Here is a 44,853-nt window from a genome sequence, read left to right as displayed (position 1 = left end):
GTTCACTATAAAGGGCAAACCCTCAAGATCTACAGAGAGAAAAGCTTTTTTCATTTTTCCACCTTTTATATTTTTATATCGAAATTTTTAATAATTTATAATTATATATTTAAGTATCAAATATCAATTAAAACAAAAGGTCCAATTTAAAAGCCAAATCTATAAGTTTTGGATATTGAAGGTGAATGATCTAAATGAGCTTTTTAGTAAAAATAAATTTGAATTGAAATGAAAGAAAAAAATTTTGTTATGGAGGGATAAGGTTTTGGGAAAATTAGTCGATAATGTATGGGAAAACATCTTAGAAGCAGAAAAAGTTCTCTCTGGTGTTATTCACAAAACTCCGGTTGACTATAGTGCAACATTCTCAAAAATGACAGGAAATAAGCTCTATTTTAAGCTTGAAAATATGCAAAAGACGGGTTCTTTTAAGGTAAGAGGCGCTTATTACAAAATTTTTAAGCATAAAGATGAAATAAAGGGAAAAGGCGTTATAGCAGCGTCTAGCGGCAATCATGCCCAAGGGGTAGCATTTGCTTCTAATAGCCTTGGCATAAAGTCAACAATAGTTATGCCAGAAATAACGCCTGCTTTCAAAGTGAATGCTACAAGAAATTACGGTGCAGAAGTGGTTCTATACGGCAAAGTATATGATGAGGCGTACAAGAAATCAATAGAAATATCTCAGCAAACAGGGTCAGTGTTTATTCATCCATTTAATGATATTGAAATTATGGGAGGACAAGGAACTATAGGTTTAGAAATCGCCAGTCAACTTAGCGATATAGACATGGTTTTGGTTCCTGTTGGGGGAGGAGGCTTAATATCAGGCATAGGAACGGCAATTAAAAAATTGAAACCTAGCACAAAGGTTATAGCAGTTGAACCGAAGAACGCTCCTAAGTATTATGTTTCTAGAAAGAATGGAAAAATAGAAACTATCGATCCATTGCCAAGCTTGGCTGATGGAGTAGTAACCAAAGGTGTTGGTGATTTGACTTTTGAGGTCATGAGCGAGGTGGTTGATGATGTTGTCGTTGTTGACGAGAACTCAATAGCTACTGCTATATATTTAATGCTTGAAAGATCAAAAATAATGGTAGAAGGTGCGGGAGCTCTTCCACTTGCAGCAATGCTTGAAGGTTACTATAACAATATGAATAAAAAGATTGCGCTCGTTGTGAGCGGTGGTAATATTGACTTGACAATGCTATACAGAATAATAATGAAAGGGCTGTCTAGTATCGGAAGAATAGTTGTTCTTAAAGTATTAACAAAAGATCAGCCAGGAGAGCTAGCAAAGATATTAAATGTATTGTACAAGTACAAGTGCAATATCGTAGAAGTTAAGCATGATAGGTTTAGCTTAAGATCCCCCGTAGGCTTTGCTTCAGTAGAAGTAATCTTTGAGGTTCCGGATATCGCAGTTGTAGAAAGGCTGAAGAAAGATTTAATTGAAATGGGAATAGAAGTCGAAAATTCTGAGCATAGCAAATAAATTAATTATTTATATTCTACAAATTCTGAAGAGGTGGAGTAAATGCCTGAGTATTGGGTATCAGATATAAATAAAGCAGAAGAAGGCGTAGCACAGCTGGAATGGGCCGAGAGAAATATGCCAGTTTTAATGTCATTAAGAAAAAAATACAGCGATGAAAAACCCTTGAGAGGTGCAAAAATTGCTGCATGTCTTCATGTGACAAAAGAGACTGGCGTTCTTGTGAGAACGCTTAAAGCCTGGGGTGCAGAAGTTTACTTAGCTGCAAGCAATCCGCTATCTACACAAGATGATATAGCGGCGGCTTTAGCAACAGAAGGTGTATGCGTTTTTGCTAAGAAGGGAGAGAGCGAGAAAGAATATTTCTGGGCAATAGAAAAGGTTGCGAGCATTCATCCAGATATAGTGATTGATGACGGTGCCGATCTGCATTCTTTATTACATGAGAAACATCCGGAGATGCTGAATAAGATAAAGGGAGGAGCCGAAGAAACTACCACTGGTGTCGTAAGATTAAGAGCGTTAGAGAAAGAAAAGAAGCTAGGTTACCCTGTTTTTGCGGTAAATGATGCTATGACAAAGCAGATGTTTGATAACAGATATGGAACAGGTCAAAGCACAATTGATGGATTGCTTAGAGCTACGAACATTCTTATATCTGGAAAAACGATAGTCGTTGCAGGGTACGGATGGGTTGGAAGGGGAATAGCTACTAGGGCAAGGGGCATGGGGGCTGAAGTAATTATTACCGAAGTAGATCCTGTGAAAGCTTTAGAAGCTGTAATGGATGGGTATAGAGTTATGAAAATGGAGGAAGCTGCAAAAATCGGCGACGTGTTCATAACGGCAACAGGAGACAAAGATGTAATCACTTGGAAATATATGGAAAAAATGAAAGATGGTGCTATCTTGGCAAATAGCGGGCACTTCAATGTGGAAGTTAGCGTAAAAGATCTAGAAGAAAATAGCATATCATCCAGAGAGCTTAGAAGATATATGAAAGAATATAAGATGAAAAACGGGAAAGTTCTGTATCTGTTGGCTGAAGGAAGGCTTTTAAATTTAGTAGCAGCTGAGGGGCATCCTAGCGAAGTAATGGATATGAGCTTTGCAAATCAAGCATTAATTGCAAAGAAGGTATGGACTGAGCCTAGGCTTGAACCGAAAGTTTACAAGGTTCCGCTAGATATAGATCAAAACATTGCTATGCTAAAGCTTAAATCTATGGGCATAGAAATAGATGAACTCACTCCCAAGCAAAAAGAATATTTAGATTCATGGAAATTAGATTAAAAAATTATTTCTTTTCCTAAACCTTTACTTTTTGCAATATTGTATGCAAGCAGTGTTACTGCAACATCTTCTACTGCTAAACCAACAGATTTGAATAGAGTTATCTCATTTCCTTCTCTTCCCTTTTTCTTTCCGGCAGCTATTTCACCTATTTCAGTAATGTCTTCAAAATCTAAAATGCCTTTTTTGACTGGTTCGGCAATATCTCCAGCTTCATTTAAGGTCGCGTTTCTTGAATCAACGACAATTTTTCCAATCTTTTTTATAGCTTCATCATCTAAAGCCCTTTCCTCTAATGAATGAGCACCAATGCTTATTATATGTTTATCATCGTCTAACCATTCACCCAGGATAATAGGAGTTTTTGTTGTTGTGGCTTCAATGACAACTTTAGAGGATTTTACAAGCTCTTCTATGCTATTTGCTGAACTAACTACATATCCTAAGCTTTCGGCCCAGGTTTTGAATTCATTTTCTCTGTTTTTATTTATATCAAAAATCATTAATTCTCTAGTTTTGTAAAAAAGAGATGAAAACTTAAGCTGATATTTCGCCTGATATCCGGTTCCTATTATCCCTATTGGTCCAGTGTTTTTTGGGGCTAAGTATTTTATTGATATAGCGCTTGCCGCACCCGTTCTTAAAGCTGTTAAGATATTTCCGTCAAAAATTCCAATTAGTTCTCCATTGCTTTCATTAAATAAAAGTGTAACTGCTTGTATAGTTGGCAATCCTCTTGAGAAGTTTTCAGGTATTTGGCTTACAACCTTTACCCCAATGCCTTCCGAAGGTATGTAAGACTGCATCACAGCCCACCAGTTACCCTTTATCCTCATCACAGTTCTTTCAGGTGTGAGAGTCTCTCTTTTTGAAAACTTAATGAGGGCATCTTCTATTGCTTTTGAAACAAGATTCAAGTCCATAAGATTTTCAATTTCATTACCACTAACTAAAAGAACACTAGGAGACATTTTTATACCCAAATAGAAGAAATCAGAATGTGGTTAATTAAAAAATCTTTCAAAAATTTGTGATAAATTTGAAAGAGAATAGCTTCTTATAAGAAGAAATATTGTAATAAATCATATTTTATAATTAAAAAGTAGAAAGTTTTTTATAGAGATAAGCACATCTATAATATTTTCTTTTTTTGCATATGTATATATCAAGTGCTCAGTTCGCAAGCTTTATAAGCTACTACCTATTCAAAAGGGAATAGGTAATGAATATTGAAAGAAAAGCTTAAAGAAATAATTAGTGAAATAAGAGGCTATTTGGATGAAAGAGACATGGAAAGGGAGAAGCTAATAGTCATTTCAAGAGATGTCATAAGATTATCAGGCAATGCTATAGTATTAATCGAAAAAGGAGACTTTAAAGGTGCTGAAGAAAACATAAACAAAATGAAGGAGCTAGTAGAAGTTTTTCTTTCGGAACTCAAGAATTTTCCCGAGCTGTATTACTCTGGTATAGCCTACAACATGTTAACGGAATATGCCGAAGCCATCCTGCTTTTTCATATTATGAACGAAAATAACATTATTAGTTATAAAGAAATGAATATATCCCCTGTCCCTTACCTCCTCGGGCTTGGAGATGTAATTGGTGAGATTAGAAGGGTCATTATTGATATGATTAGAAAAGAGGACTTCGAAAACGCATGGAAGCTGTTTGAAATTATGGAAGAAGTATTTTTCCAGCTGAGTAATATGGATTATCCTGATGCACTAGTGCCTGGATTAAGGCATAAGGTTGATACTGCGAGAAGGCTTATTGACGATACAAAGTATTTTCTTATAGACATGGAAAGTAGACATTTTTTGAAGAAAAGCTTGAGCATTCATATCGAAGAGTAAAAGGTAAATGGGCCCGGAGGGATTTGAACCCTCGACCACCCGGTTATGAGCCGGGCGCTCTGACCGGGCTGAGCTACGGGCCCTCTATTTTATATTAAATTTTTCTTAGGATTAATAAAAGTTTTTAGTTTTTAGCATTTTATAAGACAGTGTTTGAAATTTTGGAAAAAACTATATAAAAATTTTTGTATGATCTAAATTATTAATAAAATTTAATAATAAGATTTTTTAAAGCAATAAATTGCTAGTGATAATAGATGGAAGAAAAAGTCAAGATTGGAATTATAATATGTGATAGATATAAAAACTGTGCAGGAGGAAAGTGCTTTAGGGCTCTTAGAGAAAGAGTAGGAGGATTTAGTATTTACAAGGACAAAGAAGTCGAAGTTGTGGGGTACACAACCTGTGGAGGCTGTCCAGGTGGGAACATTGAATATGCTCCGGAGGAAATGAAAAAGAATGGAGCAACAGTAATTCATTTTGCTACTGGGATGGTTGTAGGTTATCCTCCATGTCCATATATTCAATATTTTAAAAAGTATATCGAAGAAAAGTATAACATGAAAGTAGTAATAGGAACACATCCTATTCCAGAAAAATATTATACCGTTCATCAGAAGCTAGGTTCATGGAATTCTCCTGAATGGCAAGAAATGATAAAGCTCGTAGTAACCGATGAAAAGACAAGACGTGCATATGATTGAAATATTTAAATTTTAAATCTTTTAAAAATATTTTGAAGCTATTTGAGCTTAGTGAAGGTATAGAGGAACGCACAGCCTACAATGAGATCAATAGAGCATTTAAAGAAATGAAGTTGATAGGCAATTAGAAGAAGATGATGACAGGAGAATTTTGATCGGATGAAGGGGTTGTTATTACCCAATGCTTGAGAGCAAAGCTAAAAACAAACAGTATAGTAGCATTATATCATATATTTATATACTCAAGATCCCGCATAAATCCATGCGAGGGTAATAACTCAATAGGTAATAGCTCGTTTTATCTCGCACAAAAAGTTAAGGGCAAATACTATCTGCATATTAAGGAATTTATCTTGGCAATGAGAGGAAGAAGCCCCTCTATATAGCTTCCCACGATAATATAGAGGAGAAGTGGGCCCGCTGGGAGTCGAACCCAGGACCTCCGCCTTGTAAGGGCGGCGTCCTAACCAGCTAGACGACGGGCCCGCTTAAGAGCAAAAAATTATTTTTTATTAATAGGAATTAAAACTTTTTTCATTTTTAAATATATACTTTTTATAATAATGCTGGTATTTTTCAAGTAATTACATATAATTACATAGCAAAATATTTTCTCTTCAGATAGAAGGATTACTAACAAAAAAATACTTTTGTATAATGTTTAAATGTTTTTAATTAAACAAAACGATATTATTCAAAAATATACCCTATAATATTGTCTTTGTAGCTTTTAACAGTATTCTCATATATATCTTTAAGTTTCGAAACTTCTTCTTTATTTGCAATATTTTTCAGAGAAAAGCATTCATATGTCTCCCATTTAACGTGTGTGTATTTTAAGTTATGCTTTTCTGCTAAATATCTCAAAGTTAAACCTATATCACCTTTTCCACTAGAAATCATTTTTATAATTTCATCATCGGTTTGATATTCGCTTTCATAACCTACAACTTTCTCAACTTCCTTGTTTAGATGCTTCGCCTCTTCCTTTAGTAATAAATCAAGAAGATCTCTCGTTCCTGAACCTCTATTTCTGTTAATTAATTTTAATTCTCCATTTAGTAACTTATGTATTATGTCTTTGAGTTCCATATGAGGAAGGTCACGTCTATATGCAAAAACCAGCTCTCTCTTAAATGAAATTATTTTTTCTACTCTATCTTTTAACCAGAATCTTTCAATGAAAGACTTGTTGTAATCATCGGTAATGGGATCATAGAGATGCATGCATGCGATATCAGCTTTTTCTAATGCAAGCATTGCAAGGGAGAGACCAGATCCTATTATCAGATCATCTATTTTACAACCTTTTTTAATGGCATTATTAACTACAATGTCCATTATATAGTCGCTACTTCTTGCCATAGTTAGCTGAGAATTTATAGATATTGAATTATATTGGGATAAAGGTCCTATATTTTTGTTGATATATGCAAGAGCACTCTCGTACATAGAAACAAGCTTCTTTCCGAAATCTGTTAGCTTTGTTTTCCCTCCTCTTTTCCCTCCTTTTTGGGTTATTACTACTTTTTTACCAGTTACTCTCTCTATTCTAACTATAAGCTCCCAGACTCTAGAGTATGGGATACCGAGTTTTTTTGATACAGAGATCATAGATTCTTCTCTTTCGATAGCTTTGAGTATATCTGCTCCGTTACTATCAAGAATGCTTTCTCCTCTGAATATGAGAATCGGTTCGAATTTTATTTTTATTTCATTTTCTTCCATAGTTTTAGCCTTATAGCTTTAAATTCTCTGCTTTATATATACCATTTTATAAAGTAAGCTATAAATGTTTGACGAAAAATATAACCGCTTTTTATTAGAAAGCTATTGATTTCTTTATTTGTACATTATCAATATTACTTAGCACTGATTTATTTGATGAAAAATTTTTATTATGATTATGAAGGAAACAACGAATATTTCCTGACTTTTTTATTTTTTCTCATTTCAAAAAACGAAATAACAATTCCTTCAGCTTCTAAACTTTTTAAAGCTTTATAGATCCCACGAAGAGTGTATTTTTCCTTAAGCTCCCTCCAGATCTCATAAGCGGTCATCCCTTTTTTACCTTCCAAAGCTTTTGCTATATCTTTTTTAATATCATTCCAAAAGCTTTGGGAACCTCTCAGGTTTACTCCTTTAGACTCTCCTGTTACTATTACTATACCTTCTCCAAGCTTCATAGCTAAAGCTACGCCTAGTGCAGATACTAACTTTACTTTTACTCCTTTTCTGGTGAGTTCAATAAAATTGTCTATAAGCTCATTTAGTTTGATCTTTTCAATTTGAATTCCTTCAATATTTTTTAGATAGGAAGGATAGTTATCTTCAAGGACTGCTGCAATGATCTTAAAATTCGTTTCAAAGTTTGCTTTCTCTAAATCCTTTATCCCTTTCCATATAGATAAAGCAAGGACTCCCGATTCACTTGGCACGAGAATTTTTCCCTCGGTTATCCCCCTTTCTACTATTTCAAAAATGATTGTTTTCAGCCCTTCAATGGTTAGCGGATTGTCATAGCTTATAGCCTCTCTGTATCTTTCTGTGCACAGTTCTGCATTTAAATACACTAGCGATGTAAGCTCTTCAGGATCTGCTTTAAGAGGGTCTTCGATAACTACTTTTGTTCTGTGAGAAGGTGTTAGATAAGTTGCAGCAGATATAGCAAAATCTTTAGAGTATCTTATAATAGCAGAATCGTTTGGCTTATAAGTTTTGAAAAAGCTGGCCAATACAGATGACCCTCGATCCATATAAGTTCCAGTAGGATTGAATCCTTCTAGCTTTAAGTAGATATCTTTTTCTGACCACCTTCTAAGCGGTGTAAAACCTTCCCCTCTAGTGACAGTTTCACTAAATTTAGGCATGAGATTGCTATATCTCCATATGCTTGGAACATCGTGAAGAACCTTCCATTCGGCACCCCCAATTTCAATCATTAAAGGAGAATCGCATCTACTATCTGATAACACAATTCCATCGTATTCTTCGTTATTAGATGGACATATAGTTTTCAATCCTTTCAACAAGGCAATCATCTAAAATTAATTAAAAAATATAGGTTAAAAATATTCCATACTTTTACAAATCTTAATTGTTGCTTTAAATTACTGACTCAATAAATCTTCCATTTTCATAAATCTTTTCTTTGTCCGCTTTTATTATGCCTTTTCTCATATCCTTTACTATGTCCCAATGGATAGATGAAGTGTTCTTACCTCCAGTCTGGAGATAAGCTGCACCGAGAGCCATGTGTATCGTTCCTCCAATCTTCTCATCGAATAATATTTCCTTTGTAAACCTCGTTATATCGTAGTTGAGTCCAAACGCAAACTCTCCTACTCTCTTCGATCCCTCGTCGGTTGAAATCATCTTTTTCAGAAAATCCTCTCCTTTACTGGCATTCGCCTCAATTACAGTTCCAGACTTGAATTTCAATTTTACGTTTTCAACTTCAACTCCTCTCCAGATCGCAGGATAAGTGAATGTTATATACCCTTCTATTGAATCTTCTATAGGAGCGCTAAATACTTCGCCACCCGGCATGTTGTTTTTTCCATCATCGCTAATCCATGTCCTTCCTGCAAACTTCATAAAAAGCTCAGTATCATCTGAAAGAACAAGAAGCTCATCAACTTTGTTTAATAGTTTTGTAATTTTTTCCTGCATTAATGCTTGCTTCTTCCACTCTTCTATAGGATCAGAAGAGTATAACTTAAGGGCAGAGTATACAAAGTTTTTCCATTCAATTGGAGAAAAGCCAGCTTCTTGAGCCATTGCATTTGTAGGATATACTGTAATCGTCCACTTCAATGTTCCCATTGCGTCTCTTTTGAGCATTATGTCGGAGATTACCTTCCCAGCGAGCGTTGCAATTTTTATCCTCTCCGGGTCAACTCCTATGAGATGCTTAGAATGAGATGGGGCGAGAATTCTGATAAGTCCGTTGATATTTTCCATAACATATTTATCAATTGGTGAGACATATTCTAAAAGCTCTTTGCTTGCATATCTGTAGAAATACTCTGAAAGTTCTTCGTTTGTAATTACTATCCTCGGGTATCCCCCTCTGTCAACAATTTTTTTAAAAAGCTCATTTATTAACGGCATCGCATTTATTGTGCCGGAAACCTGTATTTCGCTTAGCCTCTTAACGCCTATGCAATAATCAACAAGTAATAGAGCGAATTTTTCCTCTATAGATGACAATTGCGACATTTGTTTAACCTCTTTTTTTATTTTAGCCATAGGCGTTATTTATAAATATCTTTTCTTCTATTTAAATCAAAATCATCAATAGCTTTTTTATTATATTTTAAAATATTTTTATCTGGATGATGTGGCTCGAAAGGCATGAGCTTCGGCGATGATAGACCCGCGCAGGTCTGACAGTGTAGTTTCGAAAAATGAAAAATCATGTAATTTAGATCGAAGAAACTCACAAAGGTTCTTCATGAATATGTACTTCTAAAATCTGTGGGATTCTCTTTTTCAGCTCATCTTCAACTTTATCGCTTATTTCATGAGCACGTGATAGCTTCATGTCCTTTTTTAAGCTAATGTTCAACTCTACGTAATAGTAGCTACCGATGCTCCTCACTCTAATATCACTTATTTTCTCAATATCTTTAAATTCTTTTAAAATGCTCTTTATTTCTTCTGAAATATCTTCAAAGTTTTTGTCCATAAGAATATTTGCAATTCCATAAACAGTTTCCCCTCCTTCGTAAATAATCAATAATGAGACAAAAATAGTGAGTATCGAATCCATCTTGGGAATATTGAAGAAATAGTACATGCTTAAGCCTACAACTACTACAGCTGTTACGAGGGCGTCTAGCTTGTAATGAAGAGCATCGGTTTTGCAAAGGTTCGAATTATAATCTTTGCCAAGCTTCTGTGCATAGAGGTAGTTGAAAATCTTTATAAATATCGTTATTACCGTAACAATTAGACTTAGGCCAAGATATGAATATACAATTTCTCTTTCAGTCATCAGTCCCTGAATACCGTCATATAAAAAATAGAAACCAATTATAAAAAGCATTATTCCTATAAGAAATGAGCCTAAGTCAGCTGCTCTACCGTGTCCGAAAGGATGTTCTTTGTCAGGAGGCTTTGATGCTATTTTTGAAAAAATCAAAACTCCAAGCGAAGTCAATGCATCGCTAAGTCCATGCCACGCATCTGTGATCAATGCAATACTGTTCAACAAGATTCCTGCTATTAGCCTTATCACCCATAATGCAACATTTATAATAATTGATACTACAGCTTCTGCTTTTTCAGCTTCTCTTACGTCTTTGAATTTAAACAAAATATTCCAAATTTTCCTGTCATTGTTCGTGTATCCAGTCAATCCTCCTTAAATTTGTATTAATTATGAAATATATTTCAAAAGTTTTTATATTTTTCTAAACTCTCCACATTCTAAATATCTTATAAATAGAAACATCTTATATTTTTTGTTAAACTGAAAACATGATATCTTTTCTCTTGTACAAAGATATTCCTGCCAAACAAATTATTAAAATTGAAATGCCTTGAAATATCCTTTCATTTTCATCAGAAATTTGCGTGTAATTGATTAAGCTTGGATTACTAAAGCTGGCAATATCCACAAGGAAGTAGTAACTGTTGCAATTTACTTCTTCAACATAGAAACTTTCTGAAAGGAGGATTCCCGTGTATTTATCATATATTATGCTTTTTGAACCTTCACCAAAATTTAGTAAAAATCTATATCCATCTACAAATTCATTATTTGAAATATAAAAAGGTTCTTCATCAATAAAGTTAAACTTCCAACCATTGTATGAACCGCTTCTTTCATAGCTAAATTGGTTTAATAAATAAGGGGGGACATAAAAATGTCCTATGGATGGGGAAATAATCATATCTTCTATAGTATCATTATCGATACACAAATAGCTTTTTAATGTTTCATTTTCAAAGGAAAGCGAAGTTATTGAAATATTGTCTCCAATTTTTTCTAAAGAGATAAAAATTGAAAGTTCAGCAGAATAATTACCAGTATTAAAGCTAGAAGCATTTGGAAATATGTATATATTATATTGTATCGTAGAAGGTATAGCTGAGGGACTGTCTTCACTGTTTGTGCATATATAAAAAGCTAAGTTCAAAAAGAAAACTGTTAATAATATTGCTACTAAAGACTTTTTCATTATTGTTCGCAACCTGACATTTATTTTTTATAAAATAATAAATCATCAGTCATAAAGTTTTTCAGTATTTGTCGCAAATTGGTAAAATTTTTCGATGAAACCTTACTCATTTTTTATGCTTAAAAATGATGCTTACTTTTCAATTGGAAAAGTTAAAATCTACGATTTTTTATTTATTTAATAAATGTAAAAGCTAAAATTTAGAGTGATTATTATGGAAAAAAGACCTGTTAAAGTTAAAGATCGTATCACTGGTAAAGAATATGAATTAGTACCAATAAAAGTGTGGAAGTTATCTCCTAATAAAAAAAGAGGAATAAAGATGGGCTTATTTCAAAATCCGGAGACTAAAATATATTTTAGAGCAAGAGTTCCCGATGACTATCCAGAATATTGAAATCACTTTTAAAATTGTGATTTTCACATAAAATATTTTATGTTTTTATATTATTGGGCGGTGAATTTCATGGTTTTAATAGCACATGCTGCAGATCTTCACTTTGGGCATGCTAGAAGAGCAGAAGACATTGAAAGTTCTTTAAGAGAAATGATAGATATACTAAAAAAAGAGCATTTAAAATTTCTCATTATTGCCGGAGATGTTTTCGACCGAGATAGACCTGAAAACATTATATTAAAAAGATTTCATGAAATAATGAAAGATTTTTATGATTCAGGAGGAAGAGTTTTTGCTGTAAGAGGGGATCATGATACCCCCAAGGCATCTAAAAAAGGAAATCCACTTGATACAATTTCCACCTACATCGGCGGCAGTTTTTTAAACTTAGAAATTAACTTAGATGGAAATCCCGCTTACATAATAGAAGAAAGCGGAGAAAAGATATTTTTATATTCGTTTCCATTTGTGCCAAAAGCTGTTAGAAGAAGAGAAGATTATCTCAATATATTTAAGAAAATTGAAAAAAATGCAAAGGAAAATGGCGGAAAAAGTATTTTAATAGGTCACTTTCCAATTTCTGAGCTTTTCCCTTTTGAAGAAGGCTATTCCCTCTCCGAGCTTCCAGATTATATCAATTATTATGCTCTAGGTCACCTTCATTTTAGGATAATAGAGAAAGTAAAGAGAGGAATATTAGCTTACCCTAGTAGTATAGAGATACTTAATGTAAATGAGATAAATGACTGGAAGAAAAATGGCAAGGGATTTTACATAGTGGATTTCTCGGAAGATGTGCCGAACGTTCAAAAAGTGAACTTAAATATAAGACCTATGGAGCTTTTCAGAGGAGAGGATGTAAAGCTATTGATAGAAGAAGTAAAAAGATACCTTAGTGGAAATTTTAGCAAAAGTCCATATATTAAAATAGAGCTGAAGGTAGATAGAGGAAAGAAAAGAGAGGCTAGAATCGCGATTCGTTCAAGTATAAATAAAGAAAAGGTATACGAACTGGAGATAGAAATTAGAGAAAAAGAAGCAAAAGACTTATTTTTAAATAATGAAAGAGTGAGGAAAGAAAGTGAATCTGTTGATATTATAACAAGCAGGTTAGGAGATAAAAATTTAGCTTTATTGCTACTAGAGCTAAAAGAATGTGCTATTGAGAGCAAAGATTTTGAAAAAGAATGCAATGAAATATTAAATTCATTATTTCAAAATCCAACTATAAAGAAGATTTCTGGCTCCCCGTGCATTGAAGGTGTTTCTCAATTTTTGACAAAGCAAGAGGGAGAAAATAAGAACGGTTTACTCAGCTATGTGAGGTAAGATAATGGAGCCTAAGCTTAGCGGACTGATTTTATCTTCTGTTACATTAGAAAACTTTCGTAATTACAGTGAGAGGACTACTTTAAATTTTGGTAAAGGCATTACTGTGCTTGTTGGAGAGAACGGAGCAGGAAAATCAAGTATAGTAGAAGCGATACATTTTGCGCTAACAGGTGAGCTTCTTAGAGGTACTATAGAGCAGGCTAGAACAAAGGACAGTAAAAAGAAATATTTTGAAGTTGAGCTAGAGCTGAAGGACCGGGATAATACTGTAATAAAAATACTGAGGAGAAGAAAGGAAACAGGAGAGGCTGAGGATGAGCTCAGGATATGCTACTGCTGTGATGAGGAAAAAAGATTTAAATTAATAGCAAGAGGCGCAAATGGAGTAAACGAGAAAATCAGAGAGCTACTACTTTCCGATGAGAACTCAAAAGAAAAGGATTTCTTTAAGAGCATAATAAGACTTTCTATAATAGGACAAGGAGAGCTAATAAATAGGGCAAATGCCCTTCAGTCAAATTCTGCTTCAAAGTTGGACTTTATAGACATCCCGCTTGGTTTATCTTCCTTTGAAAAAGCAAATAAAAAGCTGGGCGAATTTAGCATAAGGCTAGAAAACATTAGTGATCTTATAAGTAGCTTTACATACAAAGTAAATGATAACAGTCTTTCAAATTTATGCGGAAGTAAAAAACTATTGGGGAAAAAGCTCAGTGAGTTAAAAAATGATTATGAAAAGAAAAAAGTTGAGCTGGAGAGTCTTGAGAAAGAAAGAGCTATAGTTGAAAGAGAATTAAAGATGATGGAGGAAAAAGAAAAGGAACTTAATGCTACGATGGAAAATTTACTATCGAAGTCAAAAGAGTTAGAGCAGGCAAGAAGCAAACGTGATGAAAAGGAGGCAAGGTTTAAACTTTTAAAAAACAAATTAGAGGAAAACGAGGCTCGTCTGAAAGAGCTTGAAGAAAAAACCTCCAAGAAAGATGATATAATAAATAAGGTTCAGGCAATCAGATATCTGCTTTTGTATAACGAGGCAAAAAACTGTTTGGAATATATAAAGGAAATATATAATAACTACAAAGATTATTCAGCTTCGTTAAACGATTTGAAGTCAGTACAGGAAAATATAAAACAGTTAGAAAGGGAAGAGAAAGAGCTTGAACGAAATAGAGCTATGCTAGTGAGCAAAAGAGAACAAATAGAGAAAATAAAAGCTGACTTGGAGAAATATGAAAACGAAGCTAAAAAATATTTAAATATGTTAGATTCTAATGAAGCTGATACGCTAAAGGGCAAAGATTTAGAAACGAAGATTGTAGAACTGAAAGACCAGTTTAAAGCTAAAATTGAAGACCTGCAAAGAAAGATTAGCTTCATTGAAAGTTCATTAAAAACGTTCAAAGAATATATAAATGAAATAAAAAGAGCTGAAGGGAGATGTCCCTTATGTGGCAGAGAGCTGAATGAGGAACACAAGGTTGAGCTGATACATAAATTTGAAGAAGCTATAAATAACAATATAAATGAAAAAAAGCGACTTGAAAATGAGCTGAAAGATTTAAAGTCAACATACGAAAAAGCATATGAAAGCAAAAATAGCCCTCTTATGAAATATCTCAGCTTTTTGCAACATGAAGCAGATGTCTTAAAAGAAGAAGATATAGAAAAAATTAATAGCGAAATTGAAGAAATTGAGAGAAAAATTTCAGAAAATGAGTCAACTTTAGAAATAATGAAAAAAATAGAAAACGCTTATAGAAATTCTGAAAGTTGCAAGAGGAATCTTATCAGCATAGGCAAGATGCTAGAATTTGAGCAAATCAGTGCAGAAAACATAGAGTTATTAGAAAAAATTGTAAAAGAATATGAAAAGTTAGGAGAAGAATATCTTTCTAAGACAAATGATGGCAATATTGAGATTAGCATTGAAGCATATAACAAGTATAAAAAAATACTTCAAGAAATTAGTAACTCAGAGAGTTTGCTAGATTCAAAGAAAAAGGATATGGAAAACATTAAAAATGAGTTTAATTCCCTTAAGTTGGAAATAGAAGAGCTTGATAAAAAAATCGAGAGCCTAAGAAGTGTGGAAGAAGAACTTAAAAAAGTTAGAAGCGAGATCGATGCAGTTGAAAAAGATATACAGAATAAGCAAAGGGAGAACGGAGAGCTAGTAATAAGTATAGATACGTTGAAAAAAGAGTTAGCTGAATATGAAGAAAAAATAAAGAGCTACGAAAGTGGATTGAGGCAAATAGATGATGCAATATATAAGTTAAATGTGTTGCTTAAAGTTAGAGAGCTATATGATAAGGAAAATATACCAAAGTGGCTCAGGAATGAAGCGATTGCCATTTTAAGCAACGAAATGTCCAATACTTTAAGTAAGCTCGATTTAACGTATACAGAAGTTGATATAGATGAAAACCTGAATATAGAGCTAATTGATAAAAACAGCGCAAGAAGTGTTCTTCTTTCTCAGGCGAGCGGCGGAGAGAGTGTTGCTGTTGCTATAGCTTTTGTTCTAGCAATGCAAAAAGTCATTCAGAAGATGATAGCTGGAGAAGAAGTATTCGACTTTCTTATTTTAGATGAGCCTACAACACATTTAGATGATGAAAGGGTGAGAGACCTTGTTGAAGTCTTTAGGACTTTAGGTGAAAGAGGAGAGGGAGTTCCTCAGCTTATAATAGTAACCCATGACGAACAACTAAAGGAAGCAGGTGATGCAATATATGAAGTCAAAAAAATACCTGGAAAAGGATCCTTTGTTAGTGAGGTGTTAGAGTAATGGCATTTCATGAGGATTTATTTGAAGCAGCTATACGTAAGAGAGATTTAATTATCAGCAAATTGAAGAAATTTATAGACATGTATGATAAAGATATCATTAAGCAATTCAACGAAGTTCAGGACTTTTCAAATACCAAGCGAGAAGACTTATACAGACCAACAAAAATCGCAGGAATTGACGGAGGCTCGCTTCCAAAATCTTTTCTCGGCTTTGATCTTTATTTTATCAAAACATACGCTATAAGGCTTCATCTTAATGAGGAAAAGAACGAATATGTTAGAGGGTCTACATATAAAATTGCCGACATTGATATGTTAATACCTCCAGGAAGCTTGCAAGATAGGATTACAGTTTATAGGCAGGTAACGGAGCTTAGAGCAATACTAGATTCTCTTAAAAATAATTACTTTACTCTTGAAGATGGGAGTGCAGAATCTCTAATTTCAAGGCCAACTCATATAAGACCTAGAATTCTTAACGGCTTGAGCGAATATAGTTGCGAAGACATAGGTAAAATTGTCAATAAAAGCTTTAATGATGAATTTACAAGCATGGGAATTAAATCCTTAATAGAAGAAATATATGAAAAGGAAAAGAAAAGCGATTTAAATGAATTAGCTTTTAAATTGGAGCTCGGCGAAAAGTTTTACTATATTTCTGAAATTTTAAAGGAAATAACAAAAGGCAAAGAGTTATTTTTTGTTACTAAAACAGGAAGAAGTAATGACTTTTTCAACTCCAGTCTTTCAGATCAATATATTATTTCTATGAAAACGAAGGTCGCGGGATTCATAACCAGAAGTCCTTTGCCGTTAAGCAAGGTAGTTGAAGAATCGAAGACCTCTTTCTGCGGAGTAAGCGATTTGATGGATGAAGTATATTTGCTTACAGGATATGCAAGACTTGAGAACTTCGGCCCGGTGCTAAAGGTTGAGTTGCTATTGCCGAAATTTAAAGCTGAATCCATAAGTGATCCGAATAAGTTTTATTATGAAAAGCTACTGCAGATAAGCAGTATATCGGTAAGCGGTTATCCTTATGTTCTGTCGCTTGCGCATCAAGAAGCTCATATATATTTAAATACTGTCGAAGTCATAGTTGATGCTTTGGGGTTGGGCGAAGAGCCTACCGGTAGGGAAGAGATTGAAATTTTATGATTTTCATTCAATTGAATAAAAAGAGTGGTAAGATATGAGTAAAGAAGAAATCGAAATAGATATAGAAAGTCAGGAAATCCTCGGATATGTGATTGGAGAAAGCACTCCATTTAGGATCACCTTTCTCTCAAATTCCCCACCAAGAGTAGGTGAGTATGTTTTTATAAAGCATGATGAAGATTATCTGCTTGGAATGGTGGACAGGTCTTACGCGGGGAATCCATACGTACCTGAAGATATAACAAATATAAATGTTTTCAAAAATTACATGGAAGCTATATCTGTTAGAGAATATTCGAGAGGTTCGGTTAAGATAATTACCAAACTTAAACCGTTGCTTGAAAGGGGGATCTCTGAAGCCCCAAAAACCCCCCCAAAATCTTCATATCCAGTTTATAGAGCATCGGATAAAATCCTGACAAAGATCTTTTCTCCTAATGTTGATAATTGCTATGATGATTATTGCTATGATCCTTATAGGAAAATAGGATACGTAAGAATTGGCGTTCTTTCTAACCATCCAAATGTCCCTGTTTTTGTAAAAGTTGATCCTATAGTATCTAGACACCTTGCAATTTTGGCTGTTACGGGCGCGGGAAAATCAAATAGCGTTAGTATACTCACTGAGAGAATTACTTGTGGACTAAATGGGACTGTGCTAATATTTGATATCCATGGAGAATACGCATCATCTGATATATGTAAAGACAAACAGAATATTGTCCCTCCGAAAATCAACCCATTTTCATTATCTATATTTGAGCTTTTCAGGTTAGCTAGAATAAGGGACGATGCTATAAAACAACAGAGCATTCTGAGAAGGGTATATAAGTACATAAAAGATAATTATAAACCAAGCGATCCTAATACAATAGAATATAAAAGAGAGTTTTTGAACAAGATCCTTGAGGTTTTAAAAAGCGAATTAGAAAAGAAGCTAAAAAAGAAAAATAATACAACAGCGGACAAAGGAATCTTAGGTGGGTTTAAGGATGATGAAATATTAAATGTTATAAACAAGTTAGAAGACTTAGAATCAAACTATTCGGCTGTATTAACACCAGATGCTCCGGAAGAGGTAAAAATTGCAATCAAACCGAATGAGCTAAACATTGTGGATCTTTCTGGAGTAGATGAAAACGGAAGCGATGTTATTGTATCTTATTATACAAGAAGGCTTTTGGAAGAAAGGAAAAAATATGTTACTACTAGGAGAGAAGGTTATCCCTCGCCGATACTTATAATAGTTGAAGAAGCGCATATTTTAGTTCCCAAAGATGAGGAGACGCTAACTAAAGATATTATAGGAAAGATAGCTAGAGAGGGGAGAAAGTTCGGCGTGGGAATATGTTTGGTTAGCCAAAGGCCTAAAAATATAGATGAGAACTCATTAAGCCAAACCAATAACAGAATCATTTTGAAGATTATTGAGCCAAATGATCTTCAGTATATTCAAAGAGCTACCGAACAAATGAGTAGTGAGCTTTTAGAGTTGCTTCCAGGTTTAAGAACCGGAGAAGCTGTATTGCTAGGAGAGTTTACTAAGATCCCTGCTTTAGTTAAGATAGATGAACATTCTGGGAAAAAGATAGGGAAAGATCTGGAGATTTCATCCCAATGGATCTCCTCAGGAAAGGATAAAAGAGAAGAGTTCGAAAGAATTAAAGATGAGCTTGAAATGATAAAAGGTTAATGCTATGCAAAAAAAGACTCATCTTCTTTTTGGAACAGGTCTATCGCTATATATCATTTCCCTTTTTGGTCAAATTTCCCAAATTTCAATATTGTTCATTGTGATTTTTTCAATATTCCCCGACCTAGACTTAAAAAATAATCATAGAAAATTATTCCACAATATATTTGCACTCTTACTGATTCCTGCTATAGCAGTAGTTTTAAGCTACAATTATCTGATTGATTACCAGCTAACATCAGAATCGGAAATACTTATATACCTTTCAGCAGTAATTTCATATGGGCTTCATTTAATTCTTGATATGCTTACAAAAATGGGAGTATATCTATTTTGGCCTCTATCAAATAAAAGTATTGGTTTAAAGTTAGTTCGTACAGATAATAACTTATTAAATGCTGTGCTCTCAATTATAGGTATGCTCCTTATAATAAAAGTCTTCATTCCCCTATAGGTTTTTTATAAACATAACAGTTTACTAATTGTGAAAAAATATCGCAATATTCTTAAGTAGAGTTGATAAAACTACAGAAATAATTTCTGGAAATTTATTGGATAGTCAAAAGAAAAATTAATATTTATTGATAATATTATTTTATATCGTTAAACATCTAAATAATAGTAGGTGTTATAGAATGGCAAAAGTAAAAATAACAATTGATAGAAACACATGCATTGGTTGTGGAGTATGTGCAAACCTTTGTCCTGACGTATTTGAGCTTAATCCTAACGACGGCAAGAGTTCAATTGTTGAAAAGTTTAGAGTTGGAGGAGATTTAGGAGCAGGAGAAGTAGATGAAAGCTTAGAAGAATGTGCTAATTCTGCCGCAGGGAGCTGTCCTGTTTCTGCAATTAAGGCAGAAAAAGCTTAAATTTTATAAATACACTTTCTTTTTTTTAAATATCAAAATTAAAGGCTTTCTTTAAAATTAGGGAAGAAATCTTCTTATACTTTAAATATTTCTTCGACATTCTCACTGTACTGCATAGATGATCATTATGCATAAATAGAAATTAAAATCTTTAAAAATATTCATATTTCATCTTCCTCTTAAAATTCGAGGCTTTAGATTGCAATGCCTCGACAAACTGTTTTGAGTTTCATAAAAGTTTATATTTTGATGTTAATGTTTTTTTGCTATTTATAAATCTCTCCGCATTTGAATTCTAGAGTTGAGCTGCTCTGTGAAGGGAAAAGAGCTCTTCCAGAGAGCAGCGATAAGAAGATTGTAGAATTTCTTTGGATGCTTCGCGATAAAATCTATAGAGCCCTCAGATGCTTTAGGATATTGTTGCATGCATAAACATGTTCTCCAAATACCTTGCTCTTGAAAGCCTTTAAGCCATATGCAGAACCAAGAAGGGATGCATCAACTAATATGAACTTATATGAGATCTGAACCTCTTTTATTCAATGCGTACATCGCTTTTATGTTCATCTTCAATAAAAACCAAAACTAGAAAAGCTTTTAGATATTTATCGCTACATCAAAAGGCGAGACTTTCAGTTTGCAATTTGTAACCTATTTTTGATCCATCACAAAAATTTAATTCAAAGTTCTTTCTCAATAATTTCACCAAATGGATATTTCTCCTCAAAAACTCTTGCTACAAAATAATAAAATTCAGTTTTTTCATCCTTCCAGCATGATCCCTCTAATCCAGCTTTATAGCATGTATATTCTAAAAAAGTCTCCTTATCCCATCCTTCTTCAATAGGAACTTGAGGTAAAAGAAGACCCGAGAATATTCCTCTGACTACCATTAAACCCATTTTTCCCATAACTATGCTCTTTAATCTTTCCTCAGGGTCTCTCGGTAGCTCCCTGATACCAGAGAGAACAGAAACTTCAAAGTGAGTGAATGGATATTCTCTTCTCTGAAGCGGTGGAAATCTAGGATCATTAAATGCTGCTTCCCTTGCAACTTCTATTACCGTTTGAATCAGCGGATATACGGGCTTTACATAGCCTATACATCCTCTTAGCTCTTTTTTCCTGTTTTTTATAATATTTATAGTAACAAAAGCCGCTCCTGGTCTCCTCAGTTTTTCAGGTACATCATTAATTTTGGCTTCTTCATAAATGAATGCTTTCTCTACGCTTTCTCTAGCTTTTTTCACCAAAATTCTTCCATCTTCCAATGTTAGTTCTTCAGGTTCTATTTGCTTCATATTCTGCATCCTCCAAAGTTTTCAATATATTTTTAAAATGTTTTCCGATCCAATATATATTTCCACATGATTGACATACAAAATAAACTCTCATTTCGCTATTTTTATGTATTTTTAGAAGCGGTTGATTTATACTGATCATTAACTTCCCATTGCATAATGGGCATCTGCTATTATGCGGACTGAATTTCAAAGATATTAACCCGTTCTTTTTTAACTCACATAGAATGTCCTTTGTATTAGAATAACTTTTTTTAACAAGAAAAGCATTTGCTCCGTCTGAAAGTGCCTTTTTCCATAAAAGATTGTCTTTAGTAATTATTATTCTATCTTCCTTTTTTGCTTTTTCGATAATTTCATCATCTGATATATCTATTTCATACAATGTATCATATCCTAATATTCTTAAATACCTAGCAACATTTCCGAGCATACAATCGACAATAAATCTTTTTTCCATTTTAATACTACCATTCGAAAATAAGAATCCTTGATAATTTTTATATTTTCATTTAAAAAATCTAAAAAATTTAAGTTATTTAAGTCATCTCAGTTTTAATCAAATTATGTTTCTTAATATATCATTATCATCTATTATTCCAATTAGCAAATCTTTCTCAATTACTGAAACTCCTCTTGACTGATGCTCTATTATTAATTTTGATGCTTTTGAAATCGGATCGCTTGAATATACGAATAAAGGAGGTCTACTCATTACTTCTTCTACCACAATTTCTTTTCTTGCAACTTTCCTGAGAGATTCTTTTGTGTCTTTTTGATAAAATAAAAGTGCATCAGCAATATTGTTGACTGTTATATACCCTGCTAAATAATTATTTGGGTCAACTACTGGTAGGTATACTACATCTTCTTTGAGGAATATTTCTCTTAGACTTGTAATTCTTTCTCCAAATCTAACAACTTTTTTCAAAGAAGATGCAAAACTTTTTGATGAAATTTCTTCACAGCTTGACAATAGCTTTGAGTAGTCCATTCTTATTACGATACCCACTAGAGCATCGTCCTTCATTACTGCAACTGAACTGATCTTTTTCTCTTTCATTTCTCTTCCAGCATCGGCTACTGTTGATCTTTCATCAACATGATATAGATTTGGCGTATAAAAGCTCGAAACATGCAATCTTGATGCAGAAACTAATCTAGTCCTTTCTACCATTAACTTATTCAGAACGTCTTTTTTTGTCATTATACCTATTGGTATTTTGTTTTCCGTGACAACAACTCTATCAATTCTATACTTTTCCATTAATTTGAAAGCTTGCGTGAGTGTTTGATTTTTATCAATAGTCGGAAAATCTGTTCTCAATAGAAAGCTAACATTCTCATTTAATAAATTTTTTATATCACATGCCATTTTTCCCACCTCAAAGCTTACTTATAGCATCTATTATTTCATTTTTCGTCAGCAACCCTAAGAGAAGGCCATTAGATTCGCTTATAACAACTAAGCTTCCTATCTTATTTTTTATCATAACTTTTGCTGCTTCTGGAAGCTTTTCGTCTGGATAAACAGTCACCAAATTTGTACTCATAATATCGCTTGCAAGAGGGACGATATAATATCTAACTCCGCCCGTTCTTCCTTTTTCTAGAAGCTCGTCTCTTTTTATATATTTTTCCTGCCTAGAAAATACATCCTTTCTTAGAAATATTATATCTTTCTTAGTTATGATTCCGACCGGCTTTCCGCTGTCTACTATGATTACCTTGTAATATGGCTTTTCCTCAATTTTGTCAAATACTGAAGTAATTGGATGAAATGGTGATATTGTTGGCGGATTTTTGTCCATATAATCTTTAACTGTATAATTATTTGTGTAATTGTCAGCGTATGCTTTGATTAAATCGGTTCTCGTAATTAATCCGACGACATCTCCATTGTTGTCTATTACAGCCAGTGAACCAATCATGTATTTTTTCATCAGAGCAGCAGCATCTGAAATTGAAGAGTTTATTTTTATGGTTATAACATTTTTACTCATCACATCTCTAACTAAAATTTTATCCCACGATACGTTAGAAAATTCTGGAACGCTCAAGGCTTTTAAGAGATCGGATGATGTGAGAATTCCTACAAGCTTGCCCTCATCAATAACAAGGAGCCGGCTTATTTCGTGTCTAAGCATTAAGTTTCTCGCATATGCCAAGGTATCAGAAGGTAATACGGAAATAACAGGAGAACTTATATAGTCATTTATTTTTACGACCATTTAGATTTCAACCCCAATGATATTTTTGCAAAAATTAAATAGGCAAGGCTAAAACAAAAAAAGCGTCATCAAATGTTATCATGCCAATATCTTCATCATTCTCGTCTGTTACAAGAACAGTTTTGAGCTTTTTATTGAACATTTTACTTATTACATCACCCATATCGACCTGCTTATAAACTCTCTCAATATTAAACTGCATAACATCTTTTATTGGTATAGAATTAACTTCTGTTAAGTATCCTTTTTTAACGAACTTAAAAGCCTCATGTGAACCGAAAAGCTGTACTATTCCACTTGAATCTAAAGTACCTATTATCTGATCCATCTCATTTTTTACATATATGCTATCTAAGCTTGTCTGAACAAGCATTTTCATGCCGACAATAAGAGGATCAAGAGAATTAACTGAAATGATAGGTGAACAAATTTCACCTGCTTTGACTCCGGTCCTCTTTTCTGCCAATAGCATTACAATATCTCTCTGCGTAATTATTCCATATACTGTGTTATCTTTATATAAGACGGGTAAAGCTCTTGTTTTATTTTTAATCATTGATGATATGACGTCAGGAAGCTTTTCATTGATATATACAAATGGAGATTCCTTTATCATTATCGTTTTGACTTGCTCATTTAAAGCGCTATGGATTTCCCCACCATGCCTATCCATGACAATGTTATAAAGCTCCCCCCCACCTAAATAATCAATAACGTTTTCACTTGTCACTAAACCTGAAAAATTACTCTCTCCATGTAGCACTAACAATTGCTCTTCTTGAAATGTATACATTTTTTCAATTGCATCTAAAACAGGTGAAGTTTGACTTACGCTAACCAAGATTTTCTTTGCTAATCTTTCGAGCTCTTTTTCTACTCTATATACCCTTGTACTGAAACTGGGCTTCCCATCGCTCCTAAGCCATCTATAACCTTCTATCCTGCTTCTAAAATAATTTGAACCCAAATTAATTCACCTATTTAACTTTTAATTTTCTTTTCAAATATTAGTCTAGCTATATCTGATCTGTCTATTATTCCTTTTATTTTTCCATCATCATCAATAATAAAAACTCTGCCTACATTTTTATTTACCATTTCATCTACAGCATTTGTAACTTTATCGCTTTGTTTGATGCATATAGGCGGCACGTTCATAGCTTCTTTTACAAGTATTTTTCTTGGTGAGGTCTGTGATTCAAGTTGGATTCTCGTATAGCCTTTGCTTATCAAATCATGTTGCGTCAAAGATCCTACAACTTTTAAATCTCTCTTAACAACTGGAAAACCAGCATAATCATGTTCTAGCATTTTGTACCAAGCTTTTGAAATCTCGTCATCTTCATAGAGATATTCTAATTTTTTTGAAAGCACCGAGGCCTCAACATTAAAGATTTCAGGCTCATTTTTGTAATAATAATTAATTACATCTTCTAGACCGACAATACCTTTATATTCTCCACTGCTGTTTGTAACAATCCCATACCATTCATTGTTTTTTAATAAAGCATTAAGGATGACATCAACTTCATCATCTTCTCTAATAATAGCAATAGGCTGTTCCATTATATCATTAACCTGAAGATTTGACTTTGTCGAACTTATATTTAAGATATTAACTCTTTTTATTAGTCCAACTATTTTTGGATTATTAGGAGAATTCGCAACAGCCAGGACCCTTATTTTATACTCTCTTATCAGCTCTCTAGCATGAGAAGCTTTGTCATATGGCAAAAGATATGGAAATTTTTTCAATATGTTCTCAGCTTTAACTTTTCCAACTGGAATAGAAATCACCTAAACCATAATATTATTACTCAGAAATAACATATAAACCTATTTGATTAACAATTCTATAGAAATTTGGTAATGTTTCAGTGATAACTTTGAAATTGGGAGAATTATATTTGAAAATACCTAATGAAGGGTTTAGAATATTGATTGCGATTGAAAGTGGTCTTCATAAATACGAATATGTTCCAATATCTTATATTCATCAAAAGGCAAGGATTAGTTCTGAAAAAATGAACTCAATTTTAAATCTTCTTTCATCGTTGAAGCTAATAAGAAGGCAAATAGGAAGTATAGTAGGATATAAACTTACATATCTTGGATTAAATATGATTTCACTAAGTGCAATTGTAAGAAAGGGACTAGTAACGGCTATAGGAGATCTTACTAATGTTGGTAAAGAAAGCGAAATTTATGAAGCAATAGGTCCAGGGAACTTAAGACTTGCTTTAAAGTTTCATATGGTTGGAAGGAGGAGTTTTAAAAAAACTGAAAGGCTCAGATCGTATGTTTTAGAGCAGAGGACATCAAACTGGTTCGATGAATCAAAAATAAGCGCACAAAGAGAGTATAAGGCTTTAGACATACTTTCAAAATATACTAAGTATGTAAGTGAGGTAGTTGGATACAACAGAAACCTTGTAGTTATGAAATATGTTGAAGGAGTAGAATTGTATAAAATAAAAGAGCTGAAAAATCCTGAAACTGTTTTTCTCAAAATATTGGAAGTCATCGATATCGCTTATAACAAAGTTGGAATAGTGCACGGCGATCTGAGCGAATATAACATTATAATAAAACTACCTGATGAGATTCCTGTACTCATTGACTGGCCGCAATATTTTGATAAAAATCATCCAAATGCAAACAGCTATTTAAAAAGAGATATTTATAATGTCTGCACTTTTTTTAATAAAAAATATAATTCACAACTTAATTGCGAGGAATTTTTTATAAAAATACTAAAATCCTGAGCTGATCTCTTCTTAGCCCTAAAGAGCGAGGAGGTTTTCCGCATCTATTTTTGAATACATATTTCATCAAAACATAGTGGTCGGAGATCATTCTTAAGCATTAAAAGCTCTATTAGCTTAAATTCAGGTCAACCATCATGCAAACAGTTAGATTTAGTAATACCTAATTACCTTGGAAAGCTGATCGCTAAACTTAAATAGAGATCGAAATCTAAAAAATATTTAAACCTTAATCACTGATTTAAAATTTAGGCTTTCATTTGTAAATTTTTAGCAAAAGAAGAAATTTTTTACTATGTGAAAAATATTTAAAAAATCAACAATATTTTTAAGTGGGAAATACGCTAAAAACTTATAATCTACGTTGTTAATAATGTAATATTAAGCTTCTAAAATTAATAGATAATTGCTATTTGGTGAAAAATACCTTTTAAAAATAAGCAAATAAGGTAAAAGTTTAAAATGAGCAAAACAAACGCGAATATATGCGTACTTGGTTTTGATATTAGTAACCAAATGGAAAAATTATATGCTATTGTACTTATATGTGATGGCAAACTCATTTCTAAAATTGAAAATGGAGGCCTAGAAAAAATAATAAGATTGGCATGGGACTATAATGTTAAAAAAGTCGCTACAGATAACATTTTTGAATTAGCTCCAAACGTAAGAGAATTAAAAAGGATAATTTCTTTATTCCCCGAAAATACAGAATTCATTCAAGTGAATTTAAATGATGAAGGTTTTGAGGATTTTAGAGGCATTTTGAAAAAGTCCGGCATTTCAACTTTTAATTTAACTCCGCAAAAAACTGCTTATTATCTAGCATATCTTGCTTATACAGGTTATGGCACTTCTTTAATTAAAAAACAGATCAGAACTAAAATAATTGTTAGAAAAAATAGAAGCTATGGACCTGGAGGAATGAGTAACAACAGATATAAGAGAAAAGTTAGAGTTACTATCCTCCAAATAACCAATGATATAAAAGATGTTTTAGACAAGAACAATTTTGATTATGAACTTTTGTATAGAAAATCAGGAGCGGGAATAGATGGTGCGATTTTTACAGTCTATACCCCAAGAAGTAGTTTAATAGGATTGATAAAACCCAGGCAAGGAACAAGTGTTAGTATAGAAATAAAGAATGACCTGGTAATATCCTTCGCTTTTAAAAAGGAGAAGAAAGAAGATAAACCTATTATTGTAGGTATAGATCCTGGACTAAATTTCGGCATTGCAATCTTAGACATAGAAGGAAATTTACTATATTTAGGAACAAAAAGATCTGGAGATAGAGAAGAAGTTATAGAGTTGATTCAAAGCTATGGAAGTCCGGTAATAATTGCTGCAGATGTTAAACCTGTTCCTGATACCGTTAAAAAAATTGCAAGTAAATTTAATGCGGAACTTTTTATACCTGAGGAATCTTTGAGCGTAGAAGTAAAAAGAGAAATGGCATTTAATGCGTTATCAGGAACTAGCGATATATCATTAGATTCTCATATGCGAGACGCATATTCCGCCGCTTACAACGCATTCAAAACGCTTTCTAAAAAATTAAAAGAAGTTGATGAATATCTTTTGAGAACCGGGCTCTCTTTATCTTCTAGAAAAATAAAGCAGGAAGTAATTAAAGGTAAGGCTGTCTCTGATGCCATAGAAGAAGAACTGAAACGGATACTGAGTATGGAAAGAGAAAATAAAGTGATAATAGATTATAAAGCCGGAGCCAGAGATTTAGAAAAGAAATTAAATGAAGAGCTTGAAAAAATAAAAAAAGAAAACATTTTGTTAAAGGCAAAGATTAACAAACTTTACGAAGAACTAAAAAACAAAGATAAGGAAATTAAACTAGCAAAAAAGAATGTTCAGCTGGTTGATATAAATTCTAGCATTGAAAGGACTATGAGTGTTTTAAAAGAATCAATTAGCGAATTAAATAAACAGCTGGAAGCAAAGAATTTAGATATAAAAATGCTCGAAGAAAGGGTAAAGGAATATGAAGATATACTTGACAAGTTAGTTAAAGGAGAATATATACCCGTTCCAATTGTTTCAAGTTTAACGAAAAGCAATCTTAACAAACTACTCGAATATAATGTAAACTTGATTTATGTTGAAAACCCTGATTCTTACCAAAGCGATATTGGAATTCTTTTAAAAAATAAAAATATCCGAGGAATTCTCATCTCATATCAGTATAGCGAAAATAGTGGTATATACAATTTGTTAAAAGAAAATGGTATACCTGTTGTTTCCATATTTGAATACGACTACAAAAAAATTAAAGACATTATTATCATAGAAAGAAAAGTACTGGATAAGATCAAAGAAGCCGAGGAAAAGCTTAAAGAGATAGAGAAAGTTAAAGAGATAGAAAAATTTGAAAAGATATTCAATGAATATAGGGAAAAGAGGAGAAAAGATAGGTAAAAATCTGACTTAGGTTTATAATCAATGGAGATAAATTCTAAATTACTAAAAATTTTGTCATCTTTATGATTTAAAATTATAAGCTAAATTTAAAAAATATGACCATTATTTAAAAACTATTTTTTAAATAAAATATTAGAATAGTTGTACCTTTTTTTCGAGGATTAATTTCGTATATTTTGTTATTTCTTTTAGTTCTTGTTCAATTATGTTTCTTGCTTCTTCTTTCATATCATTAGTTATCGGTTTTGTTTTAGATGTTAGTTTAATAGAAGTTGCCAAAGGATCATCGATTGGCCTTCCAATTTGGCTTAATATCTGAACTATAACATGAGCCTCTTCATGAAGTTCCTCATATATTTTCTTGCTTGCTAGCATAGCGATGATATTGTAAATTTTTCCAACGTGATTGACTGGGTTTTTTCCTGCTGTTGCTTCTAAGCTCATAGGTCTCATCGGTGTGATAAGCCCGTTGGCTCTATTTCCTCTACCAGTTGCGCCATCATCTCCATGCTCTGCGCTCGTTCCCGTAACTGTTAAATAGAAGATATTCTTTTCAGGAGAATCGCCTGTATTAAAGAATATCTTTATTTCATATTCAGGTGCCAATCTCTCTGTATATTTATAAACTTCTTCAACCACTTTTTCTTTAATATTGATATAATGATCTTTGTCGTCGACAAGCTTGCTAATCATAGCTCCTGCGATAGTTAAATCGATTTCTTTTTTATTTCTTAAGCCCATTACCTTAATGTCTTCTCCTAGTTCTGGAATTTTCTTCTTCATTTCTGGACTATTTAAGAACCTTTCGGTTTGATAAACAACATTTTCCAATGTAGAATATGGGTAAAATCCTATACCGAAGCTCGTATCATTTGCATGCGGAACACTAAGTCCTCTATCAAATATCCCTGTAAGATCTTCACTTCCTTTTCCTATTTTATAGTCCACAATGACGTGCTCTTCTGGATCTAAATATCTCATGTTGTTCTTAATCCATTTTTTTACTGATGACATTATAATAGTTCCAATTGGGACGTTCTCAATGCCATCGTCAGTTTTTACTGTAGTTGTTGCTCTGCCTGAAACTAATATGTATATAGGATGGAGGACGCGACCTCCTCTGAACTTAGGATCTGATTGTCCTCCAACAATTAATACCTTATCCACATTGTGATGAAGAATTCTACCGTAATACTCAATATAATAGTTCGATAATCCTATGCTAACCTCTTCAGAAGCAGAATCAGCTATATAATCTGGATGGCCTATACCTTTTCTTTCGACTAATTCAATTTCCATATCTTGAGGCAGTTGCCACTCAACTTCTTCGACATATATGTTTTTTGTCATTTTAAAAACCTCTTATTTAATGATTTTTATAGAATATTAATAGAAACATAATGACATTTTAAATGTTACTTTTTAATTTTTCGAAAAAAGGTGAAAAGAGTAGTATGAAAACAACCTAATGAATATTACGAAAAGGATAAAAGATTTGGCTGATGAAGAATTCTTTTCACATATAAACAAATCTAATAAATATTGACAATGAAACGAGAGAAACTATCATGACACTCAACTTAATAAATCCATTCATCTTTTTTTCTTTATTCTTAGTAGCTCCAAATATTCAGGCGCTATTGATATAATATCTCCTGTTGCAATAATTCCTACAACTCTTCCATTTTTTACAACTGGAAGATGACCTATCTTTTTTGATTGCATTAATGCAACCGCTTCGTAAAGAGGAGTATCGGGCTCAACGTATACGACTGGAGCACTCATTACATCTTTCACCTTAAGATCCTTCAAATCGAGCTTTCCTTTAATCACTTTTGTGATTAAGTCTTTTTCTGTTAATATTCCAATTAAAACCCCTTTTTCGTTTACAACAACTACACTTCCAATATTATTTTCTAGCATAATCCTTACTGCTTCATCTAACGAAGTATTAGGATCAACTGTAACAACATTAAAACTCATTAAATCTTTAACTGAATACTCTTTTCTTTTTATATCCATTGATGTTCCCTCTATTCAAAAGCTAAATATAAATTAAAAAAGTTATATTTTTTTCTTTCTAATTATAATATGTTATGCTATACCTAACCTCTTGCGATTAATGATTGATTTCAAAAGATAAATTAGACTTTCCAGGTATTATCTGAACCAGTTCTTTTAACGATGGAAGCGACTCAAAGTTTAAATTCTTAATATATTGATATATTTTATTTGCTACTTCTTGAGCTTCAATATTTCCCGGTTCAATAATAGCTACTGGATAGGAATTCTTCTTAACTGATTCTTCGCTTCCAACAAAAAATCTATAAGCATTATCGGCAGTTTGTTGCAATCCAATTCCAAGTTTTAATGGAACGTTTCTTATATAATTTTTTTCTCCATATATCATAAAACTTCCTTTTTCAAGGTATTCTCCAGCAGGGGGAGTTTTTGAAACCTGATCACTATGTACCCAAAATACGTCCACGACTTTTAGAGAGGCCTTCCATGCTTTCGAATAAGATGCTGCTATAACAGATGTGTCATATATATCCTCTTCTTTAATATCTTCATTTTCTGCTAATAATATCGTAGAAGGCGCGCCATGAATTTCTGCATGGAAATACAGAGATTTTTTGTTCTTCATAAGATATTTTTTTACTATAGCTTCATTTTGCTGTGCATCCCTGCCAGCTATAATCAATAACCTGTTTCTTGTAAAGCTCCATATGTATTTTTCATACCAATCTCTTTTTCTCGCTATAGCTTTAACTTCTCTTTCTTTTTCATGCTTTTTTAAGTTCAACTCTTTGAGCTTTAATTCGAGTGTTTCTAAATTAGCTTTTGCATTTTCAACTTTTTTCTTTAATTTTTTAGCTTCATCAAAAATTTTACCAATTTGCGTAAAGGCATCTTCAAATATATTGAATTTATATTCTTTTCCCTCTAAATCTAAAGTGAACTCTCCACTGTTTTGAAAAACTTTTTGTATGCCTGGGCATTTTTCCTTTACTTTTTCCCAACCGTATTTCTTTTGAACCTCTCTAGCACATTTAATTTTTTCTTCTATATATGAAGAAAATGAAGCTAATCTATTTGCAACTTCATATAGCTCTTTTACCTTTTGCTCACCTTTTTCAATATCTTCTCTAATCTTATCAATGCTAGCTTTTGTTCTTGAAATTTCTTCGTCTTCCAAAGCAACGGGTCTCAGAACATCAATACTATAAAAATACTTATCAAGAGCATCATTGAATTTTTCGGTTTTTTCAATTTTAGAATTCTTATGAATTACAGATGGATTAAAAGGATAGAATGCTATAAGCGTATCATCTTGATGAACTATATATCCTCCATTAATTCCTAAAGAACCCATTATTTCTTCAATTTTATTGCAAATTTTTTCAAAACAATTTTCGCAACCAACTTCTCCTATAGCTTCATCAATAAGTTCATGTGGAAGCCCAAGTTTTTTAATTAAGCCCTTTTTACCTTCGCTTGATAAAGCTTCGATGCACATTTCGGCCGTAGGCCTTTTCTCAAAAATTGGAGGCAGAATATATTGCGAATTTCTTTCTATTTTTCTATCTCTCATTTTTTTGAATGATGATGCATGAATGATTCTTTCTGTAGGATCTGTTAAGATGATTTCTCCTCTAGGGAGTAGTTCGATATATAGAGCGTAGTCATTATCGAATTCAAGTTTTAAAATTCTATCAAAACCTATCTGTTTTATGCTCGTAATAACTCTTTCATTTAAATACTTCCTAAGCGAAAGTGCAAAAATACTCGGCTTTTCCGGAGTTGGTAATGAATACTTAGAAAAATAAATTTTCTTAGAAGCTTCAGCTACTAGGAACTTAAAATAAGGATCTTTTAACTTGATTAAGATTCTCTTAGTCTGAGGGATGTGATAAATATTAGAAACTTTTAAGTTAATTTTTTCTTTTTCTAGCTCTCTTAAAAATGCAATAAGATCAATAACTGTCATTGATTCTTTTATGTTCATTTTTAATCACAACATATCAAAGCTGATTTTGATAATGATTTTTTAATTTAATTAAGTATACTGCATCTTTATCATTTTGCGTGATCATAGTAGCATTATGATGTTGAAGAATTTCAAGCATTTTTTCTTTTAGTCCCTTTTTTAGAATACTTAATACAATGCTCTTTTTAGTGACCCTTTCAAGCTCGTTTAGCTCATTTTCATAATCGTTATTTAAAAAAAGAGATGTGAAGGAAAAAGTATAATCGAAAATTTTTTCTCTAAATGGCGCAAATGCAATATCTCCGTTTACTAACTCAATTTTTTCTTTTAAAAAATCTCTTTTCTTAATCAGCTCATCCAACATTTTAATGCTTATGTCAATGCCAACAATCAAATCGAAATTTATCATCTTTCCATTTCTAAATAAATACTCTTCAAAAAGACCTGTCCCAATTCCAGCATCTAATATTTTTCCTCTTATTTGGTCAATTAACTTATCAATTAGCTTATATTTTTCTTCTTGTTCTATTTTATAAAGCATCTCATAAGTGTCATAAGTTATGTTATATTTTTGCATTATTGATATTTTTTCTTCCATGGTTTTCCATCTTATTGTTGTACAATTAAAACTTTTATTTTTTTAAATTTAATTCATTATTAGGAGGTAGACTTAAACGAAAATTACTATTATTGCATCGGACAGTTTGGGAGTTCGATCAATGGCTAATATTGTTGAAGCCAAAGGCTTTAAAATCTTTATTGATCCAGGAGCTGCACTGGCTCCATATAGATATGGACTACCTCCTCATGAGATTGAATTAAATGAATTGGAAAAAAGTATTGAAAAAATTTGCAAAAATCTTAATGACTCAAATTTAATAGTAATAACTCATTTTCATAGAGATCATTACCTTAGCAATGATTATTGTATTGAAGCTTTTAAAAATAAAACTATCATTATGAAGCATCCTGAAATTGATATTAATTATAGTCAAAAAATGAGAGCCAAAGAATTTATTAAAAAAACTAAGGATATTTCTAAGTTAATTTTCACTAACGGTGAAGATTTTGTATTTGAAGGAATAAAAATGAAGATTTCCTTCCCGCTATGGCATGGATCTCAAAATACGCCTTTAGGAAAAGTTCTAGTTATATTAATTGATGATGAAGAACAAAGATATTTGTTCGCTTCAGATACACAGGGTCCGGGAGATGATGAAGCTGCTCGTTGGATTATAAATAACAAACCTACAATTGTATATATCAGTGGTCCTCCTTATTATCTCATAGGATCAATAAAGGGCGTAGAAGAAGTTGAAAACGGAGAGAAAAATTTAGAAAAAATTCTTTCTATTAATACTTTGAACACAATTATTATAGATCATCACTTTGCCAGAGAAAAAAACTATGTAAACAGGCTAGAAAGATTGAGAATAAATTATAATCAAAAAATTAAAATCACAGATGCAGCTGAATTTATGGGAGTAGAGCGAAATCCACTAGAATCAAATAGAGATGAACTTTACAACCGAAAGCTTCACCTTTCAAAGCAGTGATAATTAAAAAGTTTTTAACTTTACTTCATGAATGTCGAAGAGAAACCTTTAGAAAAGTTGAAAAGAGATCTTTGAAAACATTCTTATTGTAATGTATATGAAAGATGTAAAAAACGAATTGATATGTGGGCCAATGACCTTACTGAAGGGAGCTTATTCCTGAGATGAAGAAAGAGATCATTATAAGATACTCCAAAAAGTAGAACGATAGAGATAAAAACCCCATCATAATAAGCATATTAGTGTAAAAATTATATCGAATATGTATAAAGGTGCAAATTTAATGTCATCAAAAACACAATTACCATTGAAATATTTACAAGATGCTAAAGGGAATAATGTATTAGTTAAACTAAAAGATGGCGGAGAATATATAGGAGAGCTTGATTTTAGCGATAGCACTATGAACGTGATATTGAAAAATTGCACAGAAGTAAAGGAGAGAACTGGGGAACCTAAAGCGAAATATGGTACCATTCTTATAAGAGGTAGCCAAATCCTGTTTATTAGCCTTGAGCACACTCAATACTAAACTTATGTTATAATAAGGAATACTCCATTTCTAAATATTCTTGATTGTTAACAAAAAGGTAAATTTTTATATAAGGAGTTTTCATTGATTTATATTTTCCAAACAAAACAAAAAGAAGAAAAAAATATTAACTATGATAATTTTTATTAAAAACAGGTACTAGGCAAGAGCTCGCCGAGGCTCTTAACCCGTAGGTCCCGGGTTCAAATCCCGGCGGGCCCGCCACATTTAATGAAAATGGGCTCCTTATATCATTGTTTTTATTTTAAGATTTTTTTGATCGCTTTTCAAAATTAAAAAATTTTTAAGAAACGAAAAAGTAAATTAAATATAGTGATTTAGTTATGTCTTCCAATAGAAAAGAAATAGCTAAAAAATTCACTTATTCTATATATAAATTAACTCTTTGGATCGCTGCATATATAATAATAAGTGCCTTAATAAATGGGTATGTATTTAAGCTTTTGGCAGAACATAATCTTAATGTTTCATCTTACTCTTCATATATAAATATTCCTTTAGCTATTCTTTTTGGATATTTAATTGTCGCATCATTATCTGATGTGATATATTGGAATCTAAGGTTCAAATATGATCACTCTGCTGCTGCTGGAGCGAGAAATGCTATTAAAATCATAGGGATAGGAGCAATTCTTGCCTCTATTGCTGGAGGTGTTGCTGGAGGGACGGCTGGTGTAGCTTTAGGAGGTTTTCTAGGATTAGTAGTAGGTTATGCAAGCCAACAGGTTCTAGGGCAGGCAATATCTGGTCTATTTCTTTTAACTATAAGACCATTCAAAATAGGAGATAAAGTCAATATCGTAGGCGAGGACGGAGAAGTTCTAGATATTGGAGTAATGTTCATACTATTAAAGAAGAGCGATAATACATTAGTATATATTCCCAACAATTCAGTGATTTCACAGAAAATATATAAAAAGGAAATAGCCAGTTCTTGATTTTATGTCATTGATCTTTAATAATTATTCTTAAATTTTTAAAATTATGTTCGATCCTATATATGCTCTATTTTTAGAATTAGAGACGAATAGAAACGCAAATAATAATAAAAATTATAGTTATATATATTCTAATATATTCTAACTAACATAGGAGTAGACTAAGTCTTCTATTTTTTCAAATTCAGGGGATCTCCTGTTTCTCGGTCTTGGTAAATCAACATTAACAATATTTGATATCTTAGAAGGTCTAGGAGTTAGAATAACTATTCTATCAGCAAGGAATATTGCTTCATCGACAGAATGAGTCACCATTATAATCGCTTTCATTGGCGTTATGTTAGAAAGCCATATATCTAGAATTTCAGCCCTTAAGTTTTCTGCAGTTAAGGGATCTAAATTGGAAAAAGGCTCATCCATAAGGAGAATTTCTGGCTGAACTGATAAAGCTCTTGCTAGATTAACTCTTTGCCTCATCCCTCCGCTTAACTCATACGGATATACATTTTCAAAACCGCTTAAACCAACAATTGAAAGATACTTTTTTGCGGATTCTTCAGCTTCATTTTTAGGAATACCCATATTTTTCAGAACAATTGCTACGTTTTCTAAAACGGTAATCCATGGAATAAGCGATGGAAACTGGAATACGAATCCGAACCTTGGAGGCTTACCAGTTTGAAATATTATATTTCCACTAGTAGGCTTATCAACTCCTGCAATAATCCTAAGTAGAGTAGATTTTCCGCATCCAGAAGGTCCTAAAATCACAAGAAATTCGTTATAAATATCTAATGATATGTTATCTATAACTTTTATTTCGCCGCTGTTTGACTTGAAGCTTTTCGATAAGTTCTTTATAGAAAGTAGCAAGTTCATTAACAGCACCCTCCTCTATTATTTAATAACTTTTGTTATTTTGTAATATTATTCTAAATAACTAGAATCGAAGCTTAAAAATATGATAGTATGATATGTGAACTACCCCGCCCTTACTGAAGAGGCATCTCCCCCCTTGCGGTGGAGGTTTCCTGTTTCTTCCAGGAAACTTACTATACACTCATCTTTTTTACATCTTCTCTCGTTGGATAAATCTTGTACTTGAATGCCAATTGGATCACGTTATTCTCTCCCTTTGGCTCTTCATATATTTTTTCAGGGCCTCCAATGTGACCATAAGTATCTTTGTCAAGTCTATATCGAATAGTTATATTTATTTTTTGATAATCATAAGAACATTTCTATAGAGGGCTATTCATCCCCTCCTTTATTGAAGGGGACTTTTGCCCCATTAACACTCAAAAGTCAAAAAGGTGGTTAAAATTATAATCATAGCACTGGATCCTCCTCCAAATGTAGACGAGGTTGAATGGATAGAAAATAGGTTTTATGAACTAAATGGTTTAGTTAGCGGTTTTAAAATTGGTCTCCCAGCAGTTTTGAGAAATGGGCTTGAATCATATAAACGTATTTTTAAAGATTATAAAGGGCTTTTGATAGCTGATTTTAAGCTAGCAGATATAGGGGATATTATGTCGATGTCTGCAGAAATAATAAAGAGCTACGGATTTAATGCGATGATCGCACATAGCTTTGTAGGGTATTCAAATGCTATAGATAAGCTTTCTAAGAAAGCTAAAGATCTCGGCTTGAAACTCATATTAGTTGTTTCAATGTCGCATGAAGGATCAAAGGAGTATATTGATGGACATTTAAATGATTTCCTTCAAATTGCAGTTAAGGCTAACGCCTGGGGGGTTGTAGCGCCAGCAACAAGAGTTGATGTAATAAGGAACGTAAGGAGCAAAGTGGGAAAAGATATTAAAATTTTATCACCTGGAGTAGGCGCCCAAGGGGCAGATTTTGGAAGTGCTATATGCAATGGAGCTGATTACGAAATTATTGGAAGGTCTATAACTGGCGCAGAAAATATAAAAGAAAAAGCTACCCAAATTATAAAAACGATAGAGGAGAGGGTGAAAATATGTCGGGGATTGCAGTAGAATTTTTAAAAAACGGAATAATAAAAATTGGAAAGTTTAAGCTTACATCTGGGATAGAGAGTCCATTTTACATTGATTTGAGAAGGCTTTACAGCTTTCCTTCGCTTAGAGAGAAGGTTGTAGAAGAAATCGTGAAGAGATTTCCAACTGATCAGGCTGATGTTATAGTTGGTATTGCAACATCTGGAATTGCTCTCGCTTCATTTATCGGGTGTAAAACAGGAAAGCCTATTGCTTATGTTAGGCTTGATAGAAAGGAGCATGGAACACAAGCACTGCTTGAAGGTGAAGTGAGAAACAAAAAAGCCGTGGTTGTAGATGACGTTGCAACAACTGGAGGTTCTCTAGAACATGCAATAAGTGCCGTCAAAGAAATGGGAGGGAATGTTATGTTCTCAGTTGTTGTAGTTGATAGAGAGCAAGGAGCGAGAGAAAAGCTTAAGTCCATAGGAGTTGAGCTTTACAGCCTCTTTACCGCGAAAGAACTATTTAAAGAGCTCTATGAAAGTAATACTATAGATGAAAAAACCTATAAAGAAATTCAGGAGTATCTCTCAAAATACTGATAAGATATAAAAGGCAATGGAAACTTTCAGAAGAAAAGCTTTTATACCGTTTTTTTATGAAATGTTTAAGCAAGGGCATTATGATAAATAAAGATTTCTATAACCAAGATGTTATTTCTATACAGCAGTTCACTAGAGAAGATTTGGAAACATTGTTCGAATATGCAGACAGAGCAAAAAAGCATAAGGATAAAAAGCTTGAGCTTTTAAAAGATAAAGTAGTCATGCTGGCTTTTTTTGAGCCTTCGACAAGGACGAGATTCAGCTTTGAAGTTGCTGCAAAAAGGTTGGGAGCAGATGTAGTCGGTTTTTCTGGAGAAGAGGGAACAAGCATAAGCAAAGGAGAAAACTTTACCGATACTATAAGAATGCTTGACTCATATTCAAACTTGATTGTAATAAGGCACAAACTGGAAGGAGCAGCAAAATATGCATCCGAAATTGCGGAAAATCCTGTTATTAATGCGGGTGATGGAAAGCAACATCACCCTACTCAAGCAATGATCGATCTTTATACTATAAGAGAAATTTTTGGCACGATCGATGAGCTAACTTATGCAGTAGTAGGAGATTTGAGATATGGAAGAGCTTCAACATCATTCATTTACGGCCTTCTCATTTATAATCCTAAGAAACTTTACTTAGTTTCTCCGCCGAATTTGGGCGCAAGGGAAGAGGTTATAAGTTATCTAAAAGAAAAAGGAGTTGCTTTCGAGGAAATCAGAAATTTAGAAGAAATAATTGATGAAATTGACGTTCTCTATACTATAAGGTTGCAAAAAGAGAGGTTTCCAGATATTACCGAGTACGAAAAAGCAAAAGGGTCATATAAAATAACGCTTGATCTTTTAAAAAATGCGAAAAAGGGGTTGAAAATAATGCACCCCTTACCTAAGCTGGATGAGATAGACAAAGAGATCGATTCTACCGAATATGCCGCATATTTTCAACAAGCCAAAAATGGAGTGCCTGTGAGGATGGCTCTATTATCACTCATCTTTGGTGTTGAGCTATGAGCGAGAAGTCCACATTAGTTGTTTCAAAAATAAAACATGGAACTGTCATAGACCACATACCTGCTGGAAAGGCAATGAACATACTTTCAGTACTAGGCATAAGCGGAGAGAAAGGAGAGAGGATCGCAATAATAATGAACGTAGAAAGTGAAAAGCTGGGGAAAAAAGACATCATAAAAATAGAAGGAAAGTGGCTTGAACCAAGAGACTTCGATGTCATATCACTAATTGCGCCTTCTGCGACAGTTAACATAGTAGAAAATTTTGAGGTTGTTAAGAAATATAAAGTCAGCTTACCAGATCGTGTTGAAGGGCTGTTAAAATGCCCAAATATGACTTGCATTACTAACGAAAGGAATGAAAGCATAAAGACAAAGTTCAAAGTCCTGTCAAGAGATCCTTTAAAGCTTCAGTGCGAGTACTGCGGTACGATAATATATAAAGATGATATAGTAAAGCTGACTAACTATCTAAAGAAATAAAGATTAATTTGATATATATGCAAAATTTGAGAGGAATAGGAAAAATGGAAAAGAAAAAGTTTGAAATTAAGCCCGTTAAGGTTGAAAGAAACGAAGAAGTCGCTGAAAATACTTTTTTAATTTCTTTTTTGCCATTAGAAGATTTAAGTTTAGAAGTCAAGCCATTTAATTTCTTTATGGTATGGATTCCTAGAATCGATTTTATTCCGCTTAGCGTTTCAGATTATGACGGAAATAGCTTGACTTTTTTATATAAAATTAAGGGAAACGGCACTAAGGCCCTAAGCTTAAAAAAGAAAAATGAAATTTTGGGCATTATGGGTCCTCTTGGAAAAGAGTTCTTCTTTAAAAATGGAGAAAAGATTTTAGTTGTTGCAGGGGGAATAGGAATTGCCCCAATACCTTATTTTGTAAAGTTTTCAAAAGGCTCAGAAATTGATTTGGTATGGGGTGTAAAGAAAGGCTCAGAGCTTTTTGAAGTAACTAAAATATATGGAAAAATGAACAATTTGAAGAACTTCATAATTTATACCGAGGACTGTAGCTATGGAAAATGCGGAAAGGCATTGGATGCGCTAAGAGAAATTAGATTAAATGAATACAATAGGATTTTATCAGTAGGTCCTGAAGTAATGATGAAAAACTTCTGCAACTTATGTAATAAAAAGAATGATTGTTATGTAGCTTTAGAGAATTTAACTAAATGTGGAATGGGAATTTGTGGTTCATGCTATATAAAAGGAACAACGAAGCTCATGTGCTCAGATGGGCCAGTATTTGAATGTTCGGAGGTAAAATACCATTTTGAGAGCATTATTGCTTAAGGCTCTTATTGGAAAAGAATTAAAAGAGCTCACACTAATTATTGAGGACGGTATTGTTTCAAAGAGGCTCCTTAATACTGATGAAGCTATATGCAGAAATATAGAATGCATAGACTTGAGAGAGAAAGGGATAGCTTTACCAGGCTTCATAGATCTACATGCTCATTTGAGAGGGCTTGAGCTGAGTTACAAGGAAGATGAGGAAAGCGGCACAAAGGCTGCAGCAAGAGGAGGTTTTACAGGGATTGTAGATATGCCAAATACTAAGCCGAAAATAGATAATACAAAGTCTTTGAATTTGAAAATTAAAAGCTTATATGAAAATGCATACGTGAATTTCGGTATCTCTGTAACAATTGGCAAAGATGTTGATGATTTTATTGAAATGCTTAAAGCAAAAGAAGTCGTTTCCGTAGGAGAGCTTTTTCCAGAAGAACACGAGAGACTTCCAGAAATTTTAAAAAGCTTTGTGGCTAATGGAATAGAAAAACCAATAATAATACATCTTGAGCATAAGGATGCTTTAGGCGAGTGTGGAAAAGGAAAAAGATGGGCATGCAGGCCCATTGAATCAGAAATGCTCGCTTTGAAAGAAATCGGATATATGCTTGAAAGTGCACGTATAAAGGCAAAGCTACATATTACTCATGTTACAAATAAGTATGTTTATGAAATGGCTAAAAAGTATAAATTCACAACGGATACATGTCCTCATTATTTATATTTAAGTTCAGAAGATGAGGAAAAATTTGGATGCCTTGCAAAGGTCAATCCTCCATTGAGAACAAGAGATATAGCTAAAGAGCTTATAGGGTTGCTACCTCATTTTGATGCAATAAGTACAGATCACGCACCTCATAGCATAGAGGAGAAGTCTCTCCCATTTGAAAAATGCCCATCAGGAATAGCATCGATTGAAATTGCTGTACCTTTGATGATAAATTTGGTAAATAAGGGAATATTAAATCTAGAAGACTTGATTCAACTGTTGTCTATGGGCCCTCAGAAAATACTGAACATGAAGCCCGGATGGGGGTGCTTTGATATAGGTTGTAAGGCGAACTATACTGTCGTTGACTTAGATAAAGAATGGAAAATAGATTCTTCAAAGTTTTACACAAAAGCGAGATTCTCTCCATACGACGGATTAATCATTAAAGGAGACGTCTCTTCAACTATAATTAATGGAACTGTAGTTTATTTAGACGGAGAAATAATAGAAAGGCCCAAAATATCCTATTTAAAATGAACTGGATGGTGATATTAATGACATTAAATATAGAATTAGCGGGAATAATTTTAAAGAATCCATTAATGAATGCAAGTGGAATATTAGGACAGAACAAGGAAGCGATAAAAAGGCTATATGAATATGGTTTTGGAGCAGTGGTTTCAAAAACTATAACTCCGATGCCAAGAATTGGCAACAAACCTCCGATAATTCTCTCTTTGCCGAATGGGGGACTCATTAATGCTGTTGGGCTAGAAAATCCGGGAAAAGGTACTATAAAAGAGCTTGTAGAAGAGGCAAAAGAGCTCAACATCCCTATTATTGTGAGTGTTGGTGGTACTAATGAGGATGAATTCTCAGAAGTAGCAAAGGAGGCGGAGATCTCTGGAGCTAATGCTATTGAGCTAAATCTAAGTTGCCCCCATACGAAAGGATATGGTCTAGAAATAGGTGCCGACCCTCGAAACGTTTTCAACGTTGTAAAGAATGTTTCATCAATTATAAAAATACCTGTTATAGCAAAGCTTGGTCTGAATGATAAAATAGTTGAAGCTTCAGGCAAAGCACTTGAGGCTGGTGCAAAAGCTTTAGGTTTGATAAATACTGTAAAGGCTATTTATATAGATGTATATACATTAAAGCCAGTACTTTCTAATATTCATGGAGGTTTATCAGGTCCGCCTATACATCCGATTGCAGTCAGAGTAATTTATGATGTATATAGAGAGTACAGAGCAGAAATCATCGGAAGTGGAGGAGTGAAAGATTGGAAGGACGCCGCTGAATTCATCTCAGCAGGCGCAAAAGCCATTCAAATAGGTTCTGCATTGATTTCGAATGATGACCCCAAACATACCATAAAATCTATTTTAGGTGGACTAGAAAATTGGCTAAGATTTCACAACGTAACTTCGTTATTAGAATTGGTAGGCTCAGCTCACAGAGACTGATTTTTATATCCTTCATCTGTAGGGAAGTGGCGTGATCAGAGATCCTCCTTTGAAAATTTATCATTATCTCCTAACTTTTTTTTCTAGAAACAACCTTTCATTCAATGCATACACACTTTTTAGTACTTAGTATCAAAACTGAAAATAAAATAAAAAGTATAAGCTTTTTATTTTTTCCCAGAAAAATTAGGCTTTCAGCTATAAATTTAAAAAAAGAAATTGAAAAATTAAATTACTCCTCTGGGACAATACCTGTTTTCTCTATTTTTTCTAGATCTTCAGTTTTGTATGCTACTTTCAAACCTATATAGTATACTAGCAAAGAGACTATTATCATTACAATTATATCATATGGTACTGGCAAGAGTGGCGATGAAAGGGCTCCTAAACTACCTATGTAAGAGACGATTCCTATGACTATGTTATATATGATGAGCCAAGACGACGCTTTTATATCTGGGGATTTTGTCTTTAACCATATTAGAGAAAGGGTTATGATCTGTATCAAAGACACTAATGACCAGTATATGATGAACCCTTGAATTCCCATTCCATCCAATACATAATAGTAAAGTCCTATTGCAGATCCTGTAGCGATCCATACAAATAATGATATCGCATAAATGAACGATCTGGAAACAGACAACTTCTTTCCATAAGGACCTAAAAATAGCAGGGGCAATCCTATTAGCAAAACTTCAATGATTACATTTATTACGCTCCAGCTAGACCAGTAAACGAATAGAGATGCTACAACGAAGGCGGCAGGATAGAACAACTGCCAAAATGGAGTCTTATATGGTCTTTTAAGATCTGGCACAAGTTTTTTCAGTGCATGTGCTGTAATTCCGCCGGTCATGTAGGAATAAACAGCTGCAGAAACTGAAACGCTCATTATACTATACCAAGTTGGGAATGGCATTAAGAATATGATGGCAATAATAGTTGAAAAGATCAAAGCGACCCATGGAGTTCTGTACTTCTTGTGAATACTCCCAAAAATTTCTGGCAGATATCCAATTTTTGCCATCGCAAATATTTGCCTAGCAGTACTTCCTACATACGCTGCAAATGTGCCAGCAGGGGAAAGTATTGCATCAATAGCGATTATTACTGCAAATCCGACCAACAGAGGAACGCCTGTCGAAACTAGTTCATAGTAAAATGGAGAGGATCCCCAAGCATTATAAAGCCCTGTCCAATCTCCTGGAGATACTCTTGCTGCAGACCAGTTTATGCCCCCTATATAAGCTACCTGAAGGAGGATGTAGATAGCTGCAACTACAAACAATGCTGTTATTATACCTAATGGGACATCTCTCTGCGGATTTTTAGCCTCTCCAGCATACATAAGTCCTTCTTCAAATCCTTCATAAGCAAATACTACACCGCTGATTATTGAACCTGTTAAAATGCTTGCTGCTCCAAATGGGAAAAATCCTCCTGGTAATCCCATAAAATTCCTTCCATCAAAGTACATCGTAAATATCAAAATTATCGTCAAAACTGGGATTACAAATTTTAGCGCTGTTATAATTCTGTTGAACCATTGGTAAGTGCTGACACCTATATACTGAATTATAAAGAAGAAAATTATCAAAAGCGCCGCTAGACCCATGCCTTCAGGAGTAAGAACGTTTTTCTCGGGGTTCCAGGCCCATTTCAACCATGCACTGGAATATTCAACAATAGCGACAGCTTCAACAGGTGAAGTGGTTATTGAACTAATTAGATATGCCCAACTCAAAAAGAAATTGCTGATTGGCCCATGTGTGTAGTGGTTATATCTAGCGATTCCTCCGCTATAAGGAAATAGACCCCCGAGCTCTGCAAATGTCACTATCATGAAAACAAACAAAATAGCTGCAACTATCCAAGAAAGTATAGCAGCAGGTCCCATATAGTTTAATGCTCCTAAAGCGGAAAAAAGCCACGCAGAACCGATCATTCCTGTTAGAGAAACCAAGAAAATATCAGTAAAAGTCAAAACTTTTTTCAATTTTGGCTGTGAACTTTTTTCCGTCTGTGTTTTTTCTGATGAACTATTATTTGAAGGATTATCCATCCATCTTCCCCATCTTATTGATTGAAATTTTTATTTTTAGATCTTAAGATTTTAGAAAATATTTCATCATGATATAAAAACTTTTCTCTAATTTTTCTTTTATAACTCGCACAAGATTTTTAAAATACTAACCTTATTATAATATTTTATAT

The 44,853-nt window shown here is 33.3% G+C and carries 41 protein-coding genes and 2 tRNA genes; 23 read left to right on the top strand and 20 right to left on the bottom strand.

The window, feature by feature from the left end:
- Positions 1 to 265: 265 nt before the first annotated feature.
- Positions 266 to 1,498: a threonine ammonia-lyase gene (gene ilvA, locus ACP5SL_RS02820; RefSeq protein ID WP_428228159.1), complete on the top strand. Its 1,233-nt coding sequence runs from the start codon at positions 266 to 268 to the stop codon at positions 1,496 to 1,498.
- Between the two features lie 42 nt (positions 1,499 to 1,540).
- Positions 1,541 to 2,791, top strand: coding sequence for an adenosylhomocysteinase (gene ahcY / locus ACP5SL_RS02815; protein ID WP_428228158.1), 1,251 nt, complete (start codon positions 1,541 to 1,543; stop codon positions 2,789 to 2,791).
- On the opposite strand, the gene ACP5SL_RS02810 is transcribed toward ahcY, so the two are convergent.
- Positions 2,788 to 3,762: an ornithine cyclodeaminase family protein gene (locus ACP5SL_RS02810; RefSeq protein WP_428228157.1), complete on the bottom strand. Its 975-nt coding sequence runs from the start codon at positions 3,760 to 3,762 to the stop codon at positions 2,788 to 2,790. The two genes, ahcY and ACP5SL_RS02810, sit on opposite strands and share 4 nt — an antisense overlap.
- 258 nt (positions 3,763 to 4,020) lie before the next feature.
- Here ACP5SL_RS02810 and ACP5SL_RS02805 point away from each other — a divergent pair, with 258 nt between their 5' ends.
- Complete coding sequence (locus ACP5SL_RS02805) at positions 4,021 to 4,647, top strand: translin family, DNA-binding protein (RefSeq protein ID WP_014557921.1); 627 nt, start codon at positions 4,021 to 4,023, stop codon at positions 4,645 to 4,647.
- 8 nt (positions 4,648 to 4,655) lie between these two features.
- Here the strand turns inward: ACP5SL_RS02805 and ACP5SL_RS02800 are convergent.
- Positions 4,656 to 4,730 (bottom strand) — tRNA-Ile (locus ACP5SL_RS02800).
- Between the two features lie 174 nt (positions 4,731 to 4,904).
- Here ACP5SL_RS02800 and ACP5SL_RS02795 point away from each other — a divergent pair.
- Complete coding sequence (locus ACP5SL_RS02795; protein WP_014557922.1) at positions 4,905 to 5,351, top strand: CGGC domain-containing protein; 447 nt, start codon at positions 4,905 to 4,907, stop codon at positions 5,349 to 5,351.
- 412 nt (positions 5,352 to 5,763) lie between these two features.
- On the opposite strand, the gene ACP5SL_RS02790 is transcribed toward ACP5SL_RS02795, so the two are convergent.
- From ACP5SL_RS02790 to ACP5SL_RS02765, 6 genes are all read right to left on the bottom strand, one after another.
- A tRNA-Val gene (locus ACP5SL_RS02790) sits at positions 5,764 to 5,837 on the bottom strand.
- A gap of 204 nt (positions 5,838 to 6,041) precedes the next feature.
- Positions 6,042 to 7,079: a substrate-binding domain-containing protein gene (locus tag ACP5SL_RS02785; protein WP_428228156.1), complete on the bottom strand. Its 1,038-nt coding sequence runs from the start codon at positions 7,077 to 7,079 to the stop codon at positions 6,042 to 6,044.
- Positions 7,080 to 7,255: 176 nt separating this feature from the next.
- Positions 7,256 to 8,383, bottom strand: a complete 1,128-nt coding sequence (locus ACP5SL_RS02780; RefSeq protein WP_428228155.1) for a pyridoxal-phosphate dependent enzyme — start codon at positions 8,381 to 8,383, stop codon at positions 7,256 to 7,258.
- Positions 8,384 to 8,459: 76 nt separating this feature from the next.
- Complete coding sequence (locus tag ACP5SL_RS02775; RefSeq protein ID WP_428228154.1) at positions 8,460 to 9,575, bottom strand: aminopeptidase; 1,116 nt, start codon at positions 9,573 to 9,575, stop codon at positions 8,460 to 8,462.
- 220 nt (positions 9,576 to 9,795) lie between these two features.
- Positions 9,796 to 10,716, bottom strand: coding sequence for a cation diffusion facilitator family transporter (locus ACP5SL_RS02770; RefSeq protein ID WP_428228153.1), 921 nt, complete (start codon positions 10,714 to 10,716; stop codon positions 9,796 to 9,798).
- A 109-nt stretch (positions 10,717 to 10,825) separates the two neighbouring features.
- Entirely contained in the window at positions 10,826 to 11,542 is a 717-nt protein-coding gene (locus tag ACP5SL_RS02765) for a hypothetical protein (RefSeq protein WP_428228152.1), read from the bottom strand.
- Positions 11,543 to 11,756: 214 nt separating this feature from the next.
- Between ACP5SL_RS02765 and ACP5SL_RS02760 the strand changes: the two genes are divergently transcribed.
- From ACP5SL_RS02760 to ACP5SL_RS02730, 7 genes are all read left to right on the top strand, one after another.
- Positions 11,757 to 11,939 (top strand): chromatin protein Cren7, encoded by a 183-nt coding sequence (locus tag ACP5SL_RS02760; protein WP_014557930.1) that lies wholly within the window; start codon positions 11,757 to 11,759, stop codon positions 11,937 to 11,939.
- A gap of 69 nt (positions 11,940 to 12,008) precedes the next feature.
- Complete coding sequence (locus tag ACP5SL_RS02755; protein ID WP_193803741.1) at positions 12,009 to 13,268, top strand: metallophosphoesterase family protein; 1,260 nt, start codon at positions 12,009 to 12,011, stop codon at positions 13,266 to 13,268.
- A gap of 4 nt (positions 13,269 to 13,272) precedes the next feature.
- On the top strand, positions 13,273 to 16,065 hold the full coding sequence (locus tag ACP5SL_RS02750; protein ID WP_428228151.1) for an AAA family ATPase: 2,793 nt from the start codon (positions 13,273 to 13,275) through the stop codon (positions 16,063 to 16,065).
- Positions 16,065 to 17,225, top strand: coding sequence for a DNA double-strand break repair nuclease NurA (locus tag ACP5SL_RS02745; protein ID WP_014557933.1), 1,161 nt, complete (start codon positions 16,065 to 16,067; stop codon positions 17,223 to 17,225). The genes ACP5SL_RS02750 and ACP5SL_RS02745 overlap by 1 nt, the downstream gene beginning before the upstream one ends.
- A gap of 34 nt (positions 17,226 to 17,259) precedes the next feature.
- Positions 17,260 to 18,918 carry a helicase HerA-like domain-containing protein gene (locus ACP5SL_RS02740; RefSeq protein ID WP_014557934.1) on the top strand — a complete coding sequence of 553 codons (1,659 nt, stop codon included), beginning with the start codon at positions 17,260 to 17,262 and terminating at the stop codon, positions 18,916 to 18,918.
- Between the two features lie 4 nt (positions 18,919 to 18,922).
- A complete protein-coding gene (locus tag ACP5SL_RS02735) occupies positions 18,923 to 19,372 on the top strand; it encodes a metal-dependent hydrolase (protein ID WP_014557935.1) in 450 nt (149 codons plus the stop codon).
- A 181-nt stretch (positions 19,373 to 19,553) separates the two neighbouring features.
- On the top strand, positions 19,554 to 19,790 hold the full coding sequence (locus ACP5SL_RS02730; protein ID WP_428228150.1) for a ferredoxin: 237 nt from the start codon (positions 19,554 to 19,556) through the stop codon (positions 19,788 to 19,790).
- Between the two features lie 680 nt (positions 19,791 to 20,470).
- Here the strand turns inward: ACP5SL_RS02730 and amrA are convergent.
- The 6 genes from amrA to ACP5SL_RS02700 form a co-directional block, all read right to left on the bottom strand.
- Positions 20,471 to 21,091, bottom strand: a complete 621-nt coding sequence (gene amrA, locus ACP5SL_RS02725; RefSeq protein ID WP_428228149.1) for an AmmeMemoRadiSam system protein A — start codon at positions 21,089 to 21,091, stop codon at positions 20,471 to 20,473.
- Entirely contained in the window at positions 21,072 to 21,551 is a 480-nt protein-coding gene (locus ACP5SL_RS02720) for a Mut7-C RNAse domain-containing protein (RefSeq protein WP_014557440.1), read from the bottom strand. The genes amrA and ACP5SL_RS02720 overlap by 20 nt, the downstream gene beginning before the upstream one ends.
- A gap of 99 nt (positions 21,552 to 21,650) precedes the next feature.
- Complete coding sequence (locus ACP5SL_RS02715; protein WP_148683490.1) at positions 21,651 to 22,466, bottom strand: CBS domain-containing protein; 816 nt, start codon at positions 22,464 to 22,466, stop codon at positions 21,651 to 21,653.
- Between the two features lie 10 nt (positions 22,467 to 22,476).
- A complete protein-coding gene (locus tag ACP5SL_RS02710; RefSeq protein WP_014557438.1) occupies positions 22,477 to 23,322 on the bottom strand; it encodes a CBS domain-containing protein in 846 nt (281 codons plus the stop codon).
- 34 nt (positions 23,323 to 23,356) lie between these two features.
- Complete coding sequence (locus tag ACP5SL_RS02705) at positions 23,357 to 24,289, bottom strand: CBS domain-containing protein (protein WP_272985126.1); 933 nt, start codon at positions 24,287 to 24,289, stop codon at positions 23,357 to 23,359.
- Positions 24,290 to 24,303: 14 nt separating this feature from the next.
- Positions 24,304 to 25,119, bottom strand: coding sequence for a CBS domain-containing protein (locus tag ACP5SL_RS02700; protein WP_272985125.1), 816 nt, complete (start codon positions 25,117 to 25,119; stop codon positions 24,304 to 24,306).
- Between the two features lie 80 nt (positions 25,120 to 25,199).
- Between ACP5SL_RS02700 and ACP5SL_RS02695 the strand changes: the two genes are divergently transcribed.
- Together ACP5SL_RS02695 and ACP5SL_RS02690 are read left to right on the top strand one after the other, a co-directional pair.
- Positions 25,200 to 26,087 carry an RIO1 family regulatory kinase/ATPase gene (locus ACP5SL_RS02695; protein ID WP_014557435.1) on the top strand — a complete coding sequence of 296 codons (888 nt, stop codon included), beginning with the start codon at positions 25,200 to 25,202 and terminating at the stop codon, positions 26,085 to 26,087.
- 462 nt (positions 26,088 to 26,549) lie between these two features.
- On the top strand, positions 26,550 to 28,523 hold the full coding sequence (locus ACP5SL_RS02690) for a DUF460 domain-containing protein (RefSeq protein WP_148683489.1): 1,974 nt from the start codon (positions 26,550 to 26,552) through the stop codon (positions 28,521 to 28,523).
- Positions 28,524 to 28,658: 135 nt separating this feature from the next.
- On the opposite strand, the gene ACP5SL_RS02685 is transcribed toward ACP5SL_RS02690, so the two are convergent.
- From ACP5SL_RS02685 to ACP5SL_RS02670, 4 genes are all read right to left on the bottom strand, one after another.
- The gene (locus ACP5SL_RS02685) at positions 28,659 to 29,876 is read right to left on the bottom strand and encodes a methionine adenosyltransferase (RefSeq protein WP_428228148.1); all 1,218 of its coding nucleotides are present in this window, start codon (positions 29,874 to 29,876) and stop codon (positions 28,659 to 28,661) included.
- A 243-nt stretch (positions 29,877 to 30,119) separates the two neighbouring features.
- Entirely contained in the window at positions 30,120 to 30,548 is a 429-nt protein-coding gene (locus tag ACP5SL_RS02680) for a CBS domain-containing protein (protein ID WP_193803523.1), read from the bottom strand.
- A 97-nt stretch (positions 30,549 to 30,645) separates the two neighbouring features.
- Positions 30,646 to 32,535: a ribosome rescue protein RqcH gene (gene rqcH / locus ACP5SL_RS02675; RefSeq protein WP_428228147.1), complete on the bottom strand. Its 1,890-nt coding sequence runs from the start codon at positions 32,533 to 32,535 to the stop codon at positions 30,646 to 30,648.
- A 16-nt stretch (positions 32,536 to 32,551) separates the two neighbouring features.
- Complete coding sequence (locus tag ACP5SL_RS02670; protein ID WP_014557430.1) at positions 32,552 to 33,115, bottom strand: class I SAM-dependent methyltransferase; 564 nt, start codon at positions 33,113 to 33,115, stop codon at positions 32,552 to 32,554.
- 121 nt (positions 33,116 to 33,236) lie between these two features.
- Here ACP5SL_RS02670 and ACP5SL_RS02665 point away from each other — a divergent pair, with 121 nt between their 5' ends.
- The 3 genes from ACP5SL_RS02665 to ACP5SL_RS02655 all read left to right on the top strand — a co-directional run bounded on the left by ACP5SL_RS02665 (position 33,237) and on the right by ACP5SL_RS02655 (position 35,564).
- Entirely contained in the window at positions 33,237 to 34,073 is an 837-nt protein-coding gene (locus ACP5SL_RS02665) for an MBL fold metallo-hydrolase (RefSeq protein ID WP_193803521.1), read from the top strand.
- Between the two features lie 283 nt (positions 34,074 to 34,356).
- Positions 34,357 to 34,605, top strand: a complete 249-nt coding sequence (locus tag ACP5SL_RS02660) for an LSM domain-containing protein (RefSeq protein ID WP_148683488.1) — start codon at positions 34,357 to 34,359, stop codon at positions 34,603 to 34,605.
- A gap of 344 nt (positions 34,606 to 34,949) precedes the next feature.
- A complete protein-coding gene (locus ACP5SL_RS02655) occupies positions 34,950 to 35,564 on the top strand; it encodes a mechanosensitive ion channel domain-containing protein (RefSeq protein WP_272984790.1) in 615 nt (204 codons plus the stop codon).
- Between the two features lie 141 nt (positions 35,565 to 35,705).
- Here the strand turns inward: ACP5SL_RS02655 and ACP5SL_RS02650 are convergent, their stop codons facing one another.
- Positions 35,706 to 36,443 carry an ABC transporter ATP-binding protein gene (locus tag ACP5SL_RS02650; protein ID WP_193803519.1) on the bottom strand — a complete coding sequence of 246 codons (738 nt, stop codon included), beginning with the start codon at positions 36,441 to 36,443 and terminating at the stop codon, positions 35,706 to 35,708.
- Between the two features lie 434 nt (positions 36,444 to 36,877).
- Between ACP5SL_RS02650 and pyrF the strand changes: the two genes are divergently transcribed.
- The 7 genes from pyrF to pyrD are packed head-to-tail and all read left to right on the top strand — an operon-like array spanning position 36,878 to position 42,636.
- Positions 36,878 to 37,567, top strand: coding sequence for an orotidine-5'-phosphate decarboxylase (pyrF, locus tag ACP5SL_RS02645; RefSeq protein WP_193803518.1), 690 nt, complete (start codon positions 36,878 to 36,880; stop codon positions 37,565 to 37,567).
- Positions 37,549 to 38,133 carry an orotate phosphoribosyltransferase gene (gene pyrE, locus ACP5SL_RS02640; RefSeq protein ID WP_014557423.1) on the top strand — a complete coding sequence of 195 codons (585 nt, stop codon included), beginning with the start codon at positions 37,549 to 37,551 and terminating at the stop codon, positions 38,131 to 38,133. The genes pyrF and pyrE overlap by 19 nt, the downstream gene beginning before the upstream one ends.
- Positions 38,134 to 38,189: 56 nt before the next feature.
- Entirely contained in the window at positions 38,190 to 39,149 is a 960-nt protein-coding gene (gene pyrB / locus ACP5SL_RS02635) for an aspartate carbamoyltransferase (protein WP_272985660.1), read from the top strand.
- Entirely contained in the window at positions 39,146 to 39,631 is a 486-nt protein-coding gene (gene pyrI, locus ACP5SL_RS02630) for an aspartate carbamoyltransferase regulatory subunit (protein ID WP_272985662.1), read from the top strand. Before pyrB ends, pyrI begins: the two co-directional genes overlap by 4 nt.
- A 17-nt stretch (positions 39,632 to 39,648) precedes the next feature.
- Positions 39,649 to 40,455 carry a hypothetical protein gene (locus ACP5SL_RS02625; RefSeq protein WP_272985664.1) on the top strand — a complete coding sequence of 269 codons (807 nt, stop codon included), beginning with the start codon at positions 39,649 to 39,651 and terminating at the stop codon, positions 40,453 to 40,455.
- Positions 40,436 to 41,704 (top strand): dihydroorotase, encoded by a 1,269-nt coding sequence (gene pyrC, locus ACP5SL_RS02620; protein ID WP_428228146.1) that lies wholly within the window; start codon positions 40,436 to 40,438, stop codon positions 41,702 to 41,704. The genes ACP5SL_RS02625 and pyrC overlap by 20 nt, the downstream gene beginning before the upstream one ends.
- A gap of 17 nt (positions 41,705 to 41,721) precedes the next feature.
- Positions 41,722 to 42,636 (top strand): dihydroorotate dehydrogenase PyrD, encoded by a 915-nt coding sequence (gene pyrD, locus ACP5SL_RS02615; protein WP_148683485.1) that lies wholly within the window; start codon positions 41,722 to 41,724, stop codon positions 42,634 to 42,636.
- A 232-nt stretch (positions 42,637 to 42,868) separates the two neighbouring features.
- Here pyrD and ACP5SL_RS02610 read toward each other — a convergent pair whose 3' ends face one another.
- Positions 42,869 to 44,701 carry an APC family permease gene (locus tag ACP5SL_RS02610; protein ID WP_428228145.1) on the bottom strand — a complete coding sequence of 611 codons (1,833 nt, stop codon included), beginning with the start codon at positions 44,699 to 44,701 and terminating at the stop codon, positions 42,869 to 42,871.
- Positions 44,702 to 44,853: the final 152 nt, after the last annotated feature.

This window comes from Fervidicoccus sp., from assembly GCF_049967375.1.
Lineage (GTDB): Archaea > Thermoproteota > Thermoprotei_A > Sulfolobales > Fervidicoccaceae > Fervidicoccus > Fervidicoccus fontis.
The sequence above is the reverse complement of the archived record's forward strand: the minus strand, read 5'-3'. Positions and strand labels throughout refer to the sequence as shown.

Bases quoted from the DNA above. Each gene is read 5' to 3' on its own strand.
- ACP5SL_RS02810 (WP_428228157.1), bottom strand. From the start codon at position 3,762: ATGTCTCCTAGTGTTCTTTTAGTTAGTGGTAATGAAATTGAAAATCTT.
- ACP5SL_RS02745 (WP_014557933.1), top strand. From the start codon at position 16,065: ATGGCATTTCATGAGGATTTATTTGAAGCAGCTATACGTAAGAGAGAT.
- ACP5SL_RS02710 (WP_014557438.1), bottom strand. From the start codon at position 23,322: ATGGTCGTAAAAATAAATGACTATATAAGTTCTCCTGTTATTTCCGTA.
- ACP5SL_RS02760 (WP_014557930.1), top strand. From the start codon at position 11,757: ATGGAAAAAAGACCTGTTAAAGTTAAAGATCGTATCACTGGTAAAGAA.
- ahcY (WP_428228158.1), top strand. From the start codon at position 1,541: ATGCCTGAGTATTGGGTATCAGATATAAATAAAGCAGAAGAAGGCGTA.
- ACP5SL_RS02750 (WP_428228151.1), top strand. From the start codon at position 13,273: ATGGAGCCTAAGCTTAGCGGACTGATTTTATCTTCTGTTACATTAGAA.
- ACP5SL_RS02690 (WP_148683489.1), top strand. From the start codon at position 26,550: ATGAGCAAAACAAACGCGAATATATGCGTACTTGGTTTTGATATTAGT.
- ACP5SL_RS02670 (WP_014557430.1), bottom strand. From the start codon at position 33,115: ATGGAAGAAAAAATATCAATAATGCAAAAATATAACATAACTTATGAC.
- ACP5SL_RS02680 (WP_193803523.1), bottom strand. From the start codon at position 30,548: ATGGATATAAAAAGAAAAGAGTATTCAGTTAAAGATTTAATGAGTTTT.
- ACP5SL_RS02685 (WP_428228148.1), bottom strand. From the start codon at position 29,876: ATGACAAAAAACATATATGTCGAAGAAGTTGAGTGGCAACTGCCTCAA.
- ACP5SL_RS02735 (WP_014557935.1), top strand. From the start codon at position 18,923: ATGCAAAAAAAGACTCATCTTCTTTTTGGAACAGGTCTATCGCTATAT.
- pyrE (WP_014557423.1), top strand. From the start codon at position 37,549: ATGTCGGGGATTGCAGTAGAATTTTTAAAAAACGGAATAATAAAAATT.
- ACP5SL_RS02740 (WP_014557934.1), top strand. From the start codon at position 17,260: ATGAGTAAAGAAGAAATCGAAATAGATATAGAAAGTCAGGAAATCCTC.
- ACP5SL_RS02625 (WP_272985664.1), top strand. From the start codon at position 39,649: ATGCAAAATTTGAGAGGAATAGGAAAAATGGAAAAGAAAAAGTTTGAA.
- ACP5SL_RS02665 (WP_193803521.1), top strand. From the start codon at position 33,237: ATGGCTAATATTGTTGAAGCCAAAGGCTTTAAAATCTTTATTGATCCA.
- pyrD (WP_148683485.1), top strand. From the start codon at position 41,722: ATGACATTAAATATAGAATTAGCGGGAATAATTTTAAAGAATCCATTA.
- ACP5SL_RS02720 (WP_014557440.1), bottom strand. From the start codon at position 21,551: ATGGAAAAAAGATTTATTGTCGATTGTATGCTCGGAAATGTTGCTAGG.
- pyrI (WP_272985662.1), top strand. From the start codon at position 39,146: ATGAGCGAGAAGTCCACATTAGTTGTTTCAAAAATAAAACATGGAACT.
- amrA (WP_428228149.1), bottom strand. From the start codon at position 21,091: ATGAAGCAAATAGAACCTGAAGAACTAACATTGGAAGATGGAAGAATT.
- ACP5SL_RS02715 (WP_148683490.1), bottom strand. From the start codon at position 22,466: ATGGCATGTGATATAAAAAATTTATTAAATGAGAATGTTAGCTTTCTA.
- ACP5SL_RS02785 (WP_428228156.1), bottom strand. From the start codon at position 7,079: ATGGAAGAAAATGAAATAAAAATAAAATTCGAACCGATTCTCATATTC.
- ACP5SL_RS02650 (WP_193803519.1), bottom strand. From the start codon at position 36,443: ATGAACTTGCTACTTTCTATAAAGAACTTATCGAAAAGCTTCAAGTCA.
- ACP5SL_RS02755 (WP_193803741.1), top strand. From the start codon at position 12,009: ATGGTTTTAATAGCACATGCTGCAGATCTTCACTTTGGGCATGCTAGA.
- ACP5SL_RS02655 (WP_272984790.1), top strand. From the start codon at position 34,950: ATGTCTTCCAATAGAAAAGAAATAGCTAAAAAATTCACTTATTCTATA.
- pyrB (WP_272985660.1), top strand. From the start codon at position 38,190: ATGAAATGTTTAAGCAAGGGCATTATGATAAATAAAGATTTCTATAAC.
- ACP5SL_RS02795 (WP_014557922.1), top strand. From the start codon at position 4,905: ATGGAAGAAAAAGTCAAGATTGGAATTATAATATGTGATAGATATAAA.
- ACP5SL_RS02610 (WP_428228145.1), bottom strand. From the start codon at position 44,701: ATGGATAATCCTTCAAATAATAGTTCATCAGAAAAAACACAGACGGAA.
- ACP5SL_RS02660 (WP_148683488.1), top strand. From the start codon at position 34,357: ATGTCATCAAAAACACAATTACCATTGAAATATTTACAAGATGCTAAA.
- rqcH (WP_428228147.1), bottom strand. From the start codon at position 32,535: ATGAACATAAAAGAATCAATGACAGTTATTGATCTTATTGCATTTTTA.
- ACP5SL_RS02775 (WP_428228154.1), bottom strand. From the start codon at position 9,575: ATGTCGCAATTGTCATCTATAGAGGAAAAATTCGCTCTATTACTTGTT.
- ACP5SL_RS02730 (WP_428228150.1), top strand. From the start codon at position 19,554: ATGGCAAAAGTAAAAATAACAATTGATAGAAACACATGCATTGGTTGT.
- ACP5SL_RS02765 (WP_428228152.1), bottom strand. From the start codon at position 11,542: ATGAAAAAGTCTTTAGTAGCAATATTATTAACAGTTTTCTTTTTGAAC.